Annotated in this window: 58 protein-coding genes and 1 riboswitch (2 of these 59 running past the window's edge); of the genes, 10 read left to right on the top strand and 48 right to left on the bottom strand. The window is 45.7% G+C overall.

Annotated features, from left to right (window positions below; genetic code table 11):
- From LOR49_RS01335 to LOR49_RS01320, 4 genes are all read right to left on the bottom strand, one after another.
- Positions 1-354, bottom strand: partial view of a GlcG/HbpS family heme-binding protein gene (locus LOR49_RS01335; RefSeq protein WP_240374256.1) — the 5' portion only. 126 nt of this gene lie to the left of the window's left edge; the window shows 354 of its 480 coding nt (coding positions 1-354); the start codon lies at positions 352-354; the stop codon falls past the left edge of the window.
- 23 nt (positions 355-377) lie between these two features.
- Positions 378-1,844 (bottom strand): aldehyde dehydrogenase family protein, encoded by a 1,467-nt coding sequence (locus LOR49_RS01330; protein ID WP_240374254.1) that lies wholly within the window; start codon positions 1,842-1,844, stop codon positions 378-380.
- An 81-nt stretch (positions 1,845-1,925) separates the two neighbouring features.
- On the bottom strand, positions 1,926-2,648 hold the full coding sequence (locus LOR49_RS01325; protein ID WP_240374250.1) for an iron-containing redox enzyme family protein: 723 nt from the start codon (positions 2,646-2,648) through the stop codon (positions 1,926-1,928).
- A 190-nt stretch (positions 2,649-2,838) separates the two neighbouring features.
- Positions 2,839-4,317: a transporter permease gene (locus LOR49_RS01320; RefSeq protein WP_240374249.1), complete on the bottom strand. Its 1,479-nt coding sequence runs from the start codon at positions 4,315-4,317 to the stop codon at positions 2,839-2,841.
- Positions 4,318-4,598: 281 nt separating this feature from the next.
- Here LOR49_RS01320 and LOR49_RS01315 point away from each other — a divergent pair, with 281 nt between their 5' ends.
- Both LOR49_RS01315 and LOR49_RS01310 read left to right on the top strand, forming a co-directional pair.
- Positions 4,599-4,913 (top strand): hypothetical protein, encoded by a 315-nt coding sequence (locus LOR49_RS01315; RefSeq protein ID WP_240374248.1) that lies wholly within the window; start codon positions 4,599-4,601, stop codon positions 4,911-4,913.
- Between the two features lie 123 nt (positions 4,914-5,036).
- Positions 5,037-5,534 (top strand): hypothetical protein, encoded by a 498-nt coding sequence (locus LOR49_RS01310; RefSeq protein ID WP_240374246.1) that lies wholly within the window; start codon positions 5,037-5,039, stop codon positions 5,532-5,534.
- Here LOR49_RS01310 and LOR49_RS01305 read toward each other — a convergent pair whose 3' ends face one another.
- The 9 genes from LOR49_RS01305 to LOR49_RS01265 form a co-directional block, all read right to left on the bottom strand.
- The gene (locus LOR49_RS01305) at positions 5,535-6,647 is read right to left on the bottom strand and encodes a hypothetical protein (protein ID WP_240374244.1); all 1,113 of its coding nucleotides are present in this window, start codon (positions 6,645-6,647) and stop codon (positions 5,535-5,537) included.
- 22 nt (positions 6,648-6,669) lie between these two features.
- On the bottom strand, positions 6,670-7,692 hold the full coding sequence (locus LOR49_RS01300; RefSeq protein WP_240374242.1) for a Nif3-like dinuclear metal center hexameric protein: 1,023 nt from the start codon (positions 7,690-7,692) through the stop codon (positions 6,670-6,672).
- 446 nt (positions 7,693-8,138) lie between these two features.
- Positions 8,139-9,353 (bottom strand): NAD(P)-dependent malic enzyme, encoded by a 1,215-nt coding sequence (locus LOR49_RS01295; protein ID WP_240374241.1) that lies wholly within the window; start codon positions 9,351-9,353, stop codon positions 8,139-8,141.
- A gap of 147 nt (positions 9,354-9,500) precedes the next feature.
- Positions 9,501-9,848, bottom strand: coding sequence for a 2Fe-2S iron-sulfur cluster-binding protein (locus tag LOR49_RS01290; protein ID WP_240374238.1), 348 nt, complete (start codon positions 9,846-9,848; stop codon positions 9,501-9,503).
- 85 nt (positions 9,849-9,933) lie between these two features.
- Positions 9,934-10,716, bottom strand: a complete 783-nt coding sequence (locus tag LOR49_RS01285; RefSeq protein ID WP_240374236.1) for a creatininase family protein — start codon at positions 10,714-10,716, stop codon at positions 9,934-9,936.
- Positions 10,717-10,775: 59 nt separating this feature from the next.
- On the bottom strand, positions 10,776-11,108 hold the full coding sequence (locus LOR49_RS01280; RefSeq protein WP_240374235.1) for a 2Fe-2S iron-sulfur cluster-binding protein: 333 nt from the start codon (positions 11,106-11,108) through the stop codon (positions 10,776-10,778).
- Between the two features lie 68 nt (positions 11,109-11,176).
- A complete protein-coding gene (locus LOR49_RS01275; protein WP_240374234.1) occupies positions 11,177-11,638 on the bottom strand; it encodes a RidA family protein in 462 nt (153 codons plus the stop codon).
- 36 nt (positions 11,639-11,674) lie between these two features.
- Positions 11,675-11,869, bottom strand: coding sequence for a hypothetical protein (locus LOR49_RS01270; protein WP_240374233.1), 195 nt, complete (start codon positions 11,867-11,869; stop codon positions 11,675-11,677).
- A gap of 168 nt (positions 11,870-12,037) precedes the next feature.
- Positions 12,038-12,727, bottom strand: a complete 690-nt coding sequence (locus tag LOR49_RS01265) for a GntR family transcriptional regulator (protein WP_420830395.1) — start codon at positions 12,725-12,727, stop codon at positions 12,038-12,040.
- Positions 12,728-12,900: 173 nt separating this feature from the next.
- Here LOR49_RS01265 and LOR49_RS01260 point away from each other — a divergent pair, with 173 nt between their 5' ends.
- Positions 12,901-13,893 (top strand): zinc-binding dehydrogenase, encoded by a 993-nt coding sequence (locus tag LOR49_RS01260; RefSeq protein WP_240374230.1) that lies wholly within the window; start codon positions 12,901-12,903, stop codon positions 13,891-13,893.
- Between the two features lie 24 nt (positions 13,894-13,917).
- On the opposite strand, the gene LOR49_RS01255 is transcribed toward LOR49_RS01260, so the two are convergent.
- A complete protein-coding gene (locus LOR49_RS01255) occupies positions 13,918-14,598 on the bottom strand; it encodes an adenine nucleotide alpha hydrolase family protein (protein ID WP_240374229.1) in 681 nt (226 codons plus the stop codon).
- Between the two features lie 176 nt (positions 14,599-14,774).
- On the bottom strand, positions 14,775-15,440 hold the full coding sequence (locus LOR49_RS01250) for a universal stress protein (RefSeq protein ID WP_420830381.1): 666 nt from the start codon (positions 15,438-15,440) through the stop codon (positions 14,775-14,777).
- A 730-nt stretch (positions 15,441-16,170) separates the two neighbouring features.
- Here LOR49_RS01250 and LOR49_RS01245 point away from each other — a divergent pair.
- The 4 genes from LOR49_RS01245 (at position 16,171) to LOR49_RS01230 (ending at position 19,998) form a co-directional block, all read left to right on the top strand.
- The gene (locus LOR49_RS01245) at positions 16,171-16,419 is read left to right on the top strand and encodes a hypothetical protein (RefSeq protein ID WP_240374225.1); all 249 of its coding nucleotides are present in this window, start codon (positions 16,171-16,173) and stop codon (positions 16,417-16,419) included.
- A 114-nt stretch (positions 16,420-16,533) separates the two neighbouring features.
- The gene (locus tag LOR49_RS01240; protein ID WP_240374223.1) at positions 16,534-17,328 is read left to right on the top strand and encodes a DeoR/GlpR family DNA-binding transcription regulator; all 795 of its coding nucleotides are present in this window, start codon (positions 16,534-16,536) and stop codon (positions 17,326-17,328) included.
- A gap of 242 nt (positions 17,329-17,570) precedes the next feature.
- Positions 17,571-18,767 carry a saccharopine dehydrogenase family protein gene (locus tag LOR49_RS01235; protein ID WP_240374221.1) on the top strand — a complete coding sequence of 399 codons (1,197 nt, stop codon included), beginning with the start codon at positions 17,571-17,573 and terminating at the stop codon, positions 18,765-18,767.
- A gap of 163 nt (positions 18,768-18,930) precedes the next feature.
- Positions 18,931-19,998 carry a putative 2-aminoethylphosphonate ABC transporter substrate-binding protein gene (locus tag LOR49_RS01230; RefSeq protein WP_240374220.1) on the top strand — a complete coding sequence of 356 codons (1,068 nt, stop codon included), beginning with the start codon at positions 18,931-18,933 and terminating at the stop codon, positions 19,996-19,998.
- Positions 19,999-20,159: 161 nt separating this feature from the next.
- On the opposite strand, the gene LOR49_RS01225 is transcribed toward LOR49_RS01230, so the two are convergent.
- The 20 genes from LOR49_RS01225 to LOR49_RS01130 all read right to left on the bottom strand — a co-directional run bounded on the left by LOR49_RS01225 (position 20,160) and on the right by LOR49_RS01130 (position 40,448).
- On the bottom strand, positions 20,160-20,420 hold the full coding sequence (locus LOR49_RS01225; protein WP_240374219.1) for a EutN/CcmL family microcompartment protein: 261 nt from the start codon (positions 20,418-20,420) through the stop codon (positions 20,160-20,162).
- A gap of 6 nt (positions 20,421-20,426) precedes the next feature.
- A complete protein-coding gene (locus LOR49_RS01220; protein WP_240374218.1) occupies positions 20,427-21,257 on the bottom strand; it encodes a hypothetical protein in 831 nt (276 codons plus the stop codon).
- On the bottom strand, positions 21,235-22,047 hold the full coding sequence (gene pduL / locus LOR49_RS01215; protein WP_240374216.1) for a phosphate propanoyltransferase: 813 nt from the start codon (positions 22,045-22,047) through the stop codon (positions 21,235-21,237). The genes LOR49_RS01220 and pduL overlap by 23 nt, the downstream gene beginning before the upstream one ends.
- Before the next feature lie 11 nt (positions 22,048-22,058).
- Complete coding sequence (locus tag LOR49_RS01210; RefSeq protein ID WP_240374214.1) at positions 22,059-22,343, bottom strand: BMC domain-containing protein; 285 nt, start codon at positions 22,341-22,343, stop codon at positions 22,059-22,061.
- 200 nt (positions 22,344-22,543) lie between these two features.
- Positions 22,544-24,019, bottom strand: a complete 1,476-nt coding sequence (locus LOR49_RS01205) for an acetaldehyde dehydrogenase (acetylating) (protein ID WP_240374212.1) — start codon at positions 24,017-24,019, stop codon at positions 22,544-22,546.
- Positions 24,016-24,540 carry a BMC domain-containing protein gene (locus tag LOR49_RS01200; RefSeq protein WP_240374206.1) on the bottom strand — a complete coding sequence of 175 codons (525 nt, stop codon included), beginning with the start codon at positions 24,538-24,540 and terminating at the stop codon, positions 24,016-24,018. Before LOR49_RS01200 ends, LOR49_RS01205 begins: the two co-directional genes overlap by 4 nt.
- Positions 24,541-24,577: 37 nt before the next feature.
- Positions 24,578-25,366: a phosphonoacetaldehyde hydrolase gene (phnX, locus tag LOR49_RS01195; RefSeq protein ID WP_338021121.1), complete on the bottom strand. Its 789-nt coding sequence runs from the start codon at positions 25,364-25,366 to the stop codon at positions 24,578-24,580.
- Between the two features lie 81 nt (positions 25,367-25,447).
- On the bottom strand, positions 25,448-26,647 hold the full coding sequence (locus LOR49_RS01190) for a saccharopine dehydrogenase family protein (RefSeq protein ID WP_240374199.1): 1,200 nt from the start codon (positions 26,645-26,647) through the stop codon (positions 25,448-25,450).
- Between the two features lie 131 nt (positions 26,648-26,778).
- Complete coding sequence (locus tag LOR49_RS01185) at positions 26,779-27,318, bottom strand: MgtC/SapB family protein (protein ID WP_240374198.1); 540 nt, start codon at positions 27,316-27,318, stop codon at positions 26,779-26,781.
- 52 nt (positions 27,319-27,370) lie between these two features.
- Positions 27,371-28,174, bottom strand: coding sequence for a DeoR/GlpR family DNA-binding transcription regulator (locus LOR49_RS01180; protein ID WP_240374197.1), 804 nt, complete (start codon positions 28,172-28,174; stop codon positions 27,371-27,373).
- Between the two features lie 113 nt (positions 28,175-28,287).
- Entirely contained in the window at positions 28,288-29,421 is a 1,134-nt protein-coding gene (phnW, locus tag LOR49_RS01175; protein ID WP_240374196.1) for a 2-aminoethylphosphonate--pyruvate transaminase, read from the bottom strand.
- Between the two features lie 163 nt (positions 29,422-29,584).
- Positions 29,585-30,430, bottom strand: a complete 846-nt coding sequence (locus LOR49_RS01170; protein ID WP_240374195.1) for an EamA family transporter — start codon at positions 30,428-30,430, stop codon at positions 29,585-29,587.
- Positions 30,431-30,572: 142 nt separating this feature from the next.
- Positions 30,573-32,342, bottom strand: a complete 1,770-nt coding sequence (locus tag LOR49_RS01165; RefSeq protein WP_240374194.1) for a putative 2-aminoethylphosphonate ABC transporter permease subunit — start codon at positions 32,340-32,342, stop codon at positions 30,573-30,575.
- A gap of 18 nt (positions 32,343-32,360) precedes the next feature.
- Complete coding sequence (locus tag LOR49_RS01160; protein ID WP_338021105.1) at positions 32,361-33,404, bottom strand: ATP-binding cassette domain-containing protein; 1,044 nt, start codon at positions 33,402-33,404, stop codon at positions 32,361-32,363.
- Positions 33,405-33,549: 145 nt separating this feature from the next.
- The gene (locus LOR49_RS01155) at positions 33,550-34,629 is read right to left on the bottom strand and encodes a putative 2-aminoethylphosphonate ABC transporter substrate-binding protein (RefSeq protein ID WP_240374193.1); all 1,080 of its coding nucleotides are present in this window, start codon (positions 34,627-34,629) and stop codon (positions 33,550-33,552) included.
- Positions 34,630-34,867: 238 nt separating this feature from the next.
- The gene (locus tag LOR49_RS01150; protein WP_240374191.1) at positions 34,868-36,226 is read right to left on the bottom strand and encodes an aspartate aminotransferase family protein; all 1,359 of its coding nucleotides are present in this window, start codon (positions 36,224-36,226) and stop codon (positions 34,868-34,870) included.
- A gap of 349 nt (positions 36,227-36,575) precedes the next feature.
- On the bottom strand, positions 36,576-36,998 hold the full coding sequence (locus LOR49_RS01145) for a PaaI family thioesterase (RefSeq protein ID WP_240374189.1): 423 nt from the start codon (positions 36,996-36,998) through the stop codon (positions 36,576-36,578).
- A 14-nt stretch (positions 36,999-37,012) separates the two neighbouring features.
- Positions 37,013-38,314 carry a (Fe-S)-binding protein gene (locus LOR49_RS01140; protein ID WP_240374187.1) on the bottom strand — a complete coding sequence of 434 codons (1,302 nt, stop codon included), beginning with the start codon at positions 38,312-38,314 and terminating at the stop codon, positions 37,013-37,015.
- The gene (locus tag LOR49_RS01135; protein WP_240374185.1) at positions 38,307-39,722 is read right to left on the bottom strand and encodes an FAD-binding oxidoreductase; all 1,416 of its coding nucleotides are present in this window, start codon (positions 39,720-39,722) and stop codon (positions 38,307-38,309) included. The genes LOR49_RS01140 and LOR49_RS01135 overlap by 8 nt, the downstream gene beginning before the upstream one ends.
- An 18-nt stretch (positions 39,723-39,740) precedes the next feature.
- A complete protein-coding gene (locus LOR49_RS01130; RefSeq protein WP_240374183.1) occupies positions 39,741-40,448 on the bottom strand; it encodes a FadR/GntR family transcriptional regulator in 708 nt (235 codons plus the stop codon).
- 306 nt (positions 40,449-40,754) lie between these two features.
- Between LOR49_RS01130 and LOR49_RS01125 the strand changes: the two genes are divergently transcribed.
- On the top strand, positions 40,755-42,047 hold the full coding sequence (locus tag LOR49_RS01125; protein ID WP_240374181.1) for a Na+/H+ antiporter NhaC family protein: 1,293 nt from the start codon (positions 40,755-40,757) through the stop codon (positions 42,045-42,047).
- Positions 42,048-43,043: 996 nt separating this feature from the next.
- On the opposite strand, the gene LOR49_RS01120 is transcribed toward LOR49_RS01125, so the two are convergent.
- Both LOR49_RS01120 and LOR49_RS01115 read right to left on the bottom strand, forming a co-directional pair.
- Complete coding sequence (locus LOR49_RS01120; protein WP_240374179.1) at positions 43,044-44,585, bottom strand: sensor domain-containing diguanylate cyclase; 1,542 nt, start codon at positions 44,583-44,585, stop codon at positions 43,044-43,046.
- Positions 44,586-44,750: 165 nt separating this feature from the next.
- Positions 44,751-44,835: riboswitch (cyclic di-GMP riboswitch) on the bottom strand.
- A 124-nt stretch (positions 44,836-44,959) separates the two neighbouring features.
- Entirely contained in the window at positions 44,960-45,349 is a 390-nt protein-coding gene (locus tag LOR49_RS01115) for a winged helix-turn-helix transcriptional regulator (RefSeq protein WP_240374177.1), read from the bottom strand.
- A 243-nt stretch (positions 45,350-45,592) separates the two neighbouring features.
- Here LOR49_RS01115 and fdhA point away from each other — a divergent pair, with 243 nt between their 5' ends.
- Positions 45,593-46,810, top strand: coding sequence for a formaldehyde dehydrogenase, glutathione-independent (gene fdhA / locus LOR49_RS01110; RefSeq protein ID WP_240374175.1), 1,218 nt, complete (start codon positions 45,593-45,595; stop codon positions 46,808-46,810).
- Positions 46,811-46,894: 84 nt separating this feature from the next.
- Positions 46,895-47,314 carry a GlcG/HbpS family heme-binding protein gene (locus LOR49_RS01105; protein WP_240374173.1) on the top strand — a complete coding sequence of 140 codons (420 nt, stop codon included), beginning with the start codon at positions 46,895-46,897 and terminating at the stop codon, positions 47,312-47,314.
- A 158-nt stretch (positions 47,315-47,472) separates the two neighbouring features.
- On the opposite strand, the gene LOR49_RS01100 is transcribed toward LOR49_RS01105, so the two are convergent.
- From LOR49_RS01100 to LOR49_RS01050, 11 genes are all read right to left on the bottom strand, one after another.
- On the bottom strand, positions 47,473-47,664 hold the full coding sequence (locus LOR49_RS01100; RefSeq protein ID WP_240374171.1) for a YjfB family protein: 192 nt from the start codon (positions 47,662-47,664) through the stop codon (positions 47,473-47,475).
- 580 nt (positions 47,665-48,244) lie between these two features.
- Positions 48,245-49,240, bottom strand: coding sequence for a cob(I)yrinic acid a,c-diamide adenosyltransferase (locus tag LOR49_RS01095; RefSeq protein ID WP_240374169.1), 996 nt, complete (start codon positions 49,238-49,240; stop codon positions 48,245-48,247).
- A gap of 9 nt (positions 49,241-49,249) precedes the next feature.
- Entirely contained in the window at positions 49,250-50,074 is an 825-nt protein-coding gene (eutJ, locus tag LOR49_RS01090; protein ID WP_240374168.1) for an ethanolamine utilization protein EutJ, read from the bottom strand.
- 80 nt (positions 50,075-50,154) lie between these two features.
- Positions 50,155-50,619: a glycerol dehydratase reactivase beta/small subunit family protein gene (locus LOR49_RS01085; protein ID WP_240374167.1), complete on the bottom strand. Its 465-nt coding sequence runs from the start codon at positions 50,617-50,619 to the stop codon at positions 50,155-50,157.
- Positions 50,610-52,442 (bottom strand): diol dehydratase reactivase subunit alpha, encoded by a 1,833-nt coding sequence (locus LOR49_RS01080; RefSeq protein WP_240374166.1) that lies wholly within the window; start codon positions 52,440-52,442, stop codon positions 50,610-50,612. Before LOR49_RS01080 ends, LOR49_RS01085 begins: the two co-directional genes overlap by 10 nt.
- Before the next feature lie 25 nt (positions 52,443-52,467).
- Positions 52,468-52,992, bottom strand: coding sequence for a diol dehydratase small subunit (locus LOR49_RS01075; protein WP_240374952.1), 525 nt, complete (start codon positions 52,990-52,992; stop codon positions 52,468-52,470).
- Positions 52,993-53,010: 18 nt separating this feature from the next.
- The gene (locus tag LOR49_RS01070) at positions 53,011-53,685 is read right to left on the bottom strand and encodes a propanediol/glycerol family dehydratase medium subunit (protein WP_240374164.1); all 675 of its coding nucleotides are present in this window, start codon (positions 53,683-53,685) and stop codon (positions 53,011-53,013) included.
- Positions 53,686-53,706: 21 nt separating this feature from the next.
- Positions 53,707-55,371 (bottom strand): propanediol/glycerol family dehydratase large subunit, encoded by a 1,665-nt coding sequence (locus LOR49_RS01065; RefSeq protein WP_240374162.1) that lies wholly within the window; start codon positions 55,369-55,371, stop codon positions 53,707-53,709.
- An 18-nt stretch (positions 55,372-55,389) separates the two neighbouring features.
- Entirely contained in the window at positions 55,390-56,175 is a 786-nt protein-coding gene (gene pduB / locus LOR49_RS01060; protein ID WP_338021104.1) for a propanediol utilization microcompartment protein PduB, read from the bottom strand.
- Positions 56,176-56,199: 24 nt separating this feature from the next.
- Positions 56,200-56,481 carry a BMC domain-containing protein gene (locus tag LOR49_RS01055; protein WP_240374160.1) on the bottom strand — a complete coding sequence of 94 codons (282 nt, stop codon included), beginning with the start codon at positions 56,479-56,481 and terminating at the stop codon, positions 56,200-56,202.
- A 209-nt stretch (positions 56,482-56,690) separates the two neighbouring features.
- Positions 56,691-57,671, bottom strand: the 3' portion of a protein-coding gene (locus LOR49_RS01050; protein WP_240374158.1) for a PocR ligand-binding domain-containing protein. Its footprint extends 36 nt past the window's final position; only the last 981 of its 1,017 coding nucleotides appear in the window; its start codon lies off the right edge, out of view — the gene reads right to left on this strand; it ends in the stop codon at positions 56,691-56,693.

Genomic DNA, 57,671 nt, shown 5'->3' with positions numbered 1-57,671 from the left:
TCCTCCAATTACTTCGCCGTCTACTACTACAGGAAAGCCGCCTACGAATGTTGCGAATTTACCTGGGAACATCAGCTGAATTCCGTATGCTTCGTTACCTGGCAGTACCGGTCCGTTTGGTTCTTTGTTAAAGAGATGAGTCGAGCGTTTATGCCCGGCAGCGGTGAACGCTTTCCCCATCGCAATCTCCGGCCCGGTTACACGGGATTTGTTCATCCGCTCCATCGCAATAACATAGCCGCCGCTGTCTACTATTGCAATTGTCTCTAGTACATTAATCTCGTCTGCTTTCTTTATAGCTGCGTCAATCATTAATCGTGCTTCTTCTAGTGATAGTTCCAATACTTGTCTCATTCGGCAAAATGCCCTCCTTTTAATTATGAATGACCGATGTAGACGGTTTTGATTTGGGTGAAGAATTCCATGCCGACTCTTCCTGATTCACGGAAGGTGGAGGTGCTTGATTTTTTCAGGCCTCCGAATGGTGCGTTGATGAGATTCCCTGTTGTTGTCCGGTTTACCTTCACGGTGCCGGCTTCGATGTCTTTCGTGAAACGCTTCGCTTGTTTGATGTCATTTGTCACAATGGAAGCGGCCAGACCGTATTCAACGTCGTTTGCAATTTGAATGGCTTCCTCGTAATCTTCCGCGGCTATGATTGCGATGACGGGGCCGAATATTTCTTCCTGGGCGATTCTCATGTTTGGGGTGACATTCGTGAAAATAGCCGGCTCTACGAAATAGCCGTTGTCATAGTCAGCTCCCGCGAGGCGCTCCCCTCCGTAAACGAGTTCGGCTCCTTCTTCTTTTCCGATGTTAATATAGTTCAAGACATTGTCTAATTGTTTTTGGTTCGCAAGCGGCCCAATCTTCGTGCCTTCCTTTAAGCCATTTGCAATGGTAAGGGCCTCTGTTTTTTCAATCAGTTTCTCTTGGAAAGCCTCCACCATGGACTTCATCACGATCACCCGGCTCGTTCCTGTACACGCCTGACCGGTTAAGGAAAAGCCACCGTTTACCGCAAGCTGGGCAGCATGGTCAAGGTCAGCGTCATCCATGACAATGAGCGGATTCTTGCCGCCAAGTTCCATTTGCGTTCTAGTCGTCAATGATGCTTTTCGGTGGATATCTTCACCGGCACCTGTTGACCCTGTAAACGTTACCGCTCGAATCGCCGGATGGGTAACTAAAGAATCTCCAACTTGCGATGATTTTCCGGTTACAAAATTGATAACTCCTTTTGGTATGCCCGCTTCATCCAAAGCTTCTACGAACCGATACGCAGTAAGCGGCGTATCCGAAGACGGCTTAAATACAACCGTGTTTCCTGTCATTAAAGCTGGTGCAATCTTTCGTGCTGGAATCGAGATCGGGAAGTTCCATGGTGTAATAACCGAGACCACGCCAAGCGGTTCTCTTTCCGTATAGACGTCCATGTTCGGGTCATCATTCGGGAACGTTTCCCCTGTGAAACTCAACCCTTCCACTGCATAATAACGAAGCGTTTGCGCGGAGCGTTTCACTTCACCTTTAGCAGCCGTAATGATTTTCCCTTCTTCTCTCGTTAATTCTTCACCGATTTCATCCGCTCTCTCTTCAAGCAAGTCAGCTGCTTTGTTTAAAATAGCAGCCCGTTTACTCGGAGAAGTCGCTGCCCATTCCTTAAACGCCGCTTGCGCTGAAGAAATTGCCTGTTCTATTTCGACAGCAGTCGATGCTGGAAATTTTCCTAAGATATCTGTCGTGTCCGCTGGATTAATACTTTCAAAGGTTTCACTGTTTGCGCCGGCTGTCCATTCACTATTAATATAATTGCGATATTCTTTTACGTTTGTTTGCAGCAAGGTGCCACCTCTTCCTCACATTTTTAGTAATGATGAGGCAGCTTCCTAAAAGGAAACTGCCGATTTTGTCTATACCTTCCATTAAACGCTTGCTTTTTCTTCTAAATCTTCTTGCAAATAAGCTTTGTAAAGTCCGTCCATGTACATCCGGCGCATATCTGCTCCTGTCCGAACGATCTCTAAGCAACGCTGCTGTAACTCAGGAGTGTCCGCATATTTAAGAACAATAGAGTAACCGCGTTCGCCGTGAATTTCATCTGATACGATGTGAAGGTCGAAAAACTCAATCTCTTCATCATTAAATCCATATTTTTCACGAAGGATCGGTGTTTGTTTACGGTAAATAGCAGGTACTTGCGACTCGAGGCCAACTACTAAAGCGGCAGTTGCTACGACAAAGTTTTCTCTCATCGCAACGGAATAACACCAGCTTTGCAATCCTAACGTTGTTGGAACCATATTTTTCGGATCTTCTACTCTTTCACGAGTTGTACCGCAAGTCTCTGCAAAACGGATAAGTAAGTCAGTGTGACGATCTGCTGCAACTTCCTCTTCATACATGTTCTGCAAAATAAAGTCTTTCGCATCTGTATACTGCTCTGGAGTATTTGCATACATGCTTGCTAAGTAATCAGCAAACGGGCCCACATAATGATAGTGATTCTCTGCCCATCTAGCAAAATGCTTTCTTTCGAGCTTTCCTTCTGCCCATGCTACTGTAAATGGTGCTGCTTCACTGTGGTTACCTTTAATTGCTTCCTCTAATTGCTTTCTGAATTCTTCCCGATTTAATAGTTCTGCCATTTCTAATTCCTCCTCAATAGTAATTAAATGTAATAGTCAACTCTTTGATATTTGATATACTGTATTTGGTATACCAAAGATGTTTAAATTCATTATAGGCTTGATTATTCAAAGAGTCAACCCTTTTATTAGAAAATTTTAATTTGTTTTATTTATTTGTATAAAAAGAGCGGTAAACAGGCGGAACCGCTTACATAATAATGATTGCTATACACATAGCTACAAACAATCCCGCCATAACTGGTATGAAGTTTCGCCGGACAAGATCGATCGGGTTCACCCCAGCAATACCTGCATCCGCAGCAACCCCGAATGCCCATGCCGCGAGTGTACCGCCTCCGGCAAAGATCGTAGCAACTTGTCCCAGCGAAGCTAAGACTGCCACATCGAGTCCTGCATTGCCTCCTAAGGAAGCAGCTAAAGATCCTACTAACGGAAGACCAGAAAAACCAGATCCATCCATTCCTGCAAGCAAAGCCACTAACACAATTCCCACTGTTAAGAAAATTTTATTCCCTTCAAAATACGGCGCCGCTGCCGCTCCGAGATCAAACAGAAAGCCAGGTGCTCCCTCTCCGAATACAATTTCAGAATGCTCAGGGTTACCTAAGAAGAAAAAGGCAGCAATCGGAATAACCGGAGCAAAAATCTTAATAGCAAAGAAGAAACCTTCCCGAATGTGACTGACAATTTCTTCAATTGACTTTGAACCTTTATCCATCACCGTAGCGATAAGAAGTAAGGCAACGGCACTTCCTCCTAAAAGAGCTGTCGCGTCTCCGCCTTGAATCGGCTCAAGAGAAGGTGACATCGAGCGGTATATCATCGTTACAACGATCGTTACCAATGTCGCCGGTACTAAAATGGCTAAAAATATTGCTTTAAACGGTGGTTTTGCTTCTACGGTGGCAGCTATTTCATCCTTTGTGTTCGAATCATCATTTTTTTCTTTCTCTGCCTGTGGATTGTCTACAGGGTCGTTCGGTTCAGAGGTAAGGACACCTTTTTTCATGTCTCTCTTGATAGTATATAAAGCAATCGTCACGGCTACCGCACCCACTGTTACGGAAAATAAACCGGTGAATGGCAGTAACGCAACCGTGCTGATCCCAGAAGCAGACGACGTTAGCTGTGTCGCTCCCTGGATGACCAAGTCTCCGGACAAAGCCATCCCGTGGCCCATTAAGTTAACAGCCACTGCCGCTCCCATCGCCGGAAGACCGACCCGCATCGCGATTGGAATAAGTACTGTCCCTACAAGCGCCACCGATGGTGTTGGCCAGAAAAACGTAGCCGCTACATACATCGTAATACCAAGAAACAGGAACGCCATCGTCGGGTTTCTCATCAGTTTTTTCACGGGCTGAATCATCAGAACGTCCGCTCCCATGCTCTGCAGCGACTTTAGCATTGCCACCATTAACGCGATGACAAGCATAATGTCAAACAGTTCTGTACCCGAATTCAAAAGCGCTCCGAATACGACCTGGGTGCCACCAATAACAGTATCAACCACTCCATCTCCAGACCGGTATACCATACCGATGACAAAAATCCCTAGAATGGAAGGCATGACGACATCTCTTCGAAAGATCATAAATGCGATGATCAACAGGATAACTACTAGGAAGATCCAATGTGAAGCTGTTAATATCACTTCCTCTTCCATATTCTTTTCCCTCCCTTTATGGATTTGTAACAGAGTGAAGATTGTCATTTACTTTTCTTATACGATTCTTAAATAAGGATCACCACCTTAAATTAGTATTTTGTATACTAAATTATTTTTTAGTATAAATAAGATCCCTTGTAATTGCAATAACAATTTATAATTTTCTGATTTGAACTAATAATAAATAATTACCTATTGATTTACGTATCTTGTCGGTGTATAATTTGGTATACAATATACAATAAATTTCATTATATTCTTAAAGGAGCGTGTTTGACGTGGGTAAGTACATTATTTTAACGAACAAGGATGACTATCAAACAGAACTGGACAACGACGGCTTGGAGATTATCGAAACATACGATTATTTTTTCTTCGATCAGTTGAAAGCACAATACACCATTGCAGCGGTCAAGGAAAACGATATGAAGATCACCCTTAAGGAAGAGAAAAATGATAAAACATACATTAACCGTATCCCTATCAAGTTTTTTGAAGCATTTGAAACAGTAGAAGCGGCGAAAGAAGAACTCGGCGAACTATCCGGACCCGATTCCGATTTCTCCCAACTAAAACTAGCAACTTCAAAATAAAAGAAAAAACGGAGACTGAAACCCTTTTTCAGCGATTGAAAGTTCTGTTAAAGCCCCCTCTTTGAATATTTTCAGCGATTCCTTCATAATTATAAGGAGTAACATCTTGAGGGGGCTCACATCATGACAAAAATAGGTTTTGAGCTGGTTGCTGACAGGTCGCTGCCTGTTCAGGCCGGCAGCACGTTCTCTCTGTCTGTTTTCTGGAACATGGAAAAGGTATATTCCACCGTTGGAAAAGACAACTATCACCGATCCGGCCTTATTTTACCTGGTAAGCGGATTACGGCTACGGGAAGAATTCATCATATCTCCGAATCTACGAAAAGCATGCTGGCATCCTTACAAGCAGCTGCCTGTCATCCAGTACAGTGCCCAAGCGCACCTCTTGAAGATTTGCGGATTGAGCTGATCCAGCCAGCGGGTGAATTGCTAGAACCGCTCTATAGGGCTGTCCGCATTCATCTTTGCAAAAAAAAGGAGACCTGCGATAAGCAGATCCCGCTGTATCTCGATCCTCGTTCGATTGAGGAAACTGAACCAAATGTATATCTTATTGATTTATCCCATTTTATTCCAAAACATTTAGCTGAGATGACTCATCGACAGACATCCCTTTAATTACCCGACCAATATTGGTGTTAGGAAATATACAACTAAGAAAGCTGTGACAATGCGCATAGTAAGGCCTAAAACTGCCGCACTCATCGCTTCTTTCTCCGTAAGATCTGAATTATCCCCCCAAATGACCGGAATTTGACCGAAAATAGAGGACAGCGGAAGTCCAGAAGAAGCTAAAACGAATGATCCGATGACTAAACGAGGGTCCATATTAGCGGCAACTTCCGCCAACTGTGCCATCCCAAGGGTTGGGCTCGCCAAAATTGACAGCACCCCAGTTTCTGGATCAATGCTCAGTGCTAACAACCCGGCCGAGAGACCTGTCTCTATCGATGTCCACACTCCCAAATAATCTAGTACCCCAATACAAGCAAAAACGACAGCAACTGCAGGGATAATGAGTAAAAATACGAGTTCTGCTCCTTCACGAGCAGCATTAAAGATGGTCGGCAAAAAACCTGTTTTCGGAGTAAATGTCGGAAGCTCGCTTAATTCAACTGACTTCGTATCTCGAAAAATGGTTTTCGACAGGAGAAAGGGCACGATCACGACCGGAATAAATACAGCGAGTACGACGACGAGAAAGGCATTCACTCCAACTGCTGTTAACGCCACCATACCGAGCATGAACGTGGCAAATGATTGCTGGGACTGAACCATTGTCGCAACGGCAATTTTCTGTTCATCTTTCGTTGCCCCTGACCGCACGAGGATAGGCCCGGCAATTTTACCTGCTGCATTAATGTCACCGAGAATATTATAAATACTCGGAATAATGACGGCGGAATTAATCTTATACAGATTGGTAATCGGGATAAAAATCCGGCTTAGCGCATCCGTGAACCCGAGCCTCTCCAGCGACCTCCCGATAATCACACTGACAATAATCGAGACACCGACCGTCCCCGTTAAGAACGTGTCTACGACAACGGGGTATACTTGATCGACAACGGAACTGAATAAGCCCGCTAACGTTTCTGGAGAAAACAGCATAGTGATGAGGGAGGCAATTACTAGTAATAGACCGACGACCTCAATTTTTGTCCATTTCCTCTTCTGTTTGGGCGGTTGCGGGACAACAACTTCCTCGACAACTTCTTTTGCTTCGCTCATTCTTTCCTCTCCTTTTTACCTATTAGGATGATTCCATTGCTTTTTTATTGACAAGATACGTATTCGACATCTCCTCGGCATACTCTTGTAAGGCAGCATCCCCCACTTCTCTCAACGCTGTACTCGTTATTTTTTCCCGGAAGATGACTACTTCCACTTCTGGCAGTAAAGTGTCTAACGCATGGGCTAAAGGCAGTCCATTTTCTAGAATTTCCAGCACATGACAGTTACCGACAATAAAATTCAGACCTAGCTCCTTGGCAGTTTCCACGAGGGCATGTCCCTCCGAAACGCGGCTGATCGAGGCGAGCACTGTGTCTGCTTCTGGATGTTCTTCGTAGGCCTTGCGCAGATGTTCAGCCGTAAATCCAGTATGCGGAAAAATGTGCAGGATGTTGTGAACCGGGCTTGTCACATCACCGTGAAGGATATGGCCTCTCGTTACAACACTAGTCTCTGTCAAAGAGGAGGCTTTACGTGTGTCCTTCTCCAGCATAAGAAGTTCCTCTTCCTGGCCGAGCCCCATCAGTTTATCGAGCCGTGTCAAAATATCACCTAATACATTCACCTCCTCAAAGGTTTCTCCGACAAATAAAATATTGCCGTGAAGTCCGCCGTAGGAAATTTCTTTTCGATACGGCTTATGGCCATGTAGATAAGAAATACCAGAGTGCAGGCCATGGAACGCTTCATGCAATTCAAAGGCAGCGATATGGTACAAGTCTAAGTAGTTCTTTAACGTAACTCCACCGGAATTGGCTCCTTCTGCGATGGGGTGATGGGCGACGATAGCATCTACACCGGTAGCACCGGCAAGCTCAATGGAACCTTCTGTCATCGTCATTGTAACGGCTATTTTTTTCACCGGGTCTTTTAAAGAACCATACACAAGGCCTGGTATTTCCATAATTTCTTTTCCTGGAATATCGGACGACTTCGTTAACACGAAAGGATGCTCACCCTTCGTGATATCGTCCCATGATTTCACAACCCTCCCTCCCGTTAATTCATCTAGTGCGTGTAAAACGTCTTCCATCGTATTCATACATGCGCCTCCTCTTTTTTATTAGACAGTTAAATCAATTTCATACTTAGAATCTAGTTACTAAAACCCGAACAATATAGATATAGCATATACAGGTTGATTTCCACTGCAGGCGGACGCTTTCACCTACAGGCACAAGCGCGACATCAGTTCGAGACTGTGCTTACGCTTGCTCTCACTGTGTCTTCTTAGTCGCGGGCATGGCTTGAGCCTCGGGCCTACAGGATGTAGGTCATGCAACCGTTGCGACAGGACGTCGCGAACTTAGGTTGTTTCCTTACCATCCGCTCATTGCGTGGTCTCAAGACTCATGCTATTCCCGCTGGAGTCGCCGCCTTCCGTTACAATCAACAGGTAGTATACGCAATTTTAGACGAATGTCTAAATAGAAATGCTTATATGGTTTTTCGTCTTTTTTAGTTAACTAACTAAGAGAAATAGTTCCATTAACGTTCTGTTGTTGCGGCGATTTGTTGATGGGCTTTTGGGTTTGCTGCTCCGCTTTCCAGGGCTGCTCGTGCTACTGCTTCGGCTACTTCTTTTACGACGTTTTCATTAAACGGAGATGGGATGACATAATCCTCATGAAGCTTGTCTTCTGTAATAATGTTCGCGATCGCGTAGACGGCGGCAATTTTCATCTCTTCGTTAATCATGGAGGCACGTACGTCCAGTGCTCCGCGGAAAATTCCCGGGAAAGCGAGGACATTGTTGATTTGATTGGCAAAATCAGAACGCCCCGTACCAATTATTTTCGCACCGGCAGCCTTCGCTGTTTCCGGCAGTATCTCTGGATCGGGGTTCGCCATTGCGAAAATAATAGGATCTTGATTCATCGTCTGAACCATCTCTCTTGTCAGTGCACCCGCAATCGACAGGCCGATAAAGACGTCTGCTCCTTGTATGACATCTTCCAGCACCCCTTCTTGTTTTTCTACGTTTGTTTGGCCGGCCAACTCCGTTTTGACAGAATTCATTCCAATCGAACGGCCTTCATAAATCGCTCCTTTCGAATCACAGAGAATGACATCGCCAACGTCCATCACCAGCAGCAACTTCACAACCGCCACCCCGGCAGCGCCAGCTCCGTTTACGACCACTTTAAGGGTGTCGAGTTTCTTCCCTGTTAGCTTTAAAGAGTTTATGAGTCCTGCCGCTGTCACAATTGCCGTCCCGTGTTGATCATCATGGAACACCGGGATATTCAATTCCTTTTTCAATCGTTCTTCAATAGCAAAGCAATTCGGCGCTTTGATGTCTTCCAGATTCACGCCGCCAAAGGTGGGTTCCAGCGTCTTTACCGTTTCTACGATTTGATCGATATCATTCGTGTTTAAACAGAGCGGCACCGCATCGATTCCGCTAAAAAGTTTAAAAAGTGCGCTTTTCCCTTCCATTACAAGCATCGCTGCACCGGCTCCGATATCCCCTAAACCGAGAACCGCTGATCCATCGGTCACAACCGCGACATTGTTCCCTTTGATGGTATAGTCATAGATTTTCTCCGGATCCTTATGAATCGCTTTACACGGTTCCGCTACACCGGGAGAATAAATTAACGTAAGATCTTCCTCTCCTTGGACGGGTGTTTTTACCTCAACCGCGAGTTTCCCTTTGTATTGTTCATGGATCGCTAATGCTTTTTGCTGTAAATTATCCAAAAACACGTTCCTCCCTTATTGTTTTTTGATTGTTCTGACATATGATATCAATAAAAAAACCGAGTGAATGTTTGTCAACGCTTACAATTTGGAGCGAAGTTGTAAAAAGGAGAGAGCGTCTCTTCCTCTTTACAACAGCTCGTGAGGCTAACGTGCTGTTACCTCTCTTTTTATTTTATCTGGTTTTCTGCGTTTTACTTGCTTCGTGACTTCGTCGTCCCACGAAATAGCAACGTCCCCTTCGTTAACGAACGTTTGGCAGCCCAGTCGATACCCTTTCTCGAGCCATTCTTCGCCTAGCTTTCTTTTTTCTTGTACTTTTACCTTATCAAGATTCTCTACTCCTGACTCTGGCTTACACACGCACGTTCCGCATATCCCACCTCCACATCGGTTTGGTAGTCCGCCTTCGTGGCGTAGTGACATTCGTAAGATATTGGATTCCTCTGGCACTTCGACCGTTTTATCTGTATTTATAAAATGAATGCTAGGCATATTTCATCCTCCTCTTTGTTGTTAGTATACAATATACCACTTAATAAATGAAGAAACAATATGAATTAATAGAAAATTTTATTTTTTATCCTGGAGATGCTTCAGAAGCCGGAACGTTTATTTTCAGGAGTGTTGATAGTTCTGCAGTCAGTTGATGCAGAGCTTCTTCTACTATCTCCTCTCCAATGGGCAAGCTGGCATTTCTAGCGTCGCCGATACATCCATTACTCGTCATTTCTTCATAGTGATAAAACCCTTGGAGTGGCTTACCGGGACGAAGCTGCTCCCAGCGGCCGCCTGTTTGTAATTCTCCTTTGGTGATTTTTTCCTTTCTAACCAGTTCTGGTGCCAAGTAAAGCGCCTCTGACACTTCACGCTCACAGCTATGACCGTATAAATTAGATACGATGGTACGATTCATGACTTCCTTAGCAGAAGCAGTCGTTTTGGCATAGTAGACTTCTACTTCTAACTCTTGCGAGAGAGTAGTTGATGCGACATGTAACGTAGACTGATTGCCCCCGTGGGCATTAAGCAGCAGAAATTTCTCAATACCATGCCGCTTTAGAGACGTAACGATATCGGTAATGACCGCTATCAACGTCGCTGGCTTCAGAGAAATTGTCCCCGGAAAATTCAAATGATGTGGGGAAACGCCCATATTCACAGTCGGTGTAACCATCGTATAAGGGTGAAGCCTGGCGCTTAATTGTTCCGCCATTCGCTCAGCAAGAACAGCATCGCAACTCTCTGTCATATGTGGTCCGTGTTGTTCATGCGCACCTACGGGGATGATCGCCATTTCTACTGTCTTTAACGCTTCTTCCACTTCCATCCATGTCATCCGTGTTAGCGGGTAACCTTCCACGCGTTCATCCACCTCCTATTTTTAGTATTTTGTATACAAATAATAAGAAAAAAGAGTTCCTATTTCGTAAGTGATGCTGATTTTCGTCGAGGCGGACGAATTTTTATATTGTCCTGGGTTATTTCAATGTCTTCTTGAATGGATAATTGACAGGTCAGGCGGTAACCCTCTTCCAGTTTGTCACCGAGCATTTTTTCTTCCTTCCAATTCGGTGCTTGTAAGTTCTCGGCACCGCCCAGAACGCGGCACGTACATTTTGTACAACGACCCATTCCGCAGCCGTACTTTATTTCCGGAAATTTATTAATGCCCGCCATAACGACTAAATTAGCATTCTTATCTACTTCTTTCTCAATGACCTCTCCATCTTTATGCAACTTTACTTTTGGCATCGTCATTCTCCTTTGTTGGCATATTTTTCTCCCGTTGACCCTAAGCGGTGGTGATTTCTCGCAACATGCTAACGATCCGCCAGTTCTACAATGACGTCGGCTTCGACACTGGCATTACCAGGCAAGGAGGAAACTCCCACCGCGCAACGGACGTGTTCACCGCTGTCGCCGTATACGTGAGTTAACAAATCAGAAACGCCGTTTATCACGTGCGGAATCTCCGCAAAGCCAGGACTACAGCTAACATACCCAGTGACCTTGACGACTTGTTTAATGTTATGAATGTCTCCTATCTCCGCCTTGATCACTGCGAGAAGATTTAAAGCACAGATCCTGGCAGCTTCATAACCGTCGTCTGTTGTTATTTCTTCGCCAACTCGCCCTTTGTAACGCACTTCCCCTTCCCACTTACAAGTGATGCCGCTTACATAAAGCAAATTGCCTACTTGTTTTGCTGAAAGGTAGCGGCCCGACTGCTTAGGTAAAGATGGCAAAACGAGTTCCTTCTTGTCTGTCTCCGTTCTTGTCATCGCGATCCCCCCTCCCCATATTTCCAGCGTTTATTTCTATGCATTGGCTGCCAAACGTTTTCTTGCCTGTTTCCATGGTTGCATGGAATGACTTAAATCGAAATAATAGATTTCAATGGTTGCCTTCTGTTGGCAAAACAAGCATTTCGTTCCGCCGTCAGCCTTTTTCACATGGGGAATATTAAACATTTTGACACCATCGCTTACGTGATTATCGCAAACTACTATCAACGGCACCCTCTCCTCTATCCGTGACTTGTGATGATGTTGTTGTCCATGTTTTGAATTGTTGTTTTATTTTGTATACAATATACCATGATAGTTTGCGTTTTACAACTGATTTTTAAAATTTATCGGATAATTTAAAATGTTTTTTGCAAAAAAATAAAAAAGGTGCTGTTATGCCTCACCTTTTTTATTGCTTTTAATGGAATCGATCGAATCCAAATATGCTTTTTTGGAATGTTCAATGTGGATTTTCGTTAAATACTCCGCCATTTCACTTTCTTGATCGCTAACCGCCTTCAACACCGCTAAATGTTCTCTCATCGCTTCGTCCATCCGCCCAGCTACTTTGTGTCCGATGTCCGCGAATGCGCGAATATAGTCCATTAAATCGACGAGCATCTCATACAATTTCGGACTCTTCGCTGCCCGGTACAGGATATGACTGACCTCGATGTGCAGATGGGAGATGTGTTCTTCGTCGTTTTCCTCTAAAGCTGTCTCTATTTTATCAATCCACAGATCCAGCTCTTTTTTCGTACGGTCATCTAACTTCTGTGCGGCTAACTTTACAGCTAGCACTTCTAACGAAGAAAGTATCGTAAAAACTTCTACTACATCTTCCGTCGATATTTCCGCGACCACTACTCCTTTGCGTGGTACCGTCTTTACAAAACCTTGTGACTCCAGGCGAAATAATGCTTCACGTATCGGCGTCCGGCTGATATTCAAACGTTCCGCCAATTCTCTCTCCACTAGACGATCCCCTGTTTTATACTCTCCTTCTAGAATGAGATTTTTTAAATAGAAATATGCCCGCTCCCGGATGGATAATAAATCCTCCGCTGCCCATTGTTTCATAATCATACCCCCTGTATGTTGTATACCATATTAATATTATACACTATTATAAAAAATCAACCAAATAATAAATGATTCAATTTTAGGATCCTCTCTATAGAGGCTGAACACAGGAAACGTAAATAAGCTTTATGATATGATGGCAGTAGATTTTCTAAAGGAGTGACTTTGTAGAGATGAGAGCAATCATTCATGAAGGTTTTGCTGGTTTTGATGGGCTTTCGTACCGTAACATTGAAGCGCCCCATCCAAAAGCCGGCGAAGTGAGAATCCGCTTAAAAACTGCCGGGCTCAATCACCGTGACCTGTTTGTCCTAAACCGGCATCAGCCATCGGATCCGCCTGTTATTCTTGGTTCAGACGGCGCGGGGGTTATCGATGAAATCGGTGAAGGAGTCCATGAAGTTAACAAAGGCGAGGAAGTTATCATTAATCCAGGGATCGGCTGGCAGGAAAACAGTGATGCGCCGCCAGAAGGATTTGGTATTGTTGGCTTTCCGGGTGACGGAACGTTCGCTGAGTACATCGTCCTCCCTGTTGAAAACGTGCATCCGAAGCCGGCTTACTTAACATGGGAAGAAGCAGGAGTGTTCTCCCTGGCAGCGCTTACGGCTTACCGTGCGTTATTTACAAGAGGCAAGGTTCAAAAAGGGATGAAAGTGTTGATTCCTGGAATTGGAAGTGGCGTCGCAACCTTTTTATTACAGTTTGCTAAAGCGGCTGGAGCGGTCGTCTATGTGACCTCTCGTTCCGACGCAAAACGGCAGGCCGCTCTGGAATTAGGTGCCGACAGAGCGATAGACAGCAGCCAGGATTGGGCGGAGGCGCTTGACGGGGAAAAAGTTGATACCGTGATTGAGTCGGTCGGAGCCGCCACCTTTGACAAATCCCTTTCCCAATTGCGCAAAGGAGGAACGCTCGTCACTTTCGGCGCATCAGCCGGTGACAGTGTGGAACTAGATCTTCGCTCCTTCTTCTACGGCCAATACAATATGCTTGGATCAACAATGGGAAGTGCCGAGGAGTATAAGGACATGATTGGCTTTATGGAGAAGCATGAGATTAAGCCTGTTCTAGATAAGTCCTACTCGCTGGAGCAATTTGCGGAAGGTTTTAAACGGCTGGAAGGCGCCGAGCAATTTGGCAAGATAAGTTTTCATATCGAATAAAGCCCGGCGGCAGACTTCCATTGATTAATGCGGTTCCCCGTCGTGTTCCGGGTTCACCTGATCTTCGAGCGAGTTTACTTTGTTTTCTTTTACGCGCACTTCAATAACTTCATCGTCATCGGTCCGAAACGCAAAAATGCCATTATTAAAATCAGTGTGCAGGGACTTGAAAAAGATACCTGCGCACGCTGCCCGATGTCGGGGATCGATGAATGTCATTTCGTACGAGCCGTCTTTTTGTTCCAGTAAATACGCGCGGGTACCGAGATCATAGTCAAATTCTTGACCAAAGGAGCGTTCAATCGGCACGACATGCAGATCGGCATTGGGCAGCTTTTTTAAAATGGCATCTACAATCGATCGACCTAACAACGTTGTTAAGACACTTTCCACAACCTGCCCGATAACAATCTGGGTGGCTTCCATCTTTTCTGCTGTTTCAGTAATGACTTTCGTAATTTCAAAGGACTTTGCTTTTTTAATGATTACTTTGGCCCCGTATTCTTCCGCAAGCTGCTTAAACATAGGGATATCTATTTCCTTATGATAGGCATACTCATCATCAGGCATGGAATCAAAAATAAGAATGGTCAGCTCTGCGCCAAGCTTCTTCGCTAAGTGACCGCCGCGGCGTATCAACTTTCTTCCTGTGTACCCATACCTTACACAGACAAGCATCCGCTCTTCTCTCGGGTTCGTCAGCATAAGTCTCCCTCCATTTCTTAGAACACCATCATTTCTCTTTATCATACACAGCACAGCCAAAAGTCTCAATACAACTCTGACACAAAAATAATAAATGGATTACGATGGCTTTCGAAAGACGTAAAAAAACTGCGAAGAAAAAGTTTCTTCCAGTTTTTACGTTCGTTTTCTCCTGCTTAGTAATCGTCTATATCGATGAGGGAGGAAACGATATTTTCTTTTACCGCGACTTCCATGATTTTATCGTCTTCATTCCGAAACGCAAAAATACCGTTATCAAAGTCAGTGTACAGTGATTTAAAGAAAATCCCCTCATACACCGCCCGTTGATTCGGGTCATAAAAAGTCATTTCGTACGTGCCATCGCTTTGTTTTATCAGGTATGCCCGGTTCCCTGCATCATAATCAAAGTCTTCCTCTTCCGAAGCACGTTCTACCGGAACTACATGCAAGTCAGCGTTCGGCAGTTGTTTCAACAGAACATCGACAATAGAACGCCCTAAAAGGGTGGTCCACACACTTTCTACTACTTGCCCGATGATTACTTGCGAGATGTTTTCTTTTTCTGCCGTTTTCACAATCTTCTCGGTAATGTCAATGGCCCTGGCTTTCTTCACGATCACTTTTGCATCATACTCTGCTGCCAGCTGCTTAAACAAAGGGATATCCACTTCTTTATGGTATGCAAATTCTTCGTCAGGAAGTGAATCGAAGACAAGAATAATTAATTCCGCACCAAAAAGACGCGCCAAGTGGCCGCCGCGCTGAATTAGTTTCCTCCCTGTGCTGCCGTAATCCACACAAACGAGAAGACGTTCTTCATGAGGGTTTGCCAACAACATCAACCTCCGTACTCAGTTATCCTCTATCCTCTTCATCATACTTTGCTTCTATGAAAGTTACAATGAAAACGCTCTGTACAGGGGTTCCGAAGAGATGCCTCCACTAAGATAGCAAACGCGAATGAGAAGGAAGCGGCGTTTGACGGACAATTTCGGACTCTCCATGACGTTGTTATTTCGCAGCCGGTGCTCTTTGATGGTGCCATCCCCTTCCTATGACGTTGTTATTTTGGTGTCGTGGCTTTTTCATGACTTCATCCAGACTCAATGGCGTCATTATTTTGCTGTCAACACTTTTTTACGGCTTCATTGATGTGCTATGACGTTGTTATTTGGTTGCCGTGGCTTTTTCATGACTTCATCCAGACTCAATGACGTTGCTATTTTGCTGTCAACACTTTTTCACGACTTCATTGACGTGCTATGACGTTGTTATTTTGGTGTCGTGGCTTTTTCATGACTTCATACAGTGCCTATGACGTCGTTATTTTGCTGTCAACACTTTTTCACGGCTTCATAGTAAGCTTTTGACGCTGTTATTTTTCTGCCTCCGATTTTTCACGGACTCATTGACGTGCTATGACATTGTTATCTTGCTCGCGTGGTATTTTCGAGGTTCCATACGTGTCCTTGGTCGCCAAGATGAGCCATCTCCTTGGTTTACTATAGGTGTTTTCTGTCCAAACTAGGAATAGTTTCATAGCGGACAAGAAAGGTGGATAATAATAAAATGAAAACACTTACTATTATTCCGAAAGAGCATGTGTTATTCGAGGAAAAATGGGCGGCGTACCAAGAGTCACAGCAACTTCTTGCCGCCAAGCTAGAAGACTATGGGATTGATCAACGTCTTTTAGATGAAGTCGTAGAATCTGCCTTTGCTATCGGGGAACTACAGGCCGATCATGCTTTCGTGAGCGGCTATGAAAAGGCCAAACAACAAGAAACTTGTAAACAATCTGCTCTATCGTATCAGTGATAAACAGTTGCCTATCTTCCCTCGCTTTCGCTATTATATAAGCAGCCAACAAAACCTTTTTCCATGGCACTGAAGAAAAACAGAGCCTGATAGAAAGAAGACAAGGAGGTTCTTATGTCTCTGTTAAGCGAGGAGCGTAAGCAATATATTTTACGAATGATCAATGAACATGGCCAAGTACGAGCGAATGAACTGGCTCAGGAACTAGGTGTCTCGACGGAAACGATTAGACGAGACTTAGACCAATTAGATAATGAAAATAAATTAAAAAAAGTACACGGTGGTGCGGTTAAATCTGACAACGATCTTATCGAGCCTTCGCATTACATGCGTGAGCATATTTATATTGAAGAAAAAAGAATGATCGGAATAACGGCCGCCTCACTTGTCCATGACAACGAGATCATTATCATTGATGAAGGCAGTACTACTTTGCAAATGATCCCATACTTGCTCGACAAAAAAAATATCACTCTCATTACTAATTCCCTCCCTGCCCTGACCCTCCTTGTGGACTATAAGACAAAAGGATTGTTTAACGGCGAATTTATTTTTATTGGTGGACATGTAGACGCTGACCACCTAAGAGTGTCTGGAATGATTGCCGAACAATTCATGCATAACTTCCATGCAGACAAAGCATTTATATCTCTTCACGGAGTGACCAAAGATCATGGGGCATCAAGCTATAATGCCGATGAAGCCATCCTTTCCAAAACATTCATGGACTGCGCGGAAGAAAAAATTGTCTTATTCGATCACTCTAAAATAAACAAAAAAAAATTTTATCGCATTGCCTCACTGGCTGAATATGATACGGTCATTTCCGATGCCCTGCCACCTTCAGACTGGGAGGATCATTTAGAAAGCAATCATATCAAATGGATGACTGTGGATGTTAGCAGCTGATACCTGTAAGTTCAGCTGTTTTTTTATTATCCCAAAAAATAACAACACTTCACCTGGAAAATAACCACAAAAAATCATATTTAATGTGTTGATTTTTTTGGTTATTTTGTTTATACTATTTTTAGATTCAAAATATTTAAAAAAGGAGGTGCCTCTTTAACAGCCAGCCGGAACAAGTTTTCATTTATCAATAGGTGAAAGTGTATAAAAATAAAGGTATATAAAAGGAGGAGCATAATTACATGAAGGTATTTTGCTTGGGGGGCGCAGGAAGAATTGCACGTGAGGCCATTCTGGATTTAGTACAGTTTTCGGACTTTGAAACGATTACCGTGGCTGACGTTAATGAAGAACAAGGGCAAGCCGTTGTAAACTGGCTGGATGATCCAAGAGTGAATTTTGTCAAGGTGAATGTCAACGATCGTGAAGATACTATCGCTAAAATGCGCGGCTATGATATTGTTTTGGACGGCACCACTATTGCCCTTAATGGCTTAACCGCTTCTTTAATCGCCGAAGCAGGCTGCCACGGTTTGAATCTAAACGGATTCGGGGACGAAGATCCATATCACGATGTCTTTGTACAAAACAATAAAACGTTTATCGCCGGGTTCGGTGCAGGACCAGGTGTTACTCAGATGATGGCTATGCATGCTGCTAATAAGCTGGATAAAGTTGACACCGTCCGGGTTAGTCATGGTGCCTATCGTCCTTTTGCCTTTTCAAAAGCAATTACAGAAACAACATGCTATGAATATATACCAGAATTACCAACCAGGGTCGTCTTTGAAAATGGCGAATACCTACAGGTTCCTCCTTTTTCACGCCCAAGAGAGATTGAATTACCTGCTCCTTATGGCAAAAATACCCAGTACATTATCCCTCATGGTGAAACAAAAACACTTTCGAAAGCGCTCGTAGACAAAGGAATTCAATTAGTAGAGTGCCGCGGCACATGGCCGCAGCCAAATATGCGATTGTTGAAAGCTCTTTATGAGTATGGCTTTGTTCGCAATGACGAAATTGAATGGAATGGGACGAAATTCGGAATTATGGATGCGATCGGAGAATACCTCTCTCAATCGGAAGAGGGGCAGAACACAGAATTATACGGCTACGCCCTGCATGTAGAAGTAATTGGCTGGAAAGATGGCACTCAATATCAATATATTATGACGCATACCCACCCTGCTTCAGACGGCTCGGTCGAGGGCTGGGAAGGTTTACGAGCTTACACTCGCAATGTGGCCATACCAGCTGCAATTGCAACCGACCTAATAGCAAAAGGGCACGTAGGGAAACCAGGCATTCTGCTTCCTGAGTACGCTTTTGACCCGCAAACAATATTTGAAGAATTGAAAAAGCGCGACCTGTACATTCATGAATCTGTCTCTGTTCTAAGTGAGGAAAAAGCAGGGGCATCGGTCTCTACCTTATAATCCACTGCATATACAAATCAGACGAGGACTCTTCTTCTATAAATATATTTGGTCACACACAAATATTTAGAAAAGTCCTCGTCTTTTTTTTAACCTAAAATGAAACAGGGATCTTTTTTTGTTAAATTGACTGAATTTTAAAAAATATGAAAGGGGTTTATTCATGAAAAAGCTTATAGGGTTTATTAGTATACTCTGTCTCCTTTTTCTATTTGGCTGTGGTGGTAGCGGCGAGAATAAGGACACAAAAGCTGCCTCTGAAAAAACTGGTGGATCACTGGTCGTGTATACACCGATGGAAACAGACCATCTGCAGGATTATCTTTCCCTATTTGAAAAGGACCATCCAGAAATTAAGGTCGAGACCGTTCGCGATTCCAGCGGAGTAATCACCTCTCGCCTCCTCGCAGAAAAAAACAATCCTCAGGCAGATATCATTATTGGAATGGGCGTAGAGAATTTGATTCTTCTAGATGAAGAAGGCATGATAGAAGGGTATACACCTAAACATGCAGACAAGATTGTGGATATGTTCGCGGATCAAAAGAACGATCCAATGAAATGGGTAGGTTCCACCGGTTATATGACAACGATTTCAGTCAATACAGTCGAGTTAGAGAAAAAAGGATTACCTATCCCGAAATCGTATGAAGATCTACTCAATCCAGAGTATGAAGGGTTAATTTCGATGCCCAATCCGGCTTCAAGCGGCGTAGGTTTTGTGATGGTTTCGTTGATGTTGCAAATGTTTGACGATGAAGAAAAGGGTTGGGAATACTTGGATAACCTGCATGATAACATCGGAGCGTATACCCATTCCGGTTCCAAGCCCGCTGTGGAAGCAGCGAAGGGGGAATTTCCCATTGGTATATCATTTGATGGGAGAAGCATCCAACAGGAGGACAGCGGTGCGCCACTTGTAACAATATTCCCGGAAGAAGGTTCTGGCTGGACACTCGAAGCCAATTCATTAGTGAAAAAGGACAACATCAAGGAAGAAGCGAGAGTTTTTCTAGACTGGGCAATCAGTGAAGAAACAATGAGAGTCAATCGAAACTATTACGCACTTACCGGAGTTGACGTGGATGAACCCCTCCATGAAAGCTATCCGAAAGATCCAAAAGAACAATTAAGTGACAATGATTTTTATTGGTCTGCTGAAAATAGAGAACGCATCATTGATCGTTGGATTAAAAGCTACGATTCAAAAAGTGAAGCAAAAGAGGAATAAGGAGAAGGAATCCTCTATCAGGAAGTATTTACATGGCGGCCCTTATTCGGGATAAACAAAAAAAGAAAGCCTGCTGCCGGCGTCCCGATACGCGACAGTAGACTTTCTTTTATGTTGTATGGAGAGTAGTCATTTTTTTCAAAACTACTTCGAGTATGGAACTATTCAAAGGAATCGATAATACCTGTGACAGCTGCGTCCACGGGGGGGAGCTGCTCTTTGTACAGTCTTTGGGCCGGCGATCCTTGCGTGATAAGGACAAACTCACCGATCCCTGCACCAATTCGATCCATCGCTACCAGGCTGTTGCCAACCTTTTCTTTCTGCATCGTAACGGGCTGGACAACGAGCAGCTTTATATTCTCCATCCCGCTTTCCTTCTGGGTTGTCCATACACTTCCTACCACTTCCGCTATGAGCATATGGCGTCATCCTTTATCCGTATAGTGCAGCGTTACTTGATTTTCTTTTAAGATGTCTTGCGCTAACGGGGAGACGATTACCCCTTTTGGGAGCGTTAGTTTGTTGTTTGGAAAAGGCATGTTATTTTCGATCCACTCCGCCGTTAAAAACTTCTTCTTGATGGGTAATGCTGTGTTCTGCCGGGCTTCTTCTTGTTCCGGCTCGTTTTCGCTGTTATCCTCCGCTTCACTGGGAAAGGCCTCTTTTATAAAGGAGACAAATTCCTGTGGCGGTCTGAAGTGTACGCCTAAATCACGCATTGTCTCGATATATTGATCAAATAAGGCTCGGTAAGGCTTAGGGAGGGAGAGCGTCTTCAAGCAACGACGGTCTGCTCGCTTAATCCCTGGATTATCATCGCCAATCAGGATGAATTTCTCCAGCAGGATAGCAGAGAAAATGATTTCTGATTTTATTGTCCCTTTCATTCCGGCTGCTACACGGGCTGCGTTGTCCAAATCTATTTCTGGAATAATAATTCCGTCATAGTCTTTTGGCACTTCCATGGCCGCTGGCGCATTCATGTCCGTGGCAATGACACGATTGGCGCCACTTGCTTCTACGTGCTGATTTCCAAGCCATGAGGCTGTTTCTCCGTCAAGAAAAAGAATATCATACGCAATATTCACATTTTTAAGTTCGATAAATTGATCTGTAAACGATTCGTGAGCCGAACTGTCACAAAAAACGAACAACACTTTCCCAACTGGTTCTTGTTTAATTGCCACTCTTTTTTTAGAAACTTGTTCCTGTAAGACCTCACGAACAACCGACTCAACGATAGAACGTACGTCCATCTCCCTCACCTCCTCCTCTGGAATAAAATTGATTATTTTTCCCAATGATTTTTACATAATCACCTGTTGATAAAGCCGCTCCATTCGCTTCATCCATATCGATGTGCAAATCAAGTTGATAACTTGGCGAAATCCGTACCGCAATGTCGGTGAATATCGTGGAACGCTCTCCCATAGTCTGGACCATCAGCGTATCACCTTCTCGTACGTTAAAGCGTTTCGCATCCTCGGGAGAAAGGTGTACGTGACGCTTTGCCACGATAACGCCTTGCTCGAGCGTGACACACCCTTTCGGCCCGATTAACGTTAAACCTGGTGTTCCTTCGGTCGAACCGGAAAGTCGGATAGGGGGATGGATCCCGAGTTGAAAGCCATCCGTTACCGAAATTTCTACTTGTGTCGCTTTTCTTTCCGGTCCGAGGATGCGCACACCTTTTATTAAGTTTTTCGGACCGAGCAGAGTCACCGTTTCTTGTGCTGCAAATTGGCCGGGTTGGGACAGCTCTTTCCATACGGTTAACGAGCTGTCCTCCCCAAATAACACTTTCGCATCCTCTTCCGTCAGATGCACGTGGCGATTGGAGACGCCAACAGGAATCAGGTCGCTTTTATCTGTTTCATTATTTGGTAGTTGCCAATGTACCGAGTTGCTGTGCTCCACTCTAATGTTCCTGTCTTTCAAAAAATCCGCCGCTGCGGGGGTGAGCTTATCGCTCTTATTTATCATATACGGATTAGGAATCCCTTTTTTAGCCATTGCTCTAAGTTTGGATTCCGTAATGACCCTCATGGTTTACACACTTATCCTTCGAGCTTCGGAAGGATAAGTTCGATATCAGCGTGCGGACGTGGAATAACGTGAACGGAAATAAGCTCCCCGACATTTTCAGCTGCAGCGGCTCCTGCATCAACTGACGCTTTAACGGCACCGACATCTCCGCGGACCATTACCGTTACCAATCCGCCTCCTGAGTGTACTTTCCCGATTAGTTTTACATTCGCAGCCTTTGACATCGCGTCTGCCGCTTCTACCGATCCTACAAGTCCCTTTGTCTCAATCATACCCAATGCTCCAGTTTCTGCCATTTGTTATGCCTCCTCATTATTTTTAAATTAAGTCAGTTTCATAATTACTTGCAAAGGTCATATAGAAAATATACATATATGACATTCGTGAATTAAAGAACTCCAGTTGATTGTAACGGAAGGCGGCGACTCCAGCGGGAAGCGCCCGCCTGCAGGGCAAATCAACTTCTCTAAACTTTTAATTAAGAAAGCTTAATAAGTTATAGGTTTAGTTCTTTTAATACGTTTTTCACGATGTCCATGACTTCTTCTCTTGAGATGCTGCTGTTCGTGTGAGTGGAGCTGCTGGAAGAACGGTGTTGCCTAGTTGGCTGGTTGACATTGTCGAGTTCACGGATACCAAAAGCAATTCGTTTGATATTCATTAAATGATCTGTCGTAATGTTATCAGAAGAGACGTTGTTTCCATACGCTCCGCAGCCAAGTGTCATGGACGGCTTCACTCCGGTTGTTGCACCGATACCACCGAAAGTAGTACCTGAATTAACGACGACACGGAAGACTTTTTGTGTAATACCGAATTTTTCAATGACTTCCATATCATCTGCATGAATTCCTAATGTATGGCCTAAACCGCCATGCTCTAACAGTTCATTACAAAGGCTGCTGCCTTCCTGCCAGTCTTGTACGGTATAGAACGCTAAGATTGGTGACAGTTTTTCGACGGAAAACGGATATTTCTTGCCAACGCCTGTTTCTTCGGCAACTAAGACACGTACATCGTCTTCAATATAAATACCGGCCATTTCCGCGAGCGCCTGTGGTGATTGTCCAACAATCTGCGGATTTAATCTCCCATTAACGACGATCAAACTTTCCATGCGTTTCTTTTCGTAGTCGTCTAGAAAATAAGCACCTTGCGTCTCCAGTTCCTTTTTCACTTTGTTTTTAATAGCTTTGTCAGCCACGATCGCTTGCTCGGAAGCGCAGATCGTACCGTAGTCGAAGGTCTTGCTTTGGATAATCTGGCGGACAGCTTTGGACGCGTCGGCACTCTCATGAATATAAACCGGCACGTTTCCTGGACCTACCCCGAAAGCTGGTTTCCCGGTGCTGTAGGCTGCTTTCACCATTCCTGTTCCGCCGGTCGCCAAGATAACATCCGTGAGCTTATGATTCATCAGCTCCTGTGCGGACTCCAGTGTTGGTTTGGTAATGCTCGTAATCAGACCGTCGGGAGCACCTGCTTGTTTCGCAGCCTTCATCATAATATCTACCGCTTCATTGGTACATGTTGCGGCACCAGGGTGGGGGCTGAAGACAATCGCATTTCGAGCCTTCACAGCGATCAACGCTTTAAAAATAGCAGTTGATGTCGGGTTCGTGGACGGGACAATACCAGCTACCACTCCAACTGGCTCTGCTGTCTCCCATACTTTGTTTTCTTCATCCCGAGAAATGATTCCAACCGTTTTCTTGTCTTTGATCGATTGGTAGACATCTCTCGCAGAAAATAGGTTTTTAACTATTTTATCTTCCTTTTTTCCAAAACCTGTTTCCTCTACGGCCATAGCAGCTAGTCTTTCCGCTTCTCTTTCCGAGGCTTCTGCTATGCTTCGGACAATCCTATCAATTTCTTCCTGCGTCATAGCTGCTAATGTCTTTTGCGCTTCTTTCGCCTGGCTCAGCAGGTTTCTTCCTTCTTGTATGGAATCGAGATCCGCATCTAGCATCACTTATCGCCACCTTTCATGATCTCTGTTAGTTCGTTCAATAGATCTTCTTTTTTTGCTCGGTAGATTTCTTGAGTCGTTTTAGGAAAATTAGAAAACGAATTAGCGTATTCTCGTAGCTCATTTAAGTTCATTTTGTTGATGTCTTTAGTCTCGGTTTGCGAGCCTGTCTGTTTCTCCTCTTGGGCAGGAGCTTCTTTTACCGGCTCGGCTTTCGTTTCGGACTTTTCTTCTTCCGCTTTTTTCTCTGGAAAAAGCATGTTAACGACATCCGAAGTAGGACGCGGTATGACATGAGAGTGCCGGAACTGTCCAACTCTTTTCGCCACTTCTTCCCCAACGGCAACAGCTGCCTGGACGGAAGCGACATCTCCAATGATGTAAATGGTGATGATACCGCTGTCTGCTTTTTGATAAGTAGCAATTTGTACGTCTGCTGCTTTGGCGGCAGCATCCGCAGCAGCAATGATCGCCGGGTAGCCAATCGTTTCTACCATCCCCAACGCATATGAATGTGTATTCACTTTTTCACCTCGCTTATCAGGAGCCTGAGTCTATTTTTCAATCACCATTCGCAAGCCGCATATTAATTTTAGGGATCAGTTTATCTAATTCGCCGATACTGTCAATGACATAATGAGCACCAGCTTCCTTAAATCGTTTCGCGACTGTTTCCATTCTTTCGTTCAGCTCGTCCTCATCCATCGCGCGGACCTGCTCTTCAGTCAGACCAAGCTCACTGCCGCCTTTGATAACCCCAACACTCCAGGCGCCGGCATTCACGCCTTCTTTTATATCGCTGATCGTGTCACCTGCTTTAATGCAATGCTTCATCGGATAGACTCCGAGTTTCATAGCGTTTAAGTACATCATCCACGGATAAGGGCGGCCGGCCGGAACATCTTGCGCAGTGGCAAGAAAATCTGGCTCATAGCCTTGTTGTTTCGCCCCTTTTGTCACAACTTTCATCATTTCATCCGTATATCCAGTCGTCGAACCAATCTTGAGCCCCTGTCTCCGAAGACGGCTGACAAGATCAAGAGCCCCAGGAATAGGAGTGCAATAGTTCGGCAGAATTTCAAACAGCATAGGTTCAAAATCTGCGTACAAATCGTCTACATCTTTTTTCTCAGGAGGCTTGCCGAATTTATCTTTCCACAATCCGGCAATCCGCTCCATTTTACACATTTCATTAATATGGTCCCACTTCAGCATCCCCATTGGTTCTCTGGCTTCCTCATGCAGGACGTCAATGCCTCGTTTTTTAAATACTTCTATAAATACATCCAGTGGCGCAAAGCAACCGTAGTCAACGGTAGTGCCTGCCCAGTCAAAAATAACAGCTTCTATCTGGGGGGCTTGATTTCCCAACGTCTAGACCTCCTTCAGTGTTAACAATCGTAGCTTTTTAGTTAGATAGATGTTTTGCAACTACTGAACCTGTGCCGCTGCATCATTCTCTTCGACTTTTTCTCCCGTCACTATCTCTTCATGAACGTAAATTCCACGTTTTTCCAATGCATCAAAGATAGGCTGCGGATCAAAAGCATCTTCCGGGATTAAGACACCGGTATCTTTTACTTCCCCTTTTGCAAGCAGCTCGGTAGCGACCGCCATTGGAATGCCGACATTCCGTGTATACGCGCGCAGTCCCTCCCAGCCCTTCACAGAGCCGTCGCTTGCCGGGTGGGTATGGTAAAGAACATGACGCTGTTTCTCGCCGTTTTTGCTGCCGATTACTTCGACATGAAGAGAATAACCGTACAGTTCTGTTTCCTGTCCTTCTTTAGATTGAAGTAAGTATTCTCCGATGATATCCATCAATCCTACTTCACTGCCGTTCACATTAATTTGTGGATTTTTCAGAATTCCGTAATTGTAAAGGCCTCGTACGAGCTCCATGTTTTGCTTTGGCCATGTCCCTCTCACTTCGATAAGTTGAACTCCCTTATCTTTCAACGCCTGTGACAAGGTACGTGTCTCGGAGTGCGGGATGATATACTGAACCGTTTCGCCGTAAGGTTCAGGCAATTGAATCGTCCGTGGTCTTGCAAAAGGAGGCACCTGCAAGAATTCCCCATTTTCGAAGACGACGCGTCCCGGAAGATCCGGATCATATTCGTAGGTTGTCGTTTCCGTAATCGACTTTGAGAAAGCAATCGGGCGGAAAGAGCCGTGGCTCACGCGGACGCTTTCCACTTCATCAAGTTGGTTGGCTGCATGCATGGCCATCATTTGAGTGACACCTGGCGTCATCCCGAATCCAGGAACCGCCGTACGATTATTCTTTTTGAAAACTTCCGCGTACTCGTCTTCCGCCCCGAAGCCATTCAAGTTAATACCGTGGCATCCGGCCTCCGCGATGCAGGCTGTTGAAAGCCCGTTCAGCGTGATGGTGGTGCCATCCATCACTACGTCATACCCTCTCATCTTCTCAACAGTTTCATCATGGTTTTTCACATTCACTTTCACGAAGCTGACCCGTGGATCGTTTAATTCCTCTACTAGCTCCTGGCCTACCTCTTCATTGAAATCACCGATCGTGATCATTTCAAAATCAGAGTGTTCCACCAAATCAAGTACTGCTTCCCGGGCTATTCTTCCGGCACCACCTAGACAAAAAACTTTCACGAAAACGCCTCCCTTTTTAAACAGTTTTATTGATTACAATTGCATTATATCACTTTTTGTTTGTTTTGTGTTGTTTTTTATTGTTTTTTATTTTGTTTTTTGTTTTGTTCGACCTTTTTTGCTCCCGTGCTTTATGCCTGGATATCTTTGTTGTGATTGGTGTATACGTGTTGATTGTTTTTATTTAATTTATACTTAATTTTCTTGCGGTCTTTCTTCTCAATTACTTTGCTGATTTTGGACAACACAAAGGTAACAATAACTGCTGTAAATACGAGGCCGTAAAAGCCTGCCCCAATTCCAATACCTACTCCGCCAGCAAAAAACACCATCGCCGCACTCGTTAATCCTTTCACACGCAGACCATCTTTTAAAATAAGCCCTGCGCCTAAAAAACCAAGTCCGGATACGATCTGGGCAGCAAGCCGCATTGGATCCATTCGATTATTGTAGTTACTGCCACCGAATACTTCCGCACTGTAAATAGATACGAGCGTGATTAACGTACAGGAAACCGCGACGTAGGTAAATGTTTTTAAACCAGCCGGCTTTCCGTTAACCTTCCTGTCCCAGCCAATAAACATACCGAGTATGGCACTGATGACAATGCGTAAATAAATCTCTAAGTTGGCCACAATCTGCTCTTCATAAAATATGCCTAAATACTCCATTAGCGCACCCCCGCTCCCCGGCAGGTCCCGTGCTTACATACCAGCGAATCCGCTACATCATTTTATGTCCATTGCCGGCAACAAGCCATTTAATATTTCCATCAATTAATGCAGTTTCCCACTCACTTGGGTATGTCTTATCAGACACTACCATGTTAATTTCCTTTAAATCGGCAATTTTGTAATGCGTTCTCTTGCCAACTTTGGAATGATCGATTAAACAAATTGATTTATCCGCATGCTCCACCAGTTTTTTGGTCGTAATGCCTTTCGTATAGTCATAGCTTGTTATTCCGGCATCCAAGGAAATTCCATCTGCGGAAACAAAATACTTGTCGATGTAGATATCTTCAAGCATCTGATTCGTATACGCCCCCGAGACCCGCTGATGGGCAATATTTACCTCACCACCCAGCACAATAATCTTGCCTGTGAAATGATTTTGTTGGTGTAACTCAATTAAAACGCTTAGTGCAGATATGGACGTTGTGTAAATAGTGATATTGTTCTTTTTATGCAAACTTTTCACAAGCTGCAGTGGCGTGCTGCCGTCGTCAATTGCAATCACATCATTGTCGTTAATAAGCTGCGCCGCCAGTTTACCAATCCTTCTTTTTTCGTCAGAGTGTAATTCTTCTCTTTCTTGGGAGGAGGGCTCTTCGTTGTGAAACGAAACACTAATAGCCCCCCCATATACCTTTTTCAATTTCTCTTCTTTATGCAGTTGGTCTAAATATTTGCGAATGGTTTCCGTTGATACTTGTAAAATCCGGGCCAAGTCCTTCGCTTTGACTTGGCCGCTTATCTCAAGCAGTTCGAGTATTTTCTTTTTTCTTTCCTCTCCTGCCAGCGACATGGTGCCTCACCCTTCCTTGTATCGTGATCACAGGTTTTGGTTGTTTTTGCTTGGTTCTGTTGAGTATAAGAGAGATCAATAGAAGATACAAGTGTCAGGATCGGCTTTTATACTTAGTTTTCGGGAACTGATTTGAGCCAGTAGCTGCTTTCTTCGATGGCGGTTAGTAAATCTCTGATATCGTCCGGGTAAATGTCTCCGATGTTCCCGATTCGGAACGTGTTCAGGTTTGTTACTTTTCCTGGATAGATGACAAAGCCTTTTTCCTTTAACTTGTCATAGAATGTTTGAAACGCAAACTCTTCAGAATCCGGATAATAAAATGGTGTAATGATAGGCGACTGCAGTTCCCTTGGCAGCAACGGTTTGAAATTCAGTTCTTCCATTCCATCTACTAGTGTTCGTTGATTTTCGCGGTAGCGGGCTGCTCGTTTTGCAACTCCTCCCTCTTCATCCAATTCTTTCAGTGCTTGTGCAAAAGCACGAACGACATGGGTCGGGGAAGTGAAGCGCCATTTCCCGTTGTTCTCCTCCATTGTTTTCCACTGGTCATAGAGATCAAGGGACAAGGAGCGGGCGTTTCCTGCACATTTCTCAAATTCCTCTGTCTTCACGATCGCAAATCCAAAACCCGGCACCCCTTGGATACATTTGTTGGCGCTGCTCACGATATAATCGATGTTTAGCTCATCAATATCCATTTCAATACCACCGAAGCTACTCATCGCATCGACAAAGAAAACCCGGTTATGACGCTTCACTACTTTGCTGACCTCGTCGATCGGGTTCAAAATACCGGTAGTTGTTTCACAATGCACAATCGCTACGTGTGTAATGTCTTGATCAGCCGTCAACGTTTCATCCAATTTCTTGAGGTCTGGAGGATCAACCTCTCCCGTGTCAATCACGACTGTATCGATGCCAATTGTTTTGGCTGTTTTCACAATTCGTTGTCCGTATGCCCCATTCACGAGCACGAGCAGCTTCCCATCTCTCGGAATCGTCGTTCCAATGACAGACTCAACGGTAAAAGAGCCACTTCCTTGCATTAACACGGCGGAGTATTTTTCGGGATTCTTTGTCGCTATTCGGACAAGCTGCCCACGGATATCCTGCACAATATTGTTATAGTCATCATCCCACGTGCACCAATCTTTCATCATCGCCAGTTTCACTGTCTCCGTCGTAGTAAGAGGACCAGGGGTTAATAGAAAATAAGGATTGTTTGTAATGTCTTTCATGTTCATAAAAGATCATCCTTTCTGTTTTAGAAAAACCCAATCGTTTTGTTTATGTTTGAAATATAACACATTTCCTTACAATTGTGAATGCTTTTTATTGTTTTTTATTGATTTTATTTTTATTTGATTGTTTTATATTGTATGTTTGGTGTTTTCTTTTTATGATTCCTTAACCAAAAATACTTAATATAACAATACCGATTACAATAAGTATGGAAAATAAGGCTTTTCTTACACCTTGCTTCTCTTTTAAAATGAGCGCGCCAAGAATAGCTCCAAACACAATGCTGATTTCCCTCATCGGGGCGAGCTGGGCAACGTTCGCCAGTTTCATCGCAAACAAGAACAACGTATAGGCACCCGGTACAAAGAAAGCACCCATGATGATTATTTTCCAGTTCAGTACCCACTCCTGCTTTAATTTCTGTGACCCGACAGCCGGCCATAGCAGTGCGATAATATGGATGAAATTCTGAAATTGAATCAGAAGAAAGGGAGAGATATAGTCAAGGAGCATTTTGTCGCTCAGGGTGTAGCCTGTGATGGCCATACCACCTGCTAACGCATAAAGAAGGGAAGGCCCGACCTTTTCCCCGCTTTTGAAACCCTCACTTCCCATTAAGAAAATCCCCGTTACGACTAAAAGCAAGCCAACCCAACCTAATATCGTAAGGTGGTCTCCTAAAAACAGCACGCTGATCAATGGGATTAATAAGGAGGCTGAACCCCGTAGAATTGGATATACGAGTGATAACTCGCCAACGGTATATCCTCTAATTAAGCTAAATCCATAAATAACTTGAAAGAACATCGATCCTAATAAGAAGATGATTCCCGGACCGTCTAAGACGACCTGCTGAATTTCAATAACAGAGTAAGGAAGAAGGATAATGAAATTAATGATGTGAATAGAAAATAAAAACGTTACTTTATCAAGGCTTTGTTTTGCGAACAAATTCCATAAGGCGTGAACCAACGCAGAAGATATGACAAGAGATACTGCAACAACGGCCACTGCAAAACCTCCCATTTAACGACCATAGGCTATCAAAAAAAGTCCTCCCCCTGAATAACACAACGTGAGGAGAGGACTTGACTGTTATGCCACGCCAGCAGTAGTCACTCTTTCCCTAGCTGTTCATCGTGTGCGGACGCTGCTATTGTTGCCATGCACTTGCACGTTTACGTACTTTTTTCGTAATAAATTCGTAAGCAACCCGGACGACGATGTTCGTTAACAAGATGATAACCGCCATTGCAGCAGCCGCCGACATATTCCCGGCTCCGACCATATCCACAATCGCAACAGACGCCGGTCGTGTGTCCGGAGAATACAAGAAGATAACCGCCGAAATCGTTGTCATCGAGTTTACAAAGAAGTAAACCATCATTTCAAGGATTGCCGGAAGTGACATCGGGACGGTGACGCGGACAAATGTTTTGTAAAACGGAACATTCATCGACTCTGACACTGGTTCGAACTCTTTATCTAACTTTTTAAGGGCCGTCGTTGCTGTAAAGAAGTTAACCGCATAGAAATGGATCAGATTAGCAAGCACGAGAATCCAAATCGTGCCGTAGAGTCCTTGAAGTGGATTAGTGATAGCAATGTTCGTAAATGGAATCGCGAATTCTGCCTGGTTGAAAAAGAAGATGTACGCGAGACCAATAGCAAGACCCGGCAGTGCAAGCGGCATAATCGAGAACAAGTAGCCTACTTTGCGGGTGGTCCTCATAAAACGTGTCTTTTCAATTAAATAGGCTCCAATAAAGACGATCAATGTTCCTGCCGTTGCTGTTATGACAGCCATTAAAAGACTGGTGTAGTACGGTTTAAAACCGCCGATGACATTTTCAAACGTAAAGTGGGCGGTGGTGAACGAAAAGTCATAAGGCCAATACTTTACAAATGTCGGGACAAGCACCGCTACCATCAATAAGAAAATAGCTCCCATAATAAGCAGGCAATAAGTGAAATAAACGCGGTCCCGGACAGGGTTTTCTTTTATTTTGTAAGAAACAGATTTCGCGGTAATAGAGGAGCTTTCTTTTCGTTGGACCAGCTGATCAGCGATAAAGGCAATGACTGCCGGAATGATTAAAATGACGCCCACTGTTGCACCCATCGACATGTTAAACTGTCCGACAACCTGTTGGTAAATATCAACAGCCATTACTTTGAAATCACCGCCGACGACGATAGGGGCACCGAAGTCAGTAAAGCTTAAAATAAAACCGATAATAAACGCGCTAAACAAACCATATTTCACACTTGGCAGCGTGACGGAAAAGAATTTCTTAACGACACCGGAGCCAAGTGAATCAGCCGCTTCATACAACCGGTAATCCGTATTAGATAAGGAAATGGTCAACAGCAGAAAAGTCTGCGGAAACGTGTAAAAGATTAAAGAAATGATAATACCTACCGGGCCGTACAGATTAATATCGATTCCTTGAAACATTCCGAAGAAACCAGTAGTAACAACGCCGTTATTCCCGAACAAGTGGACTAGCCCGATCCCGTACATCATTGTCGGAGCAAACAAGGGGACAAACGCAACATAGCGGAAAAATGGCTTCCACGGCATGTTCGTCCTCGTTAATGCATAGGCATAAAAGAATCCGAGCGTAACCGAGATAATTCCAGTTGCTGAGGCAACGAACAACGTATTAAATAACGGCTGGATTAAGGAGCTTGTCGTGAAGTAATTAATGAAGTTCTCAAGCCCAACAAAACTACCGCTTCTATCCTGCAGAGAAACTAAAATTAACTGGATTAATGGGAATATCAGCGCAACGACCAATCCTAATACCATTAACACAATTAAGGTTTTATGGAGTAAATCAACGAAGCTCGTTTTCTGCTTCACTTTCTTCTTCGTATTTAGGGCAACTTCTGGGGACTGTACGGTATATTGTTTGCTCATCGCGAATTAATCTTCCTTTCACTTGAAGTTTGCGGCGATAGGTTGAACCGTCGTTTTCTCATCCTCCTGTTCCTTATAGGTGATCACATGCTTCTCCGGCATCTCGGCAAATAGTTCTCGTCCCTTTTGGATCTGCAGTCTATTCATCTCACTCGTCGTTAGATCAGCTATTAACGTATCCTTGTCGAAATGATCTTCTGCTGCATTCGTTATATTTAAGAACAACCGGTACGAACTGCCGCGAAATTCCATCGTATCGACAGTAGCTGCAAGCGTACTTTTCTTTGGCTCGGTATGCAGTTTCACATGTTCTGGCCGAATCGCCACTCCTTTGAACGTATTAACAGTCCCGATAAAGTCGGCAACAAATGGAGTAATCGGCTTCTCATAGATTTCCTGCGGGCTTCCAAGCTGCTCGAGGGAGGCATTATTCATTACCGCAATCTTATCCCCCATTGACAATGCTTCTTCCTGGTCATGCGTAACCATAATCGTTGTAATCCCTAATTTCTCCTGAAGATTCCGAATTTCCATTCTTAACTTGATCCGTACTTTTGCGTCTAAAGCGGAAAGGGGTTCATCAAGTAAAAGGAAGCTTGGAGATATGGCCAATGCCCGTGCTAACGCAATACGCTGCTGCTGTCCACCGGATAACTGCGAAGGGTAGCGATTATGCAGGTGGTCAAGGTTTACCAATGCGAGCGATTCCATCACCTTGTCTTTGATTTGTTGTTTCGGTAACTTTTTGTTTTTCAAGCCATACGCGACATTTTGAAAAGCCGTTAAGTTCGGAAACAAGGCATAGGATTGGAACACAATTCCAAAGTCCCTTTTGGCTGGAGGTAAATTGGTAATATCTTTACCTTCTATCATCACTTTTGACCCTATACTCGGTTCTTCCAATCCGGCAATTACGCGCAGCAAGGTGGTTTTCCCACAGCCACTCGGCCCCAGGAGACAGACAAATTCCCCTTTTTGCACATTCAAGTCAATTTGTTTTAACGCGGTAAAATTCCCAAATCGCTTCGTTACATTTTCTATTTTTAAAAAGTCCACTACCATCTTCCTCCTTCATCTCATCGTTTGCTGATACGCCCTGAGTAAAGAAACAAAGATCGAAAGATGTGTGGAATCACGGCACCTTTCGATCTTTTTTATCGGCATCTTCTTTTATCCAAGGTGATGAACAAGATGCCTGCCGCTGTCTTTATTCTTCTGGTTCACTCTTACCATCGTACTTTTCAACCCACGTGTCGACAATCTCAATTCGATTTTCCGCTGCCCAGTAAAGGTCATTTTCCAACAGCTGTTCTGTCGGATTGTCCGGGTAGCTATCCGGTGGTTCATTGCCTAATTCAATACCGGTAATCGCAAACTGATCATTATAGCCTTGCATAGCGCTTTCACTGTTCGCCCAGTCTAAAAATGTCTTGGCAGAATCTTTAATGTTCTCTTTTTCTAATAGAGCGTTCGCCTCAAGTGTCCAGCCGGAACCTTCCTCCGGGAAGACGGTTACGAGAGGTGCACCGCTTTCTTCTTGGGCAACACTGCGGCCGTCAAAGGAGATCCCGATCGGGTACTCCCCGTTTCCAGCCTGTACCGCTGGTTTAGAACCGGAGTGTGTATAGGAGCCAATATTTTCGTGCAGCTTATCCAAGTACTCCCAACCTTCTTCTTCCGTGTCATGCAATTGCAGAAGACCGGAAACAGTCAAGAATCCTGTCCCGCTCGACGCAGGGTTCGGCATCGAGATCAAGCCTTTGTACTGAGGATCAAGAAGATCTTCATATGATTTAGGAATTGGAAGTCCTAATCGTTCCATCTCGGCAGTATTCACCGAAAATGTCGTCATGTATGCTGCAATTCCTGTCCATTTCATCGGGTCATTTTTCTGATCCGCAAAACGCTCTTGCAGCTTTTCATAACCTTCCGGGTTGTAACCGGTAAGCATTCCTTCTTCTTCAAACAAGAGCAGGCTGTCTACGCTAAGCCCCCAAATGACGTCTGCTTTCGGGTTGTCTTTTTCAGCAAGCAACCGTGAAACGATGATTCCGCTTGAATCGCGGACGACATCTAATTCGATGTCAGGGTGTTCCTCTTTGAATGTGTTTAAATAATCTTGTAAATAGTCACTTTCGATCGCCGTGTACACAGTAACAGATTCAGGTTTCCCTCCGCCGCTGTCACCACCGCTTTCTCCTTCGACTGTTTCTTCACTGCCCCCGCCTCCACAGCCAGCCATTACAAATAAGAGCGCTGCCGCTGTTATCCACAACCACTTCTTCATCAAATCGACCCCTCTCTTTTTTAATACAGAAAATTCAGTCTTGATTCCAAATTGCAATACTCACATATTTTTATCACCCCACTTTAAGTATATGAAGATTTGGAAAAGTTTTAATGTAAGCGATTTCTTTATATTTTTTATTATATCACTTTTTTCAGAAATGTGAATATGTTTTTGGTTTATTTTTGTTTTTATTTTTTTTAATTGGTTTTAATTGGTTTTTGTCGACTATTTTCGATTACGTGGTGACGACTTTGGAAATGGCCGCTTCTAACACCTGCATCGCTTGCTCCAGTTCCGCTTCCGTGATAATTAATGGTGGGGCGAGTGTGAGCACATTACCTTGTGATACTTTGAAACTGAGACCGTTCGTCATACATTCATACATAATTTCTTCGGCCTCCGCGGTTGCTTTTTCTTTTGTTTCTTGGTTTTTGACTAATTCGACCCCGTACAGCAATCCTACTCCCCGGATATCCCCAATCAGCGGGTATTTTTCTGCCATGCTGTTTAAACGGTTTTTCATGAAGTTTTCCATTTGTACAGTATGCAAAAGCAGTTCTTGTTCCTCGATGTATTCGATACAGGCTAAACCAGCTGCACATCCTAGTGAACTTTTTTCGTGGGTAAAGTGACCGAGCGATATATCTTGGGCAATGTCTAAGTCTTCTCGTGCCAGCATTGCAGCCATTGGAAACACTCCGCCGCCCAGGCCTTTTCCTAAGAGAACAATGTCCGGTTCTACACCATAATGCTCAAATGTAAACATTTTTCCCGTCCGGCCAAGTCCGGTAGGGATCTCATCGTAGATCAGTTTGACATCATACTGGTCACAAATAGATCGCAACCGCTGATGGTAAGAACGCGGCGGAATTTGCACGTCCGTACAACGCACCGGTTCAAGAATGATGGCTCCTACCTCATTTTCACGTTCTAAAATGTATTCGATATAATCAAGGGTGGAAAATGCCGTGTTACTCCCCCCGAATTCAGAGCGGTAGGAGTTATAGGGAGGAACGTGGATGGTACCGGGCAGAAGCGGCCCCATCCCATTTCGAAAATCAGCATCACCGCCAACCGATATTGCGTCGAGTGAAGCGCCGTGGAAGGAGTCCCACATCGAGATCGTTTTAAACTTCCCGGTTGCTTTTCGCACGAGTTTCAACGCCATGCTAAGTGCAGATGTTCCTCCCGGAGCAAAGAGTACTTTGTTTAAGGAGCCGGGGGCAAGGCTCGTCAATTTTTTTGCTAAGTCAATCGCGGCACGGTTCGTATAACGACGCGGGGAAAATGGCAGAAGATCGAGCTGTTTTTTTACAGCTTGTATGACATACTCGTTTCCATAGCCGACTTGATGAGCGCTGTTACCGTGGAAATCCATGTACGCTCGACCGTCGATGTCTTCGATGTAAATGCCGTAGCTTTTTTCTACGACGTTCAGGCACGGCGTGGACATCGACTGATGCACATAAAGTTCAGCATCTTCATCCAACAGTCGAAAAGCCTCTTCACTTATATGGCCTGCCTGCCACTCTTGGCGCCGTTCCGAAATATTGACATCGCCTTCCGTTTGCAAAACCTTTCGCGGCAACTTCATTGTATTCCTTCCCTTCTTTTGCTTGTTTTGTAGTGTTTCTTTAAGAGGTAATTAATAATATATCATTTAATTTGACTTTTGTGAATATTTTTTATGATGTCGTGTTGTTTTAATTTGTTTATTGTTGTTATTAGTTGTTTTTTTAGTGGTTTACATGATAGGAAAATGGGAGCTCCTTCTATCTACTATTATATATGGTTGTAAAATGAAACTATCTGTATTGTAGTATAACGATTTAATGTGAATGGGGAGTTGAGCGGATGTTAATGTTACATTAAAAAACAGCCAGACCCGACAAAATATCGGTGCCTCGCTGCGTTATTAATATGCACATGTTCTATCTATTATGTTACTTGTCCGTGTTATACCACGTCGATGTCCCGGTGGCAGCTAGTTTCCCTTTTTCATTGTAAAGATCTGATTTTAAAGCAATGATCTTCCTTCCTTTTTTCACGAAGGCGGATTGACAGACGATTTTTCCTTCATTAATAGGACGGTGGAATTGGACCTTCATTTCTAACGTGATCGCCGTGCCGAGAAACTTTTTACAGAGATGTCCCATCGACACATCTAAAATGAAACAGATGACTCCGCCGTGCAGCGTCCCCTGCGGATTAAACATATAGTCTTTGCTTTCCAGCGTAACCGTGCACGTGTCATCGCCATATTCATACGAGAGATCAAAAAACTTGGCGAGGAAAAATTGTTCAAACTCTGGTTGTGCGTGTTCGATAGCGTGATCGAAATTCTTCTTAGCATGTTGTTTATCCATCTTGTTCCCTTCCCTTATCTCTTTGGTTGCGGCTTTGCTTCCATCATTAATTCTACCAAATGAACGGCTTTCATTCTCTTTTGTTTTCGTTCTCGTTCAATGCCGAGTTTCATTTGCAACAGGCAGCCGGGATTGGTGGTGACGATGGCATCGGGAGCTGTTTCGGTGACGTCTTCCATTTTTCTATCCAAAATAACCATAGAATCTTCATAGTTAACGATGTTATAAATCCCGGCAGATCCGCAGCAGAAGTCGGGGTTCGTCATTCCCTGCACACGCAGACCGGGGATCTTTTCCATCAGCCGGCGCGGAGGCGTGGTTACCTTCTGGACGTTCGTCATATGGCACGACGGCTGGTAGGTCACGGTTTTCGTGACTGGCTTGGTGAAATGGAGCCCGTCGATTTCCACGAGTACCTCGGAAATGTCACGTACTTTTTCAGTGAATGCCAGGGCGCGCGTATGCCAATCGCTGCCCTCAGCAAATAAATGGTCATATTCAACGAGCCTTGCTCCGCAGCCGCCCGCGTTGTTGACGATGTAGTCGACATTTTCTCTTTCGCATGCTTCGATATTTTTCATCGCCAGCTCTTTGGAAGTCGCTACTTTTCCGGAATGCGCATGAAGGGCACCGCAGCATGTCTGTTCCTCAGGAATGATCACTTCCACCCCGGACCGCCGCAGCAGCTCAATCGTTTGTTCATTAATATGGAAAAAGGCACTGTCCATGATACAGCCGGTAAAAAATATCGCCTTTGCGACCGGCGGCTGATCGGGATAAACGTGCCGCTTTCGGCTTTTCCGCTCTCCCGGTGACGGTTGCGGCGGTAGGATTTTCTCAAATTTATCAAGATGCAGCGGGGCGATGGTGGTCAATTTTAACGTCTGCGCGGCTTTTTGCAGGCCGGTCGCCTGATAGAGCCATGTCGCTTTGCCGAGTCGATTCATCCACGTAGAGGAAGGGAAAAAGGTGCCAAATAAAAAGTCTTCTATTTTTTTCTGGCGTTTCGTTTTCACGCGGTTGTTCTCGATCGTTTCTTTTGCCCCTTCCAAAATCGTTCCGTACTCCACGTTTGTCGGGCACACGGTCGTACACGCCATACAGCCGAGACACTTTTCAATTGGCTCTTCCAAGTCGGAAAGGGTTGCTTTCCCCTCCGCCACCATTTTCACGAGATTAATGCGGCCGCGCGGAGAATGGGTTTCTCTTTCCATTGTTTCATAGGTCGGACAGGCCGGCAGACAGTAGCCGCACTGCACACAATCAAACGTTTTGTCATAGTTTAATTGTTTTTGCAGGGTTTGTAGATCACTCATTACGCAACACCAACTTTTGGCCCTTCTCCGGGAAAATTTTGTTCGGGTTCATAATGTTGTTCGGGTCCCAGCTTTCTTTAATCCGCTTCATCATATCAAGTCCTGCCGCCCCTAACTCTCGTTCCATAAACGGGGCTTTCATCGTGCCGATGCCGTGTTCACCGGACAGCGTCCCGCCAAGATCAATGGCCGTTTCGAAAAGTTCCGCGACTGCTTCTTCGACTCGGCCCATTTCCTCGTTGTTCCGCTTATCGCATAAAATGTTCGGGTGAAGGTTTCCGTCGCCAATATGTCCGAAGACGACGAGTTCCACTTGGTATTTTTCTTTGATTTGCTGAAGCCGCTCAATCATCGGCGCAATCTGACTGCGCGGTACGGTCGCGTCCTCCGATACTTTCGTCGGCTTAATCTGCGCAGTGGCCGGTGAAACTTGCTTGCGTGCGTGCCAGATTCTGTTTGCTTCCTCTTCGTTTTGCGGCACAATGATTTTTTTTGCACCCAGTTCCTTCATGATATGTTCGATGTCACTTGCTTCTTCTGCGAGTGCCGCCGGGTGACCATCCAATTCTATGATCAAAACAGCGGCAGCATCTGTCGGCAACCCGGACGGTTGGTAGTTTTCCACGGCAATGCAACAGGCTTGGTCCATAAACTCCATCTTAGACGGTAAAATACCTGAGGTGAGCGTTTTCGAGATGGCGCGTCCTGCATTCTCTACATCATCAAACACTGCCATCAAGGTCCGCACCGCTTTTGGTTTCGGAACGAGCTTCAGCGTTGCTTTCGTGATTACACCGAGGGTTCCTTCTGAGCCGATAATCAGTTTCGTTAAATCATAGCCGGTGACATTTTTAATCGTCCGCCCGCCGGTTTTGATCACTTCCCCTTCAGGAGTCACGAACTCGAGCCCGATCACATAGTCTTTGGTCACTCCGTACTTTAACCCGCGCGGACCTCCTGAATTCTCGGCTAAGTTGCCGCCAATCGTTCCAACATGGGCGCTGCTCGGGTCCGGCGGGTACATCAAGCCGTGGGCTTCCGCCGCTTTGTTAATATCTGCGGCCAAAGCACTTGGAGAGACGATCGCAATGAGATCATCGGGAATAATGTCAATCGTCTCGGGCCATTGCGACATGTCCAGTACGATACCGCCTTTTACCGGCAGCGGTCCCCCGCTCAAGCAGGTTCCTTGGCCGCGCGGCGTCACAGGGACGAGAAAGCGGTTCGCGACTTTCATGACGTGTACGACCTCGCCTTTCGTTTTCACTTGCACAATCGCTTCCGGCATATACTCCCCGAACGAACCATCAAAACTGTAGCTGACAAGGTCCGCATACCCCGTCATGATTTGCTTCTCTGGAATAAATACCTTTAGTTCCTTCACCCACTCTTTATCTTCCACCGTCATATTCCCTCCTTGTTTTTGTTAAGATGAGATTTTTTTTAGCTCTGTTTCGAATTTTTGTTTCGCGTTTGTTAAATGAAGGTGCATGAGTTGCTGTGCTTGTTTGGCATCGCCTTGTTCAATCGCCATAAAAATGCGTTCATGCTCGTCAAGCACTTGCTCACGCTTACCGAGTTGTCCGATATTCTTGACGAGGGAAAACTTGACGGATTTCGCATAGAGGTCCGACATATTCTCCATCGTTTTAAGTAAAAGTGGATTATGGGCGGCCGTTGCAATGGCCTTATGAAAAGCAATGTCTTCTTGATGGCCTATTTCATTTGCAATGTAAGACTCTTGTACTTTTTCGAAGGTTTTTCTCATTATTGCTAAGTCACCGGAGGTTCGCCGCTCTGCAGCCAATTGGGCGGCACCTGTTTCAATGATAAGACGAGTTTCCAACAGGGTAAGAATGTCATGAGGGTCCACAAAATCAAATTGGATCTCTTCCATCACATTACTGAGGGAGGCAGCCTGAATCACACTTCCTCCTCCTTGTTTGGAGGCAATTAACCCACTCGCTTCCAACACACTTAGGGCTTCACGTACCGGTGTACGGCTCACCCCAAACATTTCCGTCAACTGGCTTTCAGAAGGCATTTTATCCCCCGGCTGCAGTTTTTTCTCTTTTATCATCGTCTTAAGGTGGTCCATCACCTGCATCGATACTTTCTTCCGTTCGATCTTCACCTAACAATCGACTCCTATTTTTAACTTGTATGACAAGTATACAATAATATAAGTTTCAGTAAATTACAATAATAAAATTTCAGGATGATTGTTCAGCATCTCCTCCGTGCATTCCATGTACAAAAATGTCTTTTCGGGAAGCCGTTCGGTGTATCGGTCGTCAAGTGGTTCAATCAAACGTTTGTTTAAGTGGTTTGTTCGATTCCCGATAATATTTATAGACATACTTAATTGGCGGTGATAGACTCATATTCAGCGAAAATGATACAATGATGCGAAGCTTTATCGAAGGAAGGACGAGAACGAATGGACACCATTCAAAAAAAAGAAAATCCGTGGGCGTTGCTCCCACTTGTTATATTTGTATTGCTGTTTGTCGGAACGGCATTGATTACCCATGATTTTAAAAGCATGCCGGTGCTTGTCGCAGGAATGATCGCGAGCATTGTGGCGATTATGATGATTAGAGGCGTACCGTTTACCGAGAAAGTGAATATCTTCTGCAGCGGCGGCGGGAATCCGAATATTATTTTACTCGCTCTTATCTTTATTTTAGCCGGCGCTTTTTCATCGGTAGCGAACGCCACGGGGGCAGTCGATTCGATTGTCAATCTCGGCGTATCTTCTTTGCCGCCTAACTTGTTAATTGTCGGGTTATTTGTAATCAGTTGTTTTATTTCGATCTCCATGGGGACCTCCACAGGCACGGTAGTCGCGGTAACACCGATTGCGATCGGTATCGCGGAACAAACCGGGGCAGGGTTGCCGCTGGTACTCGCCGCCGTCATTGGCGGCAGTATGTTCGGGGATAACTTATCGATGATCTCAGATACCACGATTGCCGCGGTCCGCACGCAGGAGTCAACAATGAAAGATAAGTTCCGAACTAACTTTTTTATCGTATTGCCGGCTGCTATTATCGCTGCCTTGATATTCAGCTTTATGCCAGCAGGCGAAGCAGCGATTGGAAGCAGCCACTCGTATGATCTTATTACGATTCTTCCGTACATTGCCGTTTTGGTCACCGCCCTTCTCGGTGTGAATGTCGTAATCGTGCTCGTTGGCGGCATCCTCTTTTCCGGGGTGATCGGCTTTTTCAATGGATCACTTTCGATACTTTCCTTTTTACAAGTAACCGAAGAAGGCATTGAAAGCATGATGACGATTGCGGTTCTCGCCATTTTGTTAAGCGGGATAGTGGAAGCAGTAAAATATAGCGGCGGTATTGATTTTATTTTGAACGTCATTAGCCGCCATGTGAAAACAAAGCGCGGCGCAGCATTCGGTATTGCCGGTCTCGTCAGCTCCGTGGACGCTTCGACCGGAAACAATACGGTTGCGATCCTGATGACTGGGCCACTCGCGAAAAAGATTGCAACAGAGTATGACATTGAAAGCCGGCACTCCGCCAGTGTCCTTGATATCTTTGCCTGCTGCGTGCAAGGTCTCGTTCCGTACAGCGGCCAGTTGCTTGCCGCTTCAGGGCTTGCGGCCATCTCCCCGATCGCGATTCTTCCCTATTCCGTTTATCAAGTGTTAATCGGAATCAGCGGGATCATCGCAATTCTGGTGTTTTTCCGCAAACGGTCAGAGCGATAGATAATAAAAGAACGCCGAAAAGGCATCAACGTAAGCCGTTGATGCCTTTTTTTTGCGTTATGGACCCGTTGATAGCGCTGTATGACGATGCTATTTCTCTGATTTGCTGTTTTGACGACATCATAGACGTTCTAGGATGTTGTTATTTCATGGGGGCCCGGTTTTCACGACGTCATTGGTGCGCAATGTAGGCGTTATTTTTCACCTCTCGCCTTTTCACGACGTCATTGGACCCGGTTGACGTTGCTATTTCACGGACGTGCTGTTTTCACGACCCCATTGACACCCTATGACGTTGTTATTCCGCGGGGCACCGGTTTTCACGACCCCATTGATGCGCAATGTAGGCGTTATTTTTCACCCTACGCCTTTTCACGACGTCAGTGGACCCGGTTGACGTTGCTATTTTACGGACGTGCTGTTTTCACGACCCCATTGACACCCTATGACGTTGTTATTCTGCGGGGGCACCGGTTTTCACGACCCCATTGATGCGCAATGCAGGCGTTATTTTTCACCCTACGCCTTTTCGCGACGTCAGTGGACCCAGTTGACGTTGCTATTTCGCGGACGCGCTGTTTTCACGACCCCATTGGCACCCTATGACGTTGTTATTCTGCGGGGCCCCGGTTTTCACGACGTCATTGGTGCGCATTGCAGGCGTTATTTTTCACCCTACGCCTTTTCACGACGTCAGTGGACCCGGTTGACGTTGCTATTTCGCGGACGTGCTGTTTTCACGACCCCATTGACACCCTATGACGTTGTTATTCCGCGGGGCCCCGGTTTTCACGACCCCATTGATGCGCATTGCAGGCGTTATTTTTCACCTCTCGCCTTTTCACGACGTCAGTGGACCCGGTTGACGTTGCTATTTCGCGGACGTGCTATTTTCATGACTTCATACACAACCCTATGACGCTGTTATCTCGAGGATCCCCGGTTTTCACGACGTCACAGCCTCTCGTTGTTCCTTTATTTGCATCCGCGTCCGTCCTACTCGCTCTGTTTCACCTGGTTTTTTCCGTTGTTTTTTGCTTCATACAGGGCTTGGTCGGCTAGTTCAAGGAGTTCGTGCATGGTGTGGGTGTTTTGACTTGGATTGGTGCTGGCGACTCCTGCGCTGATCGTTACATGGCTTCGGTGTTCATGACTGCATGCCTCGTGGGGGATATTTTTTTCTGCGATGTGCCGGCACATTTTCTCTGCGACGATCATGGCTCCGGCTGCATCTGTTTCGGGAAGAATGGCGACAAACTCTTCTCCGCCGAGCCGGGCAACAAAATCGGTTGACCGCTGCAAGCTTTCTCGCAAAGCTTGGGCCACTCGTTTCAAACATTCATCCCCCTTGAGATGACCGTAATGATCGTTAAAAGCTTTAAAGTCATCGATATCGATAAAAATAACAGAAAGATGGCTGTTACTTCGATAGGCGCGTTTCCATTCTTCTCGAATACGCTCGTCAAAACTTCTGCGGTTGGCAATATTTGTGAGCGAATCCTTACGCGACATTTCTTCAAGGGATTGGTTGGCGCGCTTCAATTTAGCTTGGGCATATCGTAATTCTTCTTCATAAAACTGGCGGTCGGTAAAGTCAATAAGAATCCCGTTAAAAATAATCTCGCCGTTTTTTCCTTCGGAGAGTCTGGCAATGCCTTTCCACCACTTTATTTTTCCCTGTGGGGTGATCAAGCGGCCTTCAAAGCTCCACGGTGTCCTTGTACGAATCGCTTCTTCAACGGAATCTTTGTAGCGTTTCTTGTCGTCCGGATGAATACAATCCACAATCGCATGAACATCCTTTTTCGCTGCTTCCGACTCAATACCAAACAACTCATACAGCTTCGGACTCACATAATTCATCGCTTCGCTGCCGTCTTTCCGCCGCATCCACTGGTAAATCACGCCGGGCACGTTTTCTACCGTATCTAAAAATTTCGCTTCACTTTCCTTCCGTTTTTCATATTCTTCCAGGCTTTTCAAGGCCGCGCTAAAATTGCTCGCCACCGTACGGAGCGCCCCTTCGTTAACATCACTCCATTTTGTCACTTGCCCGTCCATAATTCCAAAAAAGCCCCACAGGTCCTTTCCCATTACAATGGGAATTAACTGATGAGATTTTATTTGTTTTTCGGCAAAACGCTTTCGGCTCACCGGCGGCAGTTTCTCCACATCGAGATTGGCAATCTGCCCTGCTTTTAGCTGTTCGATCACCTGTGCGGTGCCGGCTTCCCGAATCGTCAAATTTTGTTCATCTGGATCATGAATCGCGGGCTCGGCTTCCTTGCTTACCCACTCATAACGCATACTCATTGCCTCTTCTCCCGTGGTTGGATGAGGATGGTACTGAAAAATATAGACGCGCTTTGCTTGGATCGCTTCTCCAAATACTTGCAATGCCCTGCTAATAGCATGAGGGATCTCCTCCACGACAATCAATTGATTGGATGCCTTTGCAACCGCATTCAACAATCTCTCATACATGGCCAACAACCTCTTATATGCTTGCACTTCCTTATTTTTATTTACCTCTTGCATGAGACATATCCCCCAAAAGTGTAACTGAATTTTTCATATCCTCAGCCGCGAGAAGGAAGCCGTTTTGCGTGATCGATTGCGGCTAGACATGGGTTGAAAGTTGTTTACAGTTGACAAATGGAATTGAGAATTAAAAAATACCGTTTAAGAAAAAACTATTTCTCAAACGGTAACTGGCTGGCATAACAATTACGTCGTAGCCCCTCTAGCTTTGCGTCACTACGTTTCCATAGTTTTGCCTTTCTTTACTTATTATATAAGCGTATTGGTTAGTTTTAGACTAGTTCATTATACCTTTCTTTCCAGCAAATTGTAAGTATTTTGCATGACTTGTTCCTTGTTATTGAAATTGTAATAAGTAACTAAAGATTAGCTTAGCTTTCCTGCTTTTCAAACTCCCGTATTTTTGAAAATTCTTCCATATGTTCTTTCCCCCATTGAAACATGCTTTCAATAATTGGCATTAAACTTCGTCCTCTATCCGTCAAGGAGTATTCTACTTTCGGTGGCACTTCCGGGTATACCTCCCGATGCAAAAGTCCGTCTTCTTCCAGTTCGCGCAGCTGTGTTGTTAGTACTTTATGAGTAATCTTCGGGAATAGTCGTCTAATTTCGTTAAAGCGCATCGTCCCGCCGCTGCCTAAATAATAGACAATCGTTATTTTCCATTTGCCGCTAATGAGGGACAAGGTTAGCTCCTTCTCACAGTTAAATTGGCCGTTCCTCACCTTGTCTAGCGTTTCCCTTCTGAAATCTCCTGCCATCTGACATCCTCCTTTAGGGAAGTATCCTATAGGTTACTTTCTAACAAAATTGTGCGCTCTTTCGGCCAGTGGCCGCTCTTGATAGAGTGGAATCAGGGAGAAAAAATAGCGGTTTCACCAAATATTTCTGAGTGTTTCCTTTTTTTTGATTATCTTCCTTTCATTTTAATCAACCACATGAGAAACCACAACAAAAGAGTTTTTGGAACCTTGTCGTTTGAAAAAGCAGAGGAGGAATGAAAAATGGCAGGAAATCGTGCCGTTGCTTATGCGGGAGCAGGAAAAGTAGAAGTGAAAGATACCGACTTTCCCGAACTGGTGCTGAAGGACGGACCCGGTGTCAATCCATTGAACGTCGGTAGAAAGTGTGAACACGGGGTTATTTTAAAAGTCATTACAACTAATATTTGCGGGAGCGACCAGCACATGGTTCGCGGACGCACCACTGCCCCGGAAGGTCTTGTGCTCGGCCATGAAATTACCGGCGAGGTTATTGAAACGGGACGCGACGTGGAGTTTATTAAAAAAGGCGACATGGTCTCCGTTCCTTTTAACATTGCATGCGGACGTTGCGAACAGTGCCGCGAACAAAATACGCACGTTTGCTTAAACGTAAACCCGGATCGTCCTGGATCTGCTTATGGATATGTCGACATGGGCGGCTGGGTCGGCGGCCAGTCCGAGTATGTCATGGTACCCTATGCTGATTTTCAACTTTTGAAATTCCCGGATAAAGATCAGGCGATGGAAAAAATCCTTGACTTAACGATGCTTTCGGACATTTTTCCAACCGGATTTCACGGAGCGGTTAGTGCTGGTGTGACAACCGGGTCCACCGTTTATGTCGCGGGTGCGGGTCCAGTCGGACTTGCGGCTGCCCACGCTGCCCAAATTCTCGGTGCATCTGTGGTGATTGTCGGTGATTTAATCGAAGAACGCCTGGCCCAAGCCCGGAGCTTCGGCTGCGAAACGATCAACCTTCGCGAACACGACGACATCGGCGAGCAGATTGAACAGATTCTCGGCATCCCTGAAGTAGACTGTGCCATTGATGCGGTCGGCTTTGAAGCATCCGGACACGGACAAAACGCCGGCGAAGCGCCAGCCACGGTCTTGAATTCCATTATGCAAGTGACTCGCGCAGCTGGAAAACTGGGCATCCCCGGCCTCTATGTCACCGAAGATCCTGGTGCGGCCGATGAAGCAGCCAAACAAGGTTCGCTCAGCATCCGCTTTGGGCTCGGCTTTGCGAAAGCACACACATTTGTAACCGGTCAAACACCGGCGATGCGCTACCACCGCTATCTCATGAAATCCATCCTGGCCGGACGCGCGAACATCGCGAAAGCCGTCAACGCCACCGTCATTTCCTTAGACGAAGCGCCACAAGGCTACAAAGAATTTGACAGCGGGGCCTCGAAGAAATTCGTCATCGACCCACACGGCATGCTCGGTAAATAAGCACGTTTTTAGAAGACTGACGTGTTAGAAACACGATCCTACGAAAAATATATCTTAAACAAACAACGGGGAGGCTATCTCTTTATGAGTAATGTAACGTTAAAAGAAGCAAGAAAAATTATCGCCGGAGCAGAGGAAGAAGCAAAAAAACTCGGCGTTCAAATGGTAATTGCTGTTGTCGATAACGGTGGTAACTTTGTCGCCAAAGAGCGGATGGACGACGCCTGGATCGCAAGCGTCGATATTGCCGAAAACAAAGCGTGGACATCTGTCGCCTTGAAAATGCCTACGTCTAACTTGGCAGAGGCAACCGTTCCTAACGCTGAATTGTACGGCCTCAACACGACAAACAACGGTCGCCTCGTCGTCTTCGGCGGTGGCATCCCTCTTGAACGTGACGGAAAAGTAATCGGTGCAATCGGTGTCAGCGGCAGCAGCGTTCCCCATGACGTTCAAGTCGCCGAAGCAGGCGTCAAAGCCTTTGAATCACTAGCACTGACATAATACTGCGGCACATCAGGTCAGCCGGCTGTTTCAGGATACGTTATCCTGGCAGCCGGCTTTTGCTTTTTCTGCTTCATGCGGCCTTCATGAAGATTCTCCAGACACCGGAAGCAAACAGTAAAAAGCAGCCAGGCAAAGGGCTGACTGCTTCTTTGAGCTTATAATTTCAAATCAATATTCGCGCCAAGATGCGGCTGGGCGGCTTGCTGTACGTTTGTGGTGGCCATCAGTTTGGTTAGCGCTTCTCCTTGGCCCTCCGCTTGATCCATTGTTTTTTTCATGAGCGCAAGCGACGAATCTTGTCGGACTTGCCCCTGGCTCATCGCCATCGATAATAACGCGACGTCCATTTCCATCCCTCCTTCCGCCTTACTCTTCGTATCGGTTGGAAGCGGAGGAGTGTTTACTTTTTTAGTCAATCGAAAAAAACGGATCAAGGGCAAAAATGCGTCACCCCAGTGTTAAACAAACGTTTGATTAGTTTTCAAAAATAGCACTTTTGCTATTAGCAAGGTTTCACAATAGCATGGAGTCGTGCGATGACGCTGCTATTTCAACGCTCCCTTGATTTCATGGGGTTATCCAATCGCTTTGACGTCGCTATTTCTACAAGCCCCTCATTTCATGACCTCATACACACGCTTGAAGGTTGTTATTATGTGGCTCACTGATTTTCACTACATCATACACTATCTATGAAGTTGTTATTTTACCTCTTACGCCATTTCGCAGCGTCATTAGAGTGCTTGAACGTTGCTATTTCTTCGGCTTGCTGTTTTCACGACATCATAGACGCCCTATGACGATGTTATATCAAGATTCTCCGGTTTTCACGACGGCAGACATTCTCTATGACGCTGTTATGTTCAAACACCTTGTTTTTCGCGACGTCATACGCCGCTTCTCCCCATACCCTCTGACAGTCACGTCCTATTCGCTCGGTACCGTCCCTTTATTGAATACTTCCAGGGCGGCAGCAGCTATTTTCATATCTTCTTCCACGGTGCCGCCGCTGATGCCAATTCCCCCGACGACGTGGCCAGCCCTGATGAGCGGGAAGCCTCCACCGAAGGGAACGATTTTATTGTCATTCGACCATGGGAGGCCGTATAATTCAGCTCCAGGCTGAACAGCGTCGGCCAAGGTGTCGGTTGTCATATTAAAAGCTGCCGCCGTATACGCCTTATTCGGGGCAATGTCCAAGCTCCCGAGTATGGATCCCGGCATGCGGTGAAGGAGTACGGTGTTTCCTCCGCGATCCACAACAGCAACTACCACTGGAACCCCGACACTCGCTGCTTTTTCTTCGGCGGCTTTCGCTAAAGGATACGCGTCATCCAGCGATACTTCCGGCGGAGCTTGGCGTGTGCCGTCCAACTGTTCCACTACTTTTTCTTTTATTTTTTCTACTAATGTAAAGTGTGCCTCTGCTCGTGCCAGCATAAACAGGAGGTCGGACAGGCGGTTCACATATTGCACGACAACTGGTCGGACTTCTGCTTCCTTGCTGTAGGACACGATCATTCTTTCCGCACGCCGCGTAATGGACCTCGCAAAGTGAAGACTCGCAGATGCCGGCGTATCTCCCGGAATAATAAAATCATATAATTTGCCAAGTTTCTTTTCTATCCCGTCTATTATCCCTTCCATGTAGCCAATATCACTGCCGTTTATCATGTTGTCTAGAATTTCTTTGCCTTTGTCATCGCTTGCGAGCTCTGCACCTAATGCGAACAATTTCTTCTGTATGCTGCGTATGGTCTCTTTGATGTCGTGTTTTTCCACGAGGGAATAGGCAATACCAAGCGCAGCATTCGCTTCGTCCAGCGTTCCATAACAGGATACTTTCTGGCTGTCCTTCGCAATTCGGCTGCCTCCAAACAGGCCTGTTTCTCCTTTGTCACCTTTTTTTGTATAAATGGGCATGCTATCCCTCTATCCATCATGTAATGCGATACCTAAAGGGGTGATAAGCAGCGGGTGAGCGGGCTTTATGGTTTCAATCCCGGTTTCCTTCTCAAATATCCGTTCTGCTCCATCAAAGCAACTGGCACCCCCGACGAGGTACAATTGGTCCACGTGATAATCGCCGATCAGCCGCTTCGTGATTGCTGCCATTTTTTCCATGACTGGCTGAATAATTGGAAAAACTTCATCCTGCCGCTTTGGATCCCGTTTTCGCTTATCCGCTTCAGCAAAAGGGATGCGGTGATGGCCGGCATAGGTCAGTGTCATATGGGTGCCGCCGGTCGGCTCATCAGCGGTGTGAATGACTTCTCCCTCTTTTAAAATGCTGATACCGGTCGTGCCGCCGCCAATGTCGACGATGGCACCGTCAGCTACCCCAAGCGCCGCAGCGGCCGCCGTCGGTTCATCAATCATGTGGCGGACTTCCATATCCGCTGCTTCTACGACGTTTGCCATCGCTTGCTTGTTTTTGCCGAACGTCCCCGGGGGAACTGCGGTTGCTGCATGTGTGAGCGGAGACCCGAGCAACTCCTCGGTCTGCTTTTTCAACTCACGCACAATCTCAACGGCACCGATATAATCGACAACGAGACCGTCTTTCACGACCGATGCCGGGTACAAGCTGCCAGCGACAGGCTCGTTTTCCTCGTCAAGTACGGCAAGAACAATATTTGCGGTACCGAGGTCCACTCCGATTTTCAGATCGCCGCTATACTCCCTTACCCGCTTTTCTTCTATTAAAGAGGCAAAACGATTGATATATTGATTAACGGTTTTACTATCTATTGACATTGCTATCCCATGCCCTCTCCATGATGATTTTTGAGACATCTGCTTTGCAGGAAGGACATCATCCGTCCCTTACGTCACGGTTAAGCTTCCTTCCTTTTTTCGTGCAGTTTTTGAATAACTAACTCCACAATGACAGTGATCTCTTCTCTTGATAACTTTTTCTCGAATGGAGGGGAATTTTCCTTTTTTTCCATGAATGTTTGAAAAGGGATGCCTTTTACAAGACGCGCGGCATTAGCGCCAATCACTCTTTGGTTGGTTGACTCTTCTTGAGAAATGGTAAACAGAGGAGTAGTCGGGTCTAATTTTTTATAATGGAGCATTATCTGTCCATCTGTTCCTATGCCAATCCCTACCCCTAAACGGGACGCCAACGCGGCTTCCCAGCTCAATTGCAAAGATGCCGGTTCCATTTTCTCCTCTACGACGGCAGGAACCCCTTCTTCTTCTAATCCTTCCAATACTGAACTCGGGAGACGAGGGTGGCCGAGCTCCCTACTGTAATACACGTGGACTCCGTATTGGTCCTCTTCGTTTACTCCCACCGGGCCTCTCTCCCCTCTTTCAGGGCTGAAACAAGGCCAGTTGCAACAGCGTTACGCGGACCTTCCACCCCGCGAATGTTCCCTCTACCTGCGACAATACCGTATGATGAGAGGGCATCCGTCACTAACTGTGGAATTTCAAAATCCAACGCAGAGCCTCCTACTAACACGACAAACTCCATATCACGAATGTTCCCGGTCGGAGATACCATAGCAAGCGCACGAAGCGCGTTCGTAACGAATACTTTCTCTTTCGCACTTTTTCTTACTTTCTTTACTTTATCGAGAGAATTCTTTCCTGGAAGCGGCACCATAAAGCCCTTTTTCAAGAGCACTATTCTCGCAAACACTTGCGGCTCTAAGGGCTTATCGAAAAATTGTACGGTACCGTCTTCATGACGAACATGAAACAAGCTTTCTACTTTTGCCAGTGGATATTTTTTGATATCTTCCGCTAAATCGATATCCTCCAGCCCCAATTCTGAGTTAATAAGCATCGTTACCATATCACCCGCGCCAGCTAAGTGAATAGACGTCGTTTGACCGGAACTTGTCATGATCGAAGCGTCCGTCGAGCCGGCTCCCATATCAATGATCGCAACCGGGACGTTCGTTCCCGGTGTAGACAACGCACCGTGAATGGCCATATCCGCCTCTTTTCCGCCCACTTCCACGGTTACGTCCATTCTCTTGTGAAGCTCATCTGCTATCATTTGCATCTGCAACTTGTCCGCTTTAACCATGGCTGCAATCCCAACGGCGTTTTCGGGCGAAAATTCCTCCGCGAGTCCGCCCTTTACTTTTTGTGGGCTAAACGTCTGAACCGCTAATAGATCTTGAATCCTCACCGACCTCGACTCTTGACCGGTTAATTCAGCCATGGCGTGACGCACTTTTTCCAGCATTCCACCGGCATTCGTTCCCGGTTCCCCTTTGATATCTTCAATAGGAGCAGCGGCAGTTAAAGCAGCCATTATTTTTTCAGCCCCGTCCTCGACGTCCACGACCGCTTTCTTCTTCCCGAGCAGATGGATTTTTCCAGCAGGAATGCTTTTGGCTTGTACGTCCCCTTTCGGCGTTTTAATCACCACAGCGGAACGGTTGCCGATGAGGGCACGGGCGATCGGGACTATCATTTTTGTCTCTTCTCCGCTCAAACCGAAGACCGTGGCAATTCCATAGGGATTAGACAACGTCTCCACGACACTTCCAGGCGGCGCTACTTCGACTGCTGCCATCATCCCTTTCGGTACTTTTTCAAGAAAGCGTACCTCGTCGATGATCGGTATCTTTTTTGTGATGCGGTTATGAATGAGCACGCCGTCATCCTTCTGCACGACGGCCGCGGCGATGTTACATCCTCTCTCGAATCCTTTATTAATGCTCTTCGCTGCGTCTGTAAAATCGATTTCTTTTCCGATCAACACAATAATAGCTTCCTCTGTCGAGACATTATCAAGGTCACAGAGTGGGGTTGTTTTTCCAATCCCAAGCCCCATTCCCCCCGGGGTGTCGGGGTTATGCCCGATCATGGTAGATTCGGTAATAATCGTCTCCGTAATCGTCTCCATTGCTACATCCCCAATAACGGGAGCCGCCTCGTTCATACGGATTAGATCTAAGTCATCCACGCTTTGGTTTATCTGTTGCAATGTTTCCTGAACGGCAGCCAAGACGCCGTGGATGTTTTTCGTTGTCCCTTTCATTCCCGTTGTGCGCACGATCCCGCTCGTTAAAAAAGTCACGTTATGATCTGCCGATACGTTCGCGATTGCCACTTCAGTGGTCGCATTGCCAATGTCCACTCCAGCCACCAGTTTCATCGCTCATCCTCCTGCACATCTTATCCTAGTTTTTTTTCAGACGATCCCTTTTTTCATATATGGCAACAGCTTCCCGGACAAGAGACGCATTGATTGCAGCATGATAGCGGTTCTCTAATTCGTCTGCGATCTCGAGGAGTTCCTCTTTGGTAGAGCGGTACGGCCTTAACGCATTATAGATTTCTAAAATTCTATCATCCGGGACAGCGATCAACTCCGCCGCTCTGCGAAAATTACGTGCCAAGGGATCCCTGCCCATGGACTCGGCAATTTGTGCTTGCAGCTCCAATGTCTCAGAAGAAATGCGCACGTCTTCACGCGTAAGGTCACCGTTTAACACACGTTCCAATGTAAAGTGATCCAGTTTTTTTCCTGTCGGTGACGTGACCAGCTCCGGCCTTTTTTCAGATAAGGGGTAGTCACCTCTAGCAACGACGGTTGCACCGGCATCCCTTTTGCCTAGCGAAGGTGACACGCCTGGATGGTCATCTTCTCCCCCTATTTTCTGTAACACTTCCTTCATGATTTGGTCGATAAGTTGTTCATTCACCAACGGCTTCCCCTCCTTTTATTCAAAACTTACATCCAATTCTTCCGGCGCTTTGTTACGGTCAACATATTGTGTTTCTTTAATATGAAGCAAGGCGGAAATCGCCTGGTATTTCGGACGGGCCATTTGATCATTTCTTGTCGGTACCGGGTTCGGTGACTCCCCTTTTGCATATTTGGCGGCGTTTTTTCCAATGGCACGAAAGGTTTCGAGATCAAGTAACGGGGCTTGTGGAAATAGCTCCAAGTTATTTAATGGCTGCAGATCTTCTTGATGGATCACGGTTGTCCCTTTTGACTGGATGCCAATTCCAATCCCCGATCCGCTTAGCTTTGCCGCATCGTGAGCGACAAATCCTACGTCTGAGCTCCGATGGAGTCGTACCACTCGTGCAAGTAACCCTTCCTCTTCAATCCCGGCAATTACTTCTTTTAACAGCTGATCGTGCGGAATGCCAACAATTGTCTTGGTTTGATGTTTGCCAAAAGCTGCCGCAATGCCGATGACAACCTCGTCTGTTCGGGTGCCCTTTTTCGCTGCTCCCTTTTCCACGATTCCGACGGCAGAGGATGCCGTCCCAGTCGATTCCGGCAATACCTTCGCGTCGACTGCTTGTTCTTTTTGCGATTCCTCCGCTAACCTTCTCAGGACATCCTCAATAACCTCTCGCAGCTCCTCTTCATGGATAGCCATGTTGACTCCTCCTTTCTTCTTTTATTCCATATCCTGCGGAGAAAGCGCATTCGGAATATTCTTTATTTCTTCCCAGCGCTTTTCACTAACCCGATAACCAGTGCCGGGACCTTCATAGTCGTTAAGGTCATTAACGGCACTAACCACGTTGAAATCTTCTTTGATAATCGCAGAGGTGTGCAAGTAGTCTCCAGAAACCCGTTCCTTTAACATATTCAATACGTTCCCGGCTACCTCTTCAAATCCTCGTTTACTAAGCGCTTTGACCACATCCAGTCCGTTCACTCCGCGCTTCATCATGTCTTCTGCAGCCCGCAGATCTTCGACTACCTCCCGCTCTGGCATGTCCTTGCTGCCGTGTGCGTAGGTCGCAGCTTCCACTTCTTCGTCGGTAATTTCCGGAAGTCCCAGCTCTTCAAAGACGGCTTGAATAGCTTTTGCTGCTTTATTGCGTATCTTGACGGCCTCTTCTTCGGTCACCGGCCTTAAGCCGCCATCCACTTTTAGATCACGCTGTAACACGTTGTAGTCATCAAAATCCTCCGCATCAAAATTGGACCCTGCAAACATGTTGTCGTAATTCGGAACGGAGCTGTACCCGGAGAAAATAAAGTCAGTACCGGGAACCATCTGCATGAGAGTACGGGCGGTCCGTCTAATATCGGAATGAGAAAACGTTTGGTCATTACCGGAGGCCACTTCCATGTCCAGCATCGTCGTGATAAGATTTTCAGCGAGAACCGCACGAATTCCTGATGGGACGCCTCCTGGAACACCGATGCAGCTAATCGAGCCATTTTGCAACCCTTGTACCCCAGCACCCTTGGATAAAAAAATACACCGTGCTTCTAAGTACAGCATGGATTTGCCTTCTGCGTAGCCCATCTGGACCTCAGACCCTGTGCCGGATGTGAAGCGCATTTTCAATCCACGTGACGCATAGGCAGATGCCAGAAATGCCTTCGAGAATGGCGTGTCATCCCCGTCTACAAAGACTTGTTCCGTCCCGTATACAGATACCGTCTCCGCATAACTCGTCAGTCCTTGCATGCCTAATTGAAGCTCGGTTGCTTCTTCCACCGAACATTGCGTTAAAATACCACCACGTCCCGTTTGAGCGCCTACTAATAAGGACAGGGCGTTAAAAGGAGCATAGCGAACAATTCCGACGGTCGTCTCCTGCTCATCAAAACCACGGATGGCAGCCTCTGCAGCATCTGCGGCTATCTGAACAGGGTTATCTTTGACATTTGTCACGTGGCACTGATTAGAAGGGGTTTTTCGGGCCCGCATCTTCTGCAGAGCCATCATCATTTCCAGCACATTCATATGCCCGACGACCTCACATATTTTCGCAGGGGTGATGGCAGTCGTAAGGGGAATGATTTGTTCACGCGGCACATTAATGTCCACTAACATGCGGGACAGCTCCAAGGAAGACATCGCCATTGCTTCTTCTGCTTTTTCGATATGGATCCCGTGACCCGCAATAAAACTGTCAATAAAATCAAATTCTTCCGCTTTTTTTCCGTCTAATTCAGTTATTTTCCCATCGGTTATTTTTAAGCTGGGCACCGGGTCATTCGGTCCGTCCATGGCAATCATGCCGACTTCCGGCCACTCTGCAACAAAGCCGTCTTGGTTCACCGGCCGATCGGCTAATACTTGAAAACGTTTCGACTTCATCATATTCCTCCTTGCCAGTTAAATGTAAGGTTTCTTGTCCGAAACGGGTGTACTTCCTAGTGCTCCCAGCAGCTGTTTCCCTGTCTCGCGCGCTTCGACCAGCGCCTGGCGGACAGCACCGGAATCACCGCTGAAAGTTAAAATAACCTCATTGGAAAAACTTGTCCCTTTTGCTGGAGAGCTATAGCTGACAACATCGACATCCGCCGCTTTCATCACGGTGTCAGCGAGAACGACTCCAATCGCCGCCGGGGCACCGACAGCAAGCCCAAACGCTTTTCCTGTCGGGGCTTGAAATGCTTTTTGACAAGCAGTGCTTGCCCGCGCCGTATACTGAAACTCCAGGTGTCCCGCTTCATTCGCATACACATCGCCAAACGTTCTTTCCAACTCAGCCAACGCTACTTCGACTGCTCGGCGGGCGTCCGCGACATCCTCAGCCCCGAAAATAATTAGACTTCCATGCCCCGCACCACCTTTTGTATCGCGGGCTAGTTCCACAGCGAGCACCTCTGTGTTCGTTGCTTTGACTGCTTCATCCGCTGCTAAAATTTGCGGGCCTGCCCCGGTTCTGCCGCCGATTATTCCAAGGGATCGGTATTTCTTCTGTAGACCCATCGCTTGGTGAAGGCTGGCGTCCACATTGGCGATCACCAGCCCAATCGTCTCCCCGAAGCCGGTTCCGACAAATTCAGTAACTCGACATTCTTTTTTCTCCGCGGGCGTTTCCTCGGTAACGGAGGACGTTCCATTCATTTTTTTTAACACTTCCTCCATGACACTCTCTATCACTTGTTCTTTCACACGCGTTCCCCCCTATTCGGCTAATCATTCAGAATGGGCAGGAAGAATAGCTGCCAATTCATTGTGCGGTCTTGGGATAACATGGACAGAAATAATTTGTCCTACTTTTTCTGCAGCTGCTGACCCTGCGTCCACTGCGGCTTTCACGGCCCCTACATCGCCACGGACCATTACCGTAATGAGACCCGATCCTGCCTTTTGATAACCGAGCAGCGTGACATTCGCTGCCTTCACCATCGCGTCAGCTCCTTCAATCGCACCAACCAATCCTTTTGTTTCTATCATTCCAAGCGCTTCTTGGTTCATCGGAATCGCCCCTTTGTTTTTCCTGTATTTTCTGATTTCATTAAAGATAACCTAATTTTCGAAAAAATACCCCCTACATTATTGGCGGGAACGGATAAACAGTTGTCCATCTTATCTGATCAACAGATACATTTTTGTCCTGCAGGGATACTTTTTTGCTCTTTACATGCAAAAAAGCTTGAGAGCGTTGTCTCAAGCTTTTTTTCCATTTATATATACCATTTTCCATTTAAAACGCGCGTGTGCTTCTGAAATAAGCTGGAATCATCCCGGTTTTGTTCTTTTTCTTTTCGGTATTCTGACGGTGTTTGGCCGACTATTTTTTTGAACACCTTACTAAAATAATTTGGTTCTTTGTAATGGAGCTCCAGGGCTATCTGGAGAACAGGCATATCTGTCCATTCCAACAGTTCTTTTGCTTTCTTCATTTTCCGTTCGGTCACGTACTGAACGAAGTTAGTTTTTAATTCTTTTTTAAATAGTTTACTTAAATAATACGTGCTCAAATGAACGTGCGCGGCAACTTCTTCCAACGTGACTCCTTTTTGATAATGATCCTCAATATACCGAAGTGCCAACTGAATTTCTTGTTTTTCTCGTCGCACTCGAACGTCATCCAAAGGGGCATCCAGATGGTAAGGCTCCCCTTCTTCTTCGGTGGGCAAGCTCCCTCGGGGGTTGTCCTTATCACCTACAGGCACGCTCGCCTCATACTCCGTAACGGCTTTATCTATTAATTCATTCAACACGTAAAACATCGTCTCAGCCGCTGCCGTGATTTTTTCGTAGGAAGTGACTGGGATCTTCGAATACTCATTCACCAGCTCCTCCTTCTCCTTCCAAAAGCGAGAGGCTGTTGTAATATAATCCAGCTTGTCCTGCTCCGCTTCCGCCACTTTTCCCTGTCCGACAAGCAGCGACCCCATCAGTTGTCCTTGTACGACAACCGGGATCGCAAAATCTACCAGCCCCGCATGACAGCGGTACACGTAATACGTTTCCTTTCTCGCCGCTTCCAAACCGCCGAAAGCATCACATTTATAACATGTATCATGAAACTGGGGTTCCTTGCGAATGAGGCGGCAAAAACCTGTAAAATTACTGTATTCGGTAATGGGGCGTCCTCGGAAATCAACGAGGACTGCAGCTAGACCTGTTGCGTTCGCAAAAGAATTCTGCAATTCCTGTAA

This window comes from Bacillus piscicola (genome assembly GCF_022458745.1).
GTDB lineage: Bacteria > Bacillota > Bacilli > Bacillales > Marinococcaceae > Alteribacillus_A > Alteribacillus_A piscicola.
Note: the sequence above shows the minus strand (reverse complement) of the source record. Positions and strands in the feature narration are given on the sequence as shown.

What these genes read in the sequence shown, in the direction of transcription:
- LOR49_RS01325 (WP_240374250.1), bottom strand. Translation starts at nt 2,648, where the DNA reads ATGGCAGAACTATTAAATCGGGAAGAATTCAGAAAGCAATTAGAGGAA.
- LOR49_RS01320 (WP_240374249.1), bottom strand. Translation starts at nt 4,317, where the DNA reads ATGGAAGAGGAAGTGATATTAACAGCTTCACATTGGATCTTCCTAGTA.
- LOR49_RS01310 (WP_240374246.1), top strand. Translation starts at nt 5,037, where the DNA reads ATGACAAAAATAGGTTTTGAGCTGGTTGCTGACAGGTCGCTGCCTGTT.
- LOR49_RS01305 (WP_240374244.1), bottom strand. Translation starts at nt 6,647, where the DNA reads ATGAGCGAAGCAAAAGAAGTTGTCGAGGAAGTTGTTGTCCCGCAACCG.
- LOR49_RS01300 (WP_240374242.1), bottom strand. Translation starts at nt 7,692, where the DNA reads ATGAATACGATGGAAGACGTTTTACACGCACTAGATGAATTAACGGGA.
- LOR49_RS01290 (WP_240374238.1), bottom strand. Translation starts at nt 9,848, where the DNA reads ATGCCTAGCATTCATTTTATAAATACAGATAAAACGGTCGAAGTGCCA.
- LOR49_RS01280 (WP_240374235.1), bottom strand. Translation starts at nt 11,108, where the DNA reads ATGCCAAAAGTAAAGTTGCATAAAGATGGAGAGGTCATTGAGAAAGAA.
- LOR49_RS01275 (WP_240374234.1), bottom strand. Translation starts at nt 11,638, where the DNA reads ATGACAAGAACGGAGACAGACAAGAAGGAACTCGTTTTGCCATCTTTA.
- LOR49_RS01260 (WP_240374230.1), top strand. Translation starts at nt 12,901, where the DNA reads ATGAGAGCAATCATTCATGAAGGTTTTGCTGGTTTTGATGGGCTTTCG.
- LOR49_RS01255 (WP_240374229.1), bottom strand. Translation starts at nt 14,598, where the DNA reads ATGCTGACGAACCCGAGAGAAGAGCGGATGCTTGTCTGTGTAAGGTAT.
- LOR49_RS01250 (WP_420830381.1), bottom strand. Translation starts at nt 15,440, where the DNA reads ATGTTGTTGGCAAACCCTCATGAAGAACGTCTTCTCGTTTGTGTGGAT.
- LOR49_RS01245 (WP_240374225.1), top strand. Translation starts at nt 16,171, where the DNA reads ATGAAAACACTTACTATTATTCCGAAAGAGCATGTGTTATTCGAGGAA.
- LOR49_RS01240 (WP_240374223.1), top strand. Translation starts at nt 16,534, where the DNA reads ATGTCTCTGTTAAGCGAGGAGCGTAAGCAATATATTTTACGAATGATC.
- LOR49_RS01235 (WP_240374221.1), top strand. Translation starts at nt 17,571, where the DNA reads ATGAAGGTATTTTGCTTGGGGGGCGCAGGAAGAATTGCACGTGAGGCC.
- LOR49_RS01230 (WP_240374220.1), top strand. Translation starts at nt 18,931, where the DNA reads ATGAAAAAGCTTATAGGGTTTATTAGTATACTCTGTCTCCTTTTTCTA.
- LOR49_RS01225 (WP_240374219.1), bottom strand. Translation starts at nt 20,420, where the DNA reads ATGCTCATAGCGGAAGTGGTAGGAAGTGTATGGACAACCCAGAAGGAA.
- LOR49_RS01220 (WP_240374218.1), bottom strand. Translation starts at nt 21,257, where the DNA reads ATGGACGTACGTTCTATCGTTGAGTCGGTTGTTCGTGAGGTCTTACAG.
- pduL (WP_240374216.1), bottom strand. Translation starts at nt 22,047, where the DNA reads ATGAGGGTCATTACGGAATCCAAACTTAGAGCAATGGCTAAAAAAGGG.
- LOR49_RS01210 (WP_240374214.1), bottom strand. Translation starts at nt 22,343, where the DNA reads ATGGCAGAAACTGGAGCATTGGGTATGATTGAGACAAAGGGACTTGTA.
- LOR49_RS01185 (WP_240374198.1), bottom strand. Translation starts at nt 27,318, where the DNA reads ATGGAGTATTTAGGCATATTTTATGAAGAGCAGATTGTGGCCAACTTA.
- LOR49_RS01180 (WP_240374197.1), bottom strand. Translation starts at nt 28,174, where the DNA reads ATGTCGCTGGCAGGAGAGGAAAGAAAAAAGAAAATACTCGAACTGCTT.
- phnW (WP_240374196.1), bottom strand. Translation starts at nt 29,421, where the DNA reads ATGAACATGAAAGACATTACAAACAATCCTTATTTTCTATTAACCCCT.
- LOR49_RS01165 (WP_240374194.1), bottom strand. Translation starts at nt 32,342, where the DNA reads ATGAGCAAACAATATACCGTACAGTCCCCAGAAGTTGCCCTAAATACG.
- LOR49_RS01160 (WP_338021105.1), bottom strand. Translation starts at nt 33,404, where the DNA reads ATGGTAGTGGACTTTTTAAAAATAGAAAATGTAACGAAGCGATTTGGG.
- LOR49_RS01155 (WP_240374193.1), bottom strand. Translation starts at nt 34,629, where the DNA reads ATGAAGAAGTGGTTGTGGATAACAGCGGCAGCGCTCTTATTTGTAATG.
- LOR49_RS01150 (WP_240374191.1), bottom strand. Translation starts at nt 36,226, where the DNA reads ATGAAGTTGCCGCGAAAGGTTTTGCAAACGGAAGGCGATGTCAATATT.
- LOR49_RS01145 (WP_240374189.1), bottom strand. Translation starts at nt 36,998, where the DNA reads ATGGATAAACAACATGCTAAGAAGAATTTCGATCACGCTATCGAACAC.
- LOR49_RS01140 (WP_240374187.1), bottom strand. Translation starts at nt 38,314, where the DNA reads ATGAGTGATCTACAAACCCTGCAAAAACAATTAAACTATGACAAAACG.
- LOR49_RS01135 (WP_240374185.1), bottom strand. Translation starts at nt 39,722, where the DNA reads ATGACGGTGGAAGATAAAGAGTGGGTGAAGGAACTAAAGGTATTTATT.
- LOR49_RS01125 (WP_240374181.1), top strand. Translation starts at nt 40,755, where the DNA reads ATGGACACCATTCAAAAAAAAGAAAATCCGTGGGCGTTGCTCCCACTT.
- LOR49_RS01120 (WP_240374179.1), bottom strand. Translation starts at nt 44,585, where the DNA reads ATGCAAGAGGTAAATAAAAATAAGGAAGTGCAAGCATATAAGAGGTTG.
- LOR49_RS01115 (WP_240374177.1), bottom strand. Translation starts at nt 45,349, where the DNA reads ATGGCAGGAGATTTCAGAAGGGAAACGCTAGACAAGGTGAGGAACGGC.
- fdhA (WP_240374175.1), top strand. Translation starts at nt 45,593, where the DNA reads ATGGCAGGAAATCGTGCCGTTGCTTATGCGGGAGCAGGAAAAGTAGAA.
- LOR49_RS01105 (WP_240374173.1), top strand. Translation starts at nt 46,895, where the DNA reads ATGAGTAATGTAACGTTAAAAGAAGCAAGAAAAATTATCGCCGGAGCA.
- LOR49_RS01100 (WP_240374171.1), bottom strand. Translation starts at nt 47,664, where the DNA reads ATGGACGTCGCGTTATTATCGATGGCGATGAGCCAGGGGCAAGTCCGA.
- LOR49_RS01095 (WP_240374169.1), bottom strand. Translation starts at nt 49,240, where the DNA reads ATGCCCATTTATACAAAAAAAGGTGACAAAGGAGAAACAGGCCTGTTT.
- eutJ (WP_240374168.1), bottom strand. Translation starts at nt 50,074, where the DNA reads ATGTCAATAGATAGTAAAACCGTTAATCAATATATCAATCGTTTTGCC.
- LOR49_RS01080 (WP_240374166.1), bottom strand. Translation starts at nt 52,442, where the DNA reads ATGAAACTGGTGGCTGGAGTGGACATTGGCAATGCGACCACTGAAGTG.
- LOR49_RS01070 (WP_240374164.1), bottom strand. Translation starts at nt 53,685, where the DNA reads ATGGCTATCCATGAAGAGGAGCTGCGAGAGGTTATTGAGGATGTCCTG.
- LOR49_RS01065 (WP_240374162.1), bottom strand. Translation starts at nt 55,371, where the DNA reads ATGAAGTCGAAACGTTTTCAAGTATTAGCCGATCGGCCGGTGAACCAA.
- LOR49_RS01055 (WP_240374160.1), bottom strand. Translation starts at nt 56,481, where the DNA reads ATGAACCAAGAAGCGCTTGGAATGATAGAAACAAAAGGATTGGTTGGT.